Below are 57,671 nucleotides of genomic sequence, written 5' to 3' on the forward strand. Positions count from 1 at the left end.
AATTCCCCTGTATTTTGGGCCATGAAGGTGGCGGTATTGTCGTGCATGTCGGTGAAGGGGTTACCAGTGTCAAAGAGGGTGATCATGTGATCCCCCTGTACACCCCAGAATGTGGCGAGTGTAAATTCTGCAAGTCCGGCAAGACGAACCTCTGCCAAAAGATCCGTGAAACTCAGGGCCAAGGCCTGATGCCCGACGGCACCACACGCTTCTATAAAGATGGCAAGCCCATCTACCACTATATGGGCTGCTCGACATTTTCGGAGTACACCGTACTGCCAGAGATTTCACTGGCAAAAGTAAATCCGGCTGCACCGTTAGAGGAAGTCTGCCTGCTGGGTTGTGGTGTCACTACTGGTATGGGCGCTGTGATGAACACCGCCAAAGTTCAAGAAGGCGATACTGTTGCGATTTTTGGCCTTGGGGGCATTGGCCTTTCGGCGATTATCGGCGCTACCATGACAAAGGCCTCGCGAATCATTGCCATCGATATCAATGAAAGCAAGTTTGAAATAGCCCGCAAACTGGGGGCGACGGACTGCATCAACCCCAACAACTACGATAAGCCAATTCAGGAAGTCATTGTCGAACTCACCGAGGGCGGTGTGGATTACTCCTTCGAATGCATCGGCAACGTCAATGTGATGCGCTCCGCTCTGGAGTGCTGCCACAAGGGCTGGGGTGAATCGGTCATTATCGGTGTAGCTGGTGCCGGCCAGGAGATCTCCACCCGTCCCTTCCAGCTGGTAACAGGCCGAGTCTGGCGCGGGTCCGCATTCGGCGGCGTTAAAGGACGCTCCGAATTACCAGACTACGTAGAGCGCTACCTGAATGGCGAATTCCAGCTCAACGACTTTATCACCCACACCATGAGCCTGGATGACATCAATAAATCTTTCGATCTGTTACATAAAGGCGAAAGTATCCGCACCGTCATTCACTTCGATCAATAACCAGCAATGATCAATTGGGCCATCCCTTGGAGGTGGTCCAATTAGGGCTATCCATCATGTCTATTGAAAATATCAGTGCCAACCGGAGTTTTGGCGGCTGGCACAAGCAATACCTTCACGACTCTCAGTCACTTAACTGCAAAATGCGTTTTGCTATTTATTTGCCACCGCAAGCTTCACAAATGCACAAGGTTCCGGTGCTCTACTGGCTGTCAGGTCTGACCTGTACCGATGAGAATTTTATGCAAAAGGCAGGAGCCCAGCGGATTGCCTCCGAACTAGGGATAGCCATCGTTGCTCCCGACACCAGTCCCCGTGGAGAATCTGTTGCCGATGATGAAGCCTATGATCTGGGGCAAGGTGCTGGATTTTATATCAACGCCACCCAAGCGCCCTGGAGTCGCCACTACCACATGTATGATTATGTGGTGGAAGAACTGCCGGCACTTATCGAGAGCACCTTCCCTGTGACAACACAGCGGGCCATTGCAGGACATTCAATGGGGGGCCATGGCGCACTGATAATCGCCCTACGCAATCCGACAAGTTATGTTTCCGCATCAGCCTTCAGCCCCATTAGCAATCCTTCTCAGTGTCCGTGGGGACAAAAAGCCTTTGAAACCTATTTAGGCAAAGATCGGGATAGTTGGCGAGACTACGATAGCAGCGAACTGCTCAAAAATGCCGAGAAGCCTGTGCCGATGTTGGTGGATCAAGGGGAAGCTGATAGCTTTCTTGTTGAACAGCTGAAACCCGAGATGCTCGAAGCGGTTGCCAAAGTAAGTAACTACCCGCTCCAACTTCGCCGCCATTCCGGCTATGACCACAGCTATTACTTTATCGCCAGCTTTATTGAGGAACATCTTCGGTTTCATGGCAGCTTTTTCAATCAAGCACTCAAAAGATAATATTTGATGCCCTTTAGAAACCTAATGCGGCTGTCTGGAGGAGAACTCGAACTACAAATGGGCCACAATGGGCCCATCTGCAGTTAAACATTTAGGTTTCGCCACCAAACTACAAAGTGACAAACCCTATCTCTGCACCATCTGAATTGAGGGCTGCCACTTGAGCTTTACTCTAACTCCTTCAACAGTTGAAGATGTTTGATTGCTGAAGACATAGAGCTCAGAGACCTGCTGAGCTTCCTCCATAAATAAATCTCTGTATTGGTCCTGAACTTCCAAGTCAATGACCCGGACATTAAATGGAATTCCACTGGAATTAACATCAAACTCCACGGTAGCTTCCGCACTCACACCCATCATTTCCAACTCCTTAGAAGGGTAGCGGGGAAAATGGGATTTAATCGCATATAAAGACTGGTCAATATTAAAGCTATGCGTTGCCTCGGAGTCAGGAATAGAGTAAGGCAGTAATTTTATATCTCTTTTCGGCATCTTCTTTAGGGCTTCATCACGAGCCTCAGCAGATGTACCGACGCCTGCATAGTGATAACGAACAATGTATTTAACATCTTCGACAAGCTTACCCTTTGTCTGGAATGCTGCATTCTTAACGAGGAAGGTTGCATTTTCAACAAACTGATCCTCAAATCCCCCGGAAGTCACAACCTGCAAAGCTTTAATATTCGAAACTTCCCCATCCTCGGCTACATTAAATTGCAGTAATACTTCCCCCTGTACTCCCGCAAAGAATGCTTGACGTGGGGGCTGGCGATATAGTGAGGAAAAGGTTCCCAAGCTCTGCAAACTTGATTTCTCTCCCGCCACAGCTTGCCCCCAGACTATCGACAAGCACCCGACCAACAGACAAAATCCCTTAGTTGTAATATTGAGTATTTTAGAAGGTATAAACTTGTTCTTCATTCTTTCAATCCTTGTAATCATTGTTCTTTTATCTCCATAATGTGACTGAAGAATACCAAAATCAGTCTTCAACTCATTGGTTATCACCATAGTTTTGGCATATTCCAAACGGTCAGATTTTACTGCATTCGCAAGCACAATCTCGTCACATGAACACTCTTTAAATAAGCGAAATCTATATAGCAGAACCCATGCCAGCGGATTTATCCAAAATGTAATAACCACAATTAAAGCTAACAAATTCCATAAGTTGTCGTATCTTTTTGCATGCACCTCCTCGTGTGAAAAAATTAATGACAACTGCCTATTACTGTAAATTTGATCATAGTTCTCAGGCAGCACTATTTTCGGTGAAACAAAACCAATCAAGATAGGACTTGATATCTTCCTGGATGTGAAAAATTTTTCTCTACAATTTTCTTCAGAAGAAAAGCCTGAGCGTGGCGCCAAGGGTAAAAAGCTAACTTTCAGAAAGCTTATTACCAGTATGAACAAAAGAAATACAAACCCAGACCACCAGACAGTGCCTATCCAATCAAACGAGCGAGCTTCAGATGCCGGGTTCAACACCTCAGACACTGAGTCAGTGACATTACTATAACCACTGCTGACGGCTTGAATTGTTGGTGTCGCTTGCTCGAACTCTAAATTAAAAGTATCAGAGGCTGACAAATTGGCTAACACTAAGCATACTGGGATCAGCAAATACAGCTTGTATACAAAAACAGAACCAAGACGTTTACTAAGAAACTGATCACCAAGTAACACTAGAATTGCTAGAAAAGAGAAAAAAAGTTGCTGCTGAAACACCCAGCTACTCATTTTCCTGCTCCCAGTTTCTAATTAACTCCTTTAATTCCTCAATATCATCTCGTTTAAGTTCACCACTGGAGGCAAATCCAGAAAAGAAAAGAGATACCCGCCCTTCAAACAAGCGGTCCAGAATACTCCGACCTTGCTTTAACTGATACTCCCCCCTCTCAATGCAAGGTGAATACAAATAACCTCTATCTGCTTTTTCAAAAGAAAGGGCGCCTTTCTTAACTAAACGGCTGATTAAAGACCTAACCGTTTTCTCTTGCCATGACTTGCGCGAATGCAACCTCTGATACAGCTCCCGCGCCGTAGCAGGCGCCCCTTGCCACATCGCCTCCATAACTTCGAACTCAGCATCGGTAATCTCCATTTACGCTCCTTGATTACATTTGTAGTCCAGTGACTACAAATGTAATCCAAGTACCCAAACCCTGTAAAGCGATCTTTTGAAAATAATTCCCAAAGATCACACAAAGTTAAACTTAACTTTCTATTAAACGAAATGATTATCCTAATAACTACCTAAGGACAACAAAGGTAAATTTCTACATTGGGACCAAATAGGTGTGAGGTCATAAAATTATTGAGTTTGCCCCCCTTGATGTATCTAGCCATTGATAGTAACGGCGCTCTGGTGTCGCTTTATTCCCTCTAAATAGTTGCACCGTGTTCAGAGGACGCTAATTTGAAAACTGGAAGCTCATATTCCCTTTCAAAGTAATCGCCACGGATTTCCCCGCTGACATTTAGGTACCAATATTCTCTATCCCCACAATAAACACTGGTACTAGATTCAGGTAAGCCCTCTGGGATATCAAAACTAAAATAGATCCTATTCCCCACAGCAGTAGCCTTTAGATTACCCTGTATCATTTTTCCCAATTCACATACTCACGTTTTCTAGCATCTTTTCCCCTCCCCTCTGTTACACACGCGAACTGCTTTAATTTGATACGAATAGATTTATCGGTTAGCTCTAGTAGTGGAGGAAATTGGATATACCCGGAAACCTTACCTCCTATACGGCCAGGAAATGGCCGCATAACAATAGGCACCCTTCCAATTGCCTTATATCTAGACCAATTAATGATTGGCACAAATATAAATAAGCAACTGACAACACCTAATATCAAAGTTATTAGCCAGTCAGAATTCCAGTTCGATAGAAACGTCAACCCTATAAAAATAAAGATCAACCCAAGCAAGAATACTAATACTCCGCCCCACAGTTGTTTTTTAAGGATTACTCTGGTTTCATATATTATACCTTCAGAACTCCACTTGTTTTTTGCCAACCATGGTTTTCTCTCAATTAACTTAGGATTCTGCTCTTGCTCCTGAAGAGTATATATTCTAAGAACAACTACTCCGATAAGAATAAAGATAAAGCACACTGATCCTGGAACAATAACCTCTGACCATCGCAACCCCCTGTCCAACACAGAGTCATAGGGATCATTTGGGTTATACCAGCCACTAAACGTGCGTTTCTGCTTCTTATACTTCTGAAGTTTGTCATACATGATTTCATGGTAGTAACCTCCTGCAGAATCATCAGACTCTGAATGTATATCAACTCGATTGCCCCAGTAGGTTTTACCGTTTATATAATATTCATAACTGGCAACAACCTGGCGATAGGTACTGTGCCCATCCTGATAAACCTCTAAATCTATATCAAGAATTTGAGCGTCCATCGGAAACCAGGTTGACGTCCTAATTTTGTCAACTATTGGTGAAAGCACCCATAGATATAAACAGGCACAACATAGAGTTTGATAGGTAATAAAATATAATAAAGACTTCGGTGATATCTTAGCTTTATTTTTTATCCGGTCATCCATGAAAAAACACCTAAAACAACTTCAATCACTACTGGAGGCCGTCAACTCAATTTATCTAGTGCCGTAAAAGAAACTTAAAAAATAGCGAAATAATTAGCAAAATAATAAAGGCTGAGTCTAAACATAAACAGCGGATTAATTATTATATACAAAAATAATTGCTGTATAGTATCACAATCAAGACACGTCAGATATGAGGTCTAACTTATCGCTTTCCTCTGTGAGTAACATCTCAATTTAAAAAATTCTTAGGTCCTACCCTGGAGTTCGCACCACCATCAACCGCTCCTCGGTCATATCCGCAATAGCCCAGCGTACCCCTTCCCGACCAAGACCCGAATCCTTAACACCACCATAGGGCATATTATCTACCCGCCAGCTGGGTACATCACCAATAACCACACCACCCACTTCCAAGGTATCCCAGGCTTGCTGGGCTTTGTAAAGGTCACGAGTGAATATGCCAGCCTGCAGACCAAAGGCACTGTCATTCACCTTGTCTAAAACATCATCAAAGCTATCGAAAGGCTCCAGAATTGCAACTGGGCCAAATGCCTCCTGCTGTACAATGGAGCAGTCATGGGGCACGTTTTCCAATAGCGTTGGATCAAGCATGGCGCCATCTCGTGTACCTCCACAAAGCAGGGTTCCCCCGGCTTGAACCCCCTCTTCCACCCAGGTATGCAAGCGCGTAGCCTCTCCCTCAGAAATCATTGGGCCAATAAATGTATCTTCTGATCGAGGATCGCCTTTCTTAAGCTTTTTAGTACGCTCAACCAGACGTCGCTTCAGGTCTTCGTATAGACTGCAATGTCCATAGATCCTCTGGACGCCGATACAGCTTTGGCCCGACTGATAGAAAGCACCGAAAATCAGCCTCTCTACAGCATCATCAAGATCTGTATCCCGATCGATAACGCAGGCTGCATTACCTCCCAACTCCAAAACCACTTTCTTTCGCCCCGCCCTGGCCTTTAGGTCCCAGCCCACCGCCGGTGAGCCAGTAAAGCTCAGCAGCTTAAATCGATCATCCACCGTAAACAGCTCTGCTCCCTCTCTATGGCAGGGCAATACAGAAAAGGCACCTTTCGGCAGCTGTGTTTCGGCCAGAACTTCAGCGATAATCAATGCCCCTATGGGCGTGCGGCTTGCAGGTTTCAGTACAAAGGGGCATCCAGCAGCGATGGCAGGCGCCACCTTGTGAGCAGCAAGATTCAAAGGGAAATTGAACGGCGATATAAATGAGCATGCGCCCACCGGTACTCGCCGGATATATCCACGGTAGCCCCGTGAGCGCTTGGATATCTCAAGATTGATAATCTCACCATTGATACGCACTGCCTCTTCAGCGGCCACATGAAATGTATCGATTAGACGCAGCACCTCGCCCCGCGAATCATGAATCGGCTTACCAGCTTCAATACACAGCGCTTCGGCCAGCTCTTCAAACCTTTCACGAAAACGTACAACACAATGCTGTAAAACTTCCTGGCGGGTGTAAGACGGCAAATTAGCCATCGGTTTTTCTGCCAAAAGCGCCCAGTCGATGGCACTGTCAATAACCTTGGCATCAGCCATTGCAACCCGGGTAGCTACTTTCCCTGAATACTTGTCAGTAACTTCCAGATCGGTGTTGGCATGCACTGCTTCATTGGCCAGGTAGTAAGGGTAAGATTCTTGCAGCAAAGTAATATCCTTTTACTTGATGTCTTGATCTATCAAGAGCGCCCCAACGCCAGATACAGCATTGTGCCCATCGTCGGGTATAGATGACCCGCAGGCATATATCAAATGCGTGTTCATTGGCTTATTAGTTTTGCTACCGGGGAAGGGCTTTCTTACTTGTACAAGCTAGATATGATGAAGAAGGAATCGAAATAGTGGAATCTTGTGAAGTTGGGGGCAAGCGCCCCACAACTTCATATTGACTGAGAACCAGCTACTTTTCGGTTAACCACATGCCAACAGGCTCATAATTAAACTTCTTATATACCGCTTTTTCGGTATCCGGGTTATCACTCTTCTTATCGATGTTGTATACGGTCCAGTTTAATTCATTGACATTGAATTCGATCACTGCATATCCATAGATATTACTAACAAAATCTTTGATATGTGGGTTATTGGCCTGAACCCCGCCATTTAGCAGTGATGTAAACACACTGCCAACATCAATACCTTTCTCAATCGTATCGTTCATATTGGGAGAAGATATGGAAGGGGTCATCAGCTCAACGCCGACCAGGTTGTCGTAGTCCCAATTGCTAATTTTGCTGAAATCAACTTTCAGGTATGAAGCGATACTGGAGTGGAGGTCCCCTGTCAGCACTACAAAGTTATCGACATTGCTGTCCTTAACAGATGACAGGATTTTTTCCCGCTCCCACTGGTAACCATCCCAGGCATCGTAATTGGCGTACACAAGCGAACGCCCCAGGATAGTACCAGCCAATTGTGCCAGCAAAGTCTGATTCCCCCACACTTTCCAGCGGGCACTGGAGTTAACAACTCCATCAATCAGCCAATCCCTCTGAGTCTTACCCAGCATGGTTTGGGTATCTTCTTCATAATCTGTGCACCAGTAGTTTTCCCAAGCTGTACCATCCTTGCACGGCTCCTTGGTTCTATAGGTGCGGCTATCCGTCATATACAGATCAACCAAGTCACCGAACTGGAAAGAACGATAAATCTGTAAGTAGTCAAAAGCGTGGCTTGCGGATTCATCGACTTTTACCCGTGCAGGGACATATTCAATCCAGGCCTGCTGAGCATCGCGACGCAACTGGCGCAGCTGGTCAGGGTTGTTATCGCCGGTCTGGTAGGGATGAGATGGCACACCCAGAGTATCCCGCTCGTAATCCCAGTAAGCATTGTCTGCAGTTTCATGATCATCCCAGGTGATGATAAATGAGTGCATTTCCATCGCTCGCTGCAGGTTCTTGTCCTTGCGATACTCTCTGTAAATATGACGATAGTCCTCAAGATCCATCGCAACAGAGCCGCCAGAAGGCAGCGAGAGTGAATGCACTATCGAGCTTTCAAAGCCCTCGTACTGGGCATATTCATAGATAAAGTCACCCAAATGCAGTACGCAATGTACATCTTCGTCCGCGATATGGTTGTAGGCGTTGTAATAACCGGTGGTGTAATCCTGACAGGTAACCACAGCCATCTTTAGATTCTCTAGGCTACCGGTAGGCAGTGTGTGACAACGCCCAACGCGGCTACTGACAGTCCCGTATTTGAAGCGGTAATAGTAACGTTGGTCAGAAGATAAGTAGCCTTCCAGGTCGATGTTAACGGTGTAATCACGGTCTGCAGTGATATCACTAGCATTAATCTCAGCACTTAGAATTGGCTGGGTAAATTCCTCATCCAGTGCGACATCTACATACAAAGACTGACCCGCGATATAAGAATCAGGGTTAATATGCGTCCAAAGGACCACTCCAGTTTGACTGGGATCTCCCGAGGCTACTGATAAATCAAAAACAATTCCGTCGTTATCAATTTGATCAGCAAATGTGGTGCCACCCAGTACAAAACGTGCATAGGTTTCACTATCAGTGTCCGCGAGAGAACGGACCGTAAAGGGGGTCAAAAGTGCAACACCCATGGCCTGGACAAAGGTTCGGCGGGAGATGGTCATAAATAAACTTCCTGTTATCGTACGCATGAAGAATCGGAAAGGGAGCGGATTCTATAGAAGAACGTACCAACAAAGAAGTTTGACTTTTTATCTAGTAATCTCTTTTTCTCTTGAAATTAATATTTATGGAGTTAATATACAAAAGACAGATTAAGGGAAGCAAAATCCCCCTCTCCATCAGCTATAAATATGAAAACTTAGCGTTGTTAACCATTAGCAATCTGAAATCATCTCTGGCCTGAGATAAGCAAAAGCGTGCTGTACATAGTCGGCTTTACCTAAGGAAACACCTTGGGCTCTCAAGATTGCATAGGCCGTGTTGATATGGAAATAAAATTGAGGTAGCGCCCAGTCCCTGGCATATTGCTCATTAGTCATATCGAAATTCATCCCATTCGGGAGCTTAATCGTCACAGGCTCATCCACTGCTACCATCACTGCTTCTGGCGTAACGCTTCTTAAAAATACCAGTGCCTCTCGAATTCGCTCTTGAGCTTCGGAAATAAATCCGGGGTTTTCACCAGCTCCCTGCCCTTCACTAGCCAACTGCTCCAGAAAATCTGGAAGCGCACACCGCTTCAATCGAAATATTGCTTCTTGCGCCTGTAAACAACTAAACCGCACTTGGGATGATAAGGGAAACATATCTGGGGCAAGCCTCGCTTTAAGGAGGGCTTCAGACTCATCTTCTGGAAATTCTGTTTTTGCCTTATCCAACCAACTAGAAAGTGCTTCCAATAGTTGTATATACGTAGGTAACAACAAATCTGTCAGGTTCATAATATGTTTCCACTGGTTTTTATTGATAAGCGACAAAATATATCTCTGGTACCATTCTAAAATAATAAGGAAGGCACAAGCATAATTTAGTGTCTTCTCGCCTCCATATCTAAGCTAAATTCATAAGGCGTCAACTCGAGATAAATAAATGCTCAGGATACTCAAATATATTGCTGCTAGTTTAATGGTATTGGTGCCACTAGCGAATGCAGAATCTATTGACGTCGCAGTTAATGGCACGCTAATGCGTGGATTCGCCCTCGAAAAACATATGCTTAAAAATCACGCCACTTTTGTACGAGAGGCTAAAACGGCGTCGATCTATCGCATGTGGTCAATTGGAGACAAATACCCCGCAATGGAAAGAGTTCTCAACGGCGGCACATGGATTACACTGGAGATCTGGTCGATTCCGCAAGCCAACTTGGTCAATCTATTAGAGGAGGAGGCCAAAGGGTTAGTTTTAGGTAAAGTTGCTTTAGCGGATGGAACACAAGTATTAGGCATACTGGGTGAAAACTATATTGTCCAAAACCAGAAAGATATATCCAAGTGGCATGGCTGGCGAGCCTATGCTGAGAGTATGGGTATGAGTAGTAATAAAACCGGTCAGTAGCACTAATATCAAATATTTGATTTAGACAATCGAAATGAGTACACACACAGAAGTCGCAGTAAATGGACCATTGATGCGTGGCCTGGCCTTAGATAAAAACTTAATACAAAACAATGCAACATTTGTCAGGGAGGCTAAAACAGAAGCCATTTACCGGATGTGGGCAATCAAAGGCGAATATCCTTCGATGCAGAGAGTGCGTACTGGTGGAACATGGTTCAACATTGAAATTTGGTCCTTACCCAAGGCCAGTTTAATTGAAGTGCTTAATTTAGAGGCGACGGGACTAACTTTGGGTAAAGTAGTCTTAGAAAATGGCGGGCAAGTTTTAGGAATATTAGGAGAAAACTATTTAACTCAGCAACAAGAAGATATTTCCCGATTTCATGGATGGCGCAACTATATACAACAGAAATCTAAAAACTGACGTTGAAGCTACTTTTATTTAATCCTAAACAATATCATTAGGGAGCCTCTGAATAATTCCGTGATGTCTCTGGCTTGCAGAGCGGTTCACAATCAAGGCGCGACTTCGCAGGAATGTCTAGACCTTTCAAGAAGTTGCAACGCGGAGTGTGAATCGCTCTGAAAGCCCCATAGGGCGGGCCTTGAAGGCCACAACTGCTGCGTTGCAGCTCTTGCAAAGGGCTACGGCCATTCACTGCGAGCTGCGCCTAACATCTGCAGCCTTCAAGGCCCGCAGAGATATTACGGAATTATTCAGAGGCTCCTTAGCTAAACAATCCACTCAGTCTATATCTTTGGGCGGTATAGCTGCCTACCACGGCACGGTATTCCTACCCACTCTAAGCACCCTGCATCCAGAATCGTTACTACCGCCCCACCTCTCGAGTCTTCGCAAAAGGCTATATTCGTGGGTCGCTTACCACAGGTGGGTATACGTTCGGCCACCCTTCCCCCACCATCAAGAACGGTCACGTCACCTTGACCAAAAACTGCACAATATAATCGCCCGTCACTACCGAAAGCCATCCCATCTGGCCCGACAAATCCCTCTGGCGCCCCAACAACCACATTGCCGAAAAGCTCCCGTTTGGGGTGCGTTAACGAAGCGAGATCGTAGCGGTAGATATTGCCGCTAATAGTCTCCCCTACATACAGCTGGCCCCGATCATCAATGGCAATACCGTTGGGAAAACGCAATCCGGAATCAAGCTGTCGCAACACATCTCCATTGCGAGGATCTATCTCTAATACCTGTCCATCGTAGCGACAAGATCGGCAATCAGCTCGAATCACCTGCCCCTGAACAAAAATATCCGGGTCAATCCCGGAGTCTGTTATGTAAAGTAAGCCATTTTCACCAAAAACCAGATCATTGGGCCATAAGTAGGGCTGATCTTCTGGTCCGTCATAAGATTCGATAAGATCCCCATTTAGCCCCATGCGAACAAGCTGCTTACCCCCTCCATCTGCAATCCATAAATTGTCATACCCATCGATTGCCATGCCATTAGGACGCCGAGCAGGATAGCCTATTTGTTGATATTGACCCTGCAAGTCAATACGGCTTATACAGTGCCGTCCAGATGCCATTTCAGTGACATAAATGCGGCCATCAGGCAGACAGACGGGCCCTTCTGGTTCTTGTAAGCCTCTACACAGTACTTGTCTTTCCATGCTAACGACCACAGACTCGAGTTGCTTAAAAAGGCATCATTTGTGATACGAGGACGTATCAACGCCAGGAGGGACTAGTCCAGCCAACCTAATACGTTCCGCCAAAGACTCTCCTTGAACTCCTTTCGGAAAAAACCAAAGTGGCCTATTGATGTATTTCCAATAGAGCTGGTTTGAATAACCTCAATATCTGTATTTGCATTAGAGTAAAAATCTCGCAATGCACAGACAGCCTTCTCTGGTGCAAAGTCCTTATCGTCATCTATTAGCAGGAACTTCATATCACACTGCAAGCGCTCGAATCCCTCACGAATCGGCAGACCATGCTGATCGACAACATAATCCTTATGTCGAGCCCAGAAAGCCCATTCACGAGCTATTCCTGCAGGTAGGTTCTCTCCACCCCAAAGTACTCCAGGCACCCATCCCAAAACATTCGATAGCAAAGGAAATGCGCAGTACCATCCGAATAATAGCTTTGGCTGATACCTTGCATCCCAATGCCCCCAATAGCCGCTCTGAGAAGAAACACAATACACACTCTCAAATCGGGTGTTATTTGATGCAAGACCTACAATTTGACCACCGACACTATGGCAAATGCAGTGCCACTCCAAGCTTTTAGCTCGTTTGCTACACCAGTCAATCACTGCCGCCAAATCTCTCTCCCCCCAGGCTCTTAAGGTCAACCGTTTGTCCCTTTGACTCTCGATAGCGGACTTACCGATACCTCGGTAATCATAAGTAAGAACCAAATAGCCATTCCGGGCTAAGAAACAAGCAAAATCCCGATAGTAGCTCTGCTTAACCGCCATAGCAGAATTAATAATGATGCCGGCTTTGGGCACCTCACTCGGCGAGAATAGCCTTGCACCAAGCACTATCCCATCGTTAGTGGGGATTTGCTGAGCCTCAATCATTTACTCAAAGGTTCCCCCGTGTAATTCAACACAAACTGTTGGGTAAGTTAAAATTCCACCCAATACATCCGGTCTATCGCATGAGATGTAATTAACAAGCTGATCCCTAACAGGTATTTCCTCCTTCCAAGAGCAATAAATTGACTTGAATATTCACTTCTCGACATTTACCACTCCCTAAAGACTAGAGCAAGTTAAAAGCCTTAATTATATCGCCCTATATAATGAGATTCGATGTTCCAGTTTATGAATTGAAAGGAGGTAGCTTTACCAAGAAGTCAAATAACATGGCAGACTATTTCTCTAGCTTTCCACTACCTCACCTGCAAATGTCCAAGTGAGCTGCACAAAGATATATCCTGCCAATAACCCTCATATTCACTATCAAAAGTGCTAAAACTTATAAGTACTCTAAAATGCAAGGATCAGGTTTGATAGCCGATCAATCCAGTCGCCAAGTTAAGGGGATTCGATTTATCGCTTACCTTATATTCCACCTGATTCACTTAAAATGATTTTGAGCTATAGACAACAGGAAGTTTTGGTGCATGTCCGATCGATTCAGTATTATTATGCCATGCTACAATGATTCTGACCTTCTGTATAACCTATTACAAGGCTACACTTTACAAACCTATCCAAAGGAAAATTTTGAAATCATTATTGTCGATAACAACTCAAAAGATCCCAACATCCTGTCATGTTACAACCAGTTTAAGAACCACCTTAGTTTAACTTTACTATTCAGACCTCAATTACCAGACCCATTCGCACTAAACTCGGCGCGAAACTTAGGTGTAAAAATTGCTAGACACGGGTGGTGTATATTTACAGATAGCGACTGTATTCCCGCCCCGAACTATCTGGCAGAGATCCAAAAAATAATCAATGATTATGGGCCTAGCATCTGTATGACCGGGATAAGGGAGTTTATTCACTCTAAAGATATTGTCCCAGCAGAAATGGACAGCGACGGCAAGTACCTTGACGCATGCCCTAGATTTAATAGCCCATCAAATTATGGACTCAGTAAAGATAGGCGCCTAGGGAAAATAGAGCAATTACCGAATACAGAACACCCCTGGGGGCACTTTTATGGATGTAATATGGTATTTAAAAGGCAGGATGTCATTAAAGTTGGTTTTTTTGATGAAAAATACGACGGAACTTGGGGTTACGATGACATAGACCTGGCTTATCGAGTTATCAATGAGCTCAAAGTACAGCCAATTTTTATGAAAGAAGCCATTGTCTACCACCAAGACAACATAAATTTAACAGAGACAATCAATGGCAAGAAGAACAAAATTAAAGATTTGAGCAACCCAAACTATCAATATATCTGCAAGAGAATTTCCGGGTATTATGAGTTTAGCAATCGCGAATTTAAACGATTTGGGCTAACAGCTACTGCAAGCTAACAATTGACTTGAGTGACCAACTTAAATGCGCCTAAATATTATTTTACATTTTTCAAGCATCTATCAGATATCTGATAGTTCAATCTCACTAGAGAAAGATTTCAGAAACAGAACAACCTTATCAAGAGAGAAAATAGCTTCATTAACAGCAACCTCAATATGATAACCATCAGAAGCTTTACTAATAACAAAAACCAGTGCATCTCTTGTGATTGAATAGGTCGCGATACAGTCGACCTCTCGAGCAGGCAAATAACTAAATGTAAAGTCTTCGTTGATACTTGATGTAACTTGTTTCTCTACTTTTAACATATTGAGGAGTACCATTGCATAATATGCAATGTGGTACCTTTTCAATAGGTATATTTGATACCTAGAGAGTTTATTTAGAGAAAAATAGAAACCAGACGCCGTATTTCCTACCCCGGCCAGTCTTTCACCCTGATCCGGAATGTTGTGAATAAACTCTTGGGTAATCAATATGTTTGCTCGCTGCCTTTCGAAAGTACTGACAAAATTATCTATAAAAGATTTCAAGACATTTTCGAAAGATATCTCGCTAGATTCAACTTTAGCTGACACCAATACGATGTCATCGAGATCTCCTTTTATACAACCCTTTTCCTCCAAGAGAAATGGATTTGGCTTGCTCTCCTTCCTATTAAACATTCTCAGACTTAAACCTATAAATATAGCTTGAGCCAGCCCTATAACCCGGTGAAAATTTGAGTATTGCCCATTACCCTTATATATATGCACTATTGAAGAGCAATATGCATCTGACCTTTCCTGATCTTTCTTCAACAAGCAATTGGCATATTTAGAAAAGAGCAGGCCAGTGTAACCGGAAAAAAAGTCATGATTTGCTATAAAGCATACAGATGTGCTATCAAAGTGTATGTAGAAGGGGATCTTTTCAACCTCCAACCTCTTATACAGGGCCTTCCTTCCAACGACACCTGTCAGCTCTTCCCTCAGCGCCTCTATCTTTTCTAAGTAAAAGCGTTTCGGGTGAGGCGCGGTAGTCAATGCAACTAAGTCATAGAGTTTGTCTAGACAATCAGTAATTTCGCGCTGGTCACTTCTAGTGACAACATTTATAAGCAGAGTAGATACACTGCCATAACCTTTTAAGTGCTGCTGGACAAAGCTCTCTGGCGCTTCTATCGGCGTGAATAGTCTGGACAGAAAGTTGGATTTATCAGCCACGATATCACCTTAAAAGGGAGGGTTTGCCACTTAAGGAACCTCTGAATAATTCTGAGTCAATTTGGTAATATTCACCTACCCATCAAGACTACGATGAATCATGCACCAAGTCACCTTTGCCGAAGCAGAATATAAGCTAAAGCGCCGTATAACTCGGCGAGAGAAGTTTCTTTCTCAAATGGAAATCCTCATCCCATGGCAGCGACTAGAAGCTCAGATCACTCCTTGTTACCCACAAGGCAAACGTGGCCGACAGCCATATCCATTGAGTGTCATGCTTCGTATTCATTGCATGCAGCTATTTTACAATCTCAGTGATCCCGCTATGGAAGATGCACTGTATGAAATTGAATCCATGCGTAGTTTTGCTGGATTGACTTTGAGTAGCCCAATTCCCGATGAAACAACGATTCTTAACTTTCGCCACTTACTGGAGCTCAATCAGCTAGGTGCAGCTCTTTTTGATGAAATCAACAAACATCTTGCTGAGAATGGCATGGTACTGCGTGAAGGCACGATTGTAGATGCCACTATTATCTCTGCGCCAACTTCAACTAAGAATGAAAAGAAAGAACGTGATCCGGAAATGCATCAAACAAAGAAAGGCAATCAATGGCATTTTGGGATGAAAATGCATATCGGGGTTGATGATGTGCTCGGAGTAATACATAGCATAGATACAACAGCAGCGAATTCGCATGATGTCACAACCACAGAGCGAGTTCTCCACGGGGAGGAGAAAAGAATCTGGGGAGACTCTGGGTACATTGGTGCGGAGAAACGTGAAGAGTTGAAAGAGCGGGAGGCGGATTGGTATATAGCAATGAAGCCGAGCAAGCTAAAAACTCTTCCAGGGCGTGATGCACTCCGTAAAGCGGAAAAGATCAAGGCGCAGATAAGAGCGAAGGTCGAGCACCCCTTCCGCTACATCAAACAGGTATTTGGTTATGACAAGGTCCGCTATCGGGGACTGGTAAAAAATACTGAGAGGCTGTGCTTACTGGCAGGCTTTACCAACTTATTAATAGGGAGAAAATACTTGGCTACCTAGGGGGGGCGCCTGAAATCCGCCTATTGAGGATTTCAGATGAAAAATTAGGGGACTATTACGCGAAAATTACGCGTTTGAGCGTAATAAAGTGAATTTTTCAAGCAGTGTAGCTTAATTCTAGAAAAATGCTTCGTTGATCAGAGGGTCCTTAAATCGATCACATATCATTTAAATTTGGTCAACTCATCTTATGGCCCCAATTACTTCAAGAGTTTCCTTTTAGTAACTTAGCATAAAGAAGACGTAGAAAAATTTAATACAAGCAGTGACTATCAGCCGACAACTCTTAACACAAATGTGTTTGTCCTGGGATCCGTATCTAAGTAATAATTAAAGCAAACTACACGCCCATAGATTCCTGAAAGAGTTATCGCAAGACGCATATTTAATCAAGTTAATTTATTAAATTTAAAGCTAACGAAGCCTTATCCGATGATAATTTTCACCATCTAGAAAATTGGTATACCAAGCTGCGAAAGTGGGCCTACAACTCTTTAAGATTGCCTTATCCTCACTTAGAGATAATGAAGGGAGCGATCAATATTCAACCTTAGATGGTGAGGCTTTACTGTTACAAGTTTTTAGCCTTACCCTAAGCCAGGCTGAAGCCCCATATTGATGCCAACTCCATAAAGGCTAGGTGGCGCCAATAAAAATCGTGAGATAGCTACACCTTGTTGCTCAAATACTGATTGCCAAGCGTTCATGCTTTTCATCACTTTCATTGTAGTAGCAACATAAATTGAGGTTACTGATCATCAATGGCCTCATACCTTGATATTCAGCGCGCCCCAGTCGCTTCAGTGCCCGCTAAATAGATGTGTGCTCTTCACTATCTTTTAGGTTTCATTTATGGGGATGGCGCTGATTATCAAGGTATAAATATATATTTCTTGAGCTATTGGTGGTTATTATTTTTAATACTATTTTCTGTATTAACAGGCTTTAACGGAAAGACCATTTGTGCAAGTTAGCGATCATTGTGAGCCAACAACTGAAACCCTATCGTTGCGGATGTCCGGTATAATCTGTTGCTGCTATGGTAATTTTCATACCACTTTCGAAACTGTGCAAATTTTAAGAATTTGAACTCACCCGCATTAGGGTCAAAATAATATGTGGTTTTATCTGCAGTGGGCTCAATCCTGAATGCTGTTGCATGTGCCCACTTAGCCCCAGAAAACCTTAACATGCTATAAATTGTTTGTGTCTGCTGGGTAAAGGATTGTTCTGCTTCAATGCCGTCAAACACAATGGAAAATTGTTCTTTTAAAGGGGGATTTCCAACCTTGTCTTTTTGTTTTGAGGCCTTCCCTACATGAGTTATATGCTTGAAGCCTTGAGACTCCAAATACTTTTGGGATTCTTTTATCATTTGGAAACCCTTTAGTGGATCTCCCTCAGTTCCATCTTTAAATTTGAATCGATACATGGAGGCAAAACGTTGAGCAACTACTGCCACTTTCGTTTTGTCAACGTCTCCTCCTGTAGACAATGCATCCTGAAGACCAGATTGAAGCCCCTTACTAATCCAACTTACCGCTAGAGCTTCACAAATTCCGCCCTTAGAATTTGGGTGCTTTTTAAGCATACTATTGTAATTGCCCTGGTTGAAACTCCAAGTTTTCTGACCTCCAAAATTGGAGGCTCCAGCATCATTTGGCATAGTTTGTCCTTACCACAATATTACATATTACATTGCTGATTCTATTTGTGAATCATGCAAAGAATATGAAAGGTAAATTTTGCAATGCTTAAAGCAACCATTATTTGGTGCAATAAGTCGTCTTTGCTCTAGCCTGAAACGTATTTTGAATTATGCAGATAAGGAAACTTCAATTTCCTTTAAGTCCGGACAGGCAAGTATATTTTGTGATCCTGGTAAAATACTGATAGTTATGATTCCCTTGCTTTCTCAGGTCTAACCACACAAATAAACAAGTAAGGTGAATTTCATCAAATGCCAAAAAAAACCAGTGATTTCGATGCCTTTTAGGCTAAACACCGATCAGTGGTAATGAGGCCTGAAAATAAGTAAATAGCTTGCTGATCTAGCTCAAGTGCCAGCTTAATACCGCACCTATACAGTCCAATATAAGCCCCGTCTAGAGCTCAAACTTGACAGGTGCGAATCCTACCGATGCACCTTCCTCCATTTTTTAATGGACGTTCGAATACATTTTTGAATGCGTCAGTTAACTGGATCCCAAAAATCATAAAAAGCAATTTAATGTATCAAACAGCTCGATTCAGTGTGTTTGGTTAGCTTCAAAAGTGACTAGACTATTGCACTATGGAAATGCTATTTGTTTACTTGTTACTCGGCGCCATCGCGGGTACAGCGGCAGGCCTCTTGGGGATTGGTGGGGGCTTGATTATCGTGCCTGCTTTGGTGTTGATTTTTTCTGCCACGGGTATCTCCCCCCAGGTGCTGACCCATATGGCGGTGGGGACCTCGTTAGCGACCATTATCGTGACTTCAGTCAGCTCGGTCTGGGCACATAACGCAAAAGGTGCCGTTGACTGGCGCCTATTCTGGATTATGACTCCAGGGATACTTGTGGGGTCTTGGCTGGGCGGCGTGACAGCAGACTTGTTACCTGGTGCTTGGTTGCAGCTATTGATTGGCGTGTTTGCCATATTTATGTCCGTGCGTATGGGCTTAAGTGGATTGGCCTCGGCAACCTCACAAGAAAATGGCAGTCACTTACCCGGGGCAGCACCCCTGATCTGTTCCGGAGGAGTAATCGGCTGGCTCGCAGCGATCTTTGGTATTGGTGGAGGGGCCTTGGTGGTTCCCTACTTATCGCACTTCGGTACAAAAATGCAGCTCGCTGTCGGAACCTCTGCTGCCTTTGGTCTGCCAATCGCGATTTCTGGTTCAATCAGCTTTGCCGTGCAAGGGTGGGACAATCAGTTACTACCAAAGTGGAGTAGTGGTTATATTTACTGGCCGGCTTTTGTGGGAATTGTACTTACCAGCGTGCTCTTTGCCAGGCTTGGTGCCAGCGTTGCTCACCGAATATCTGCTAAGCGCTTAAAGCTGTGTTTTGCCTTACTGCTTTGTATTATCGGGGTTCGTTTTATCTGGCAAAACTTCAATCTCTTAGCTGGACTAGGCTAGACCTACCCTCTGGATTGTTATTAGCGGATTGGAAGTAAACAGTCTATTCCTCCCAAGCATCTATTATCAGATGCTCGCAATAAACATTCTGGTCTTAAAGGCTCCCGGTCGAATTACTCTTGCCAGCCCTTCAGATTACGCGACTGAAACATCCTTATAGGATATTAGTAATACAATGATTTGTATTTTCCCCCAATACATGCCAACCAAAAATTATGCGTTCAAAGTGGCAAAGATAATTTTTAGCCATTAGTAATCTCTATTTTCAAATTAGAAAATACTTCGATCCAAGTTCAAATTGCCAGCAGGAAATTGAAATTTAAAAAATGAAAGCCCATTAAAATATAGGCACGAAAATAATCTTATTGGATTTTATTAAGTTTGTTTTAGTGTCAAAGCCGCGTAAAATCGATAGATATTTATCAGTACTTGGTTCGCAATTCAGGGGTTTTCTACAGGGCTAATAGTCCAACAGAATCAATCGTTCCAAGATTTTTTATCAAAGCTTCCCCCCCAAAAGGAGAACGGTAAAGTGACATAAGAGAAAAGTAAAAGCGCTGACCCAAGGTGCGCCAACACCAGGGGCCAGCTAACCAAGTTGATATCAGACCTATCAAAGGTCGAGTAGACCAAAGGAACTTCCCCTTCAACCTCTCACAGAACCGTACGTGAACCTCTCAATTCATACGGCTCTTCGTATTCAGCACATTTTCAAGCTTCCCATTCTCCAGTGTGCAAACAAGCCACGCATTTGTTGACGAACCTTTCCAATAAAGACCCAACTCTTAAAACAGCTTCGCTTCAGATGTTTAAACTTCTTCCTGGCCCAACGCATCAGCGTTTGATCAAGATACTTCTGTAGCCGATAAACACCATATCTCCGCCCAAAGTGACCATAGTAGTTCAGCCAACCCTGTATTGCGGGATTAAGTACTTTTGCCATTTCAGATAGTGATCGATCCACCCAGTTTATTACTCGCCATTGCCTGACCTTATCCTTAATCCTCTTGAAGGCCTTAGGACTCATTGAAGGACTAAATGCGGTGAAGATCTGTCCTTGGCGATTCCTTGCTTTTCTGGGACCAAATCGAAACCCCAGAAAGTCAAAGTGGATCACTGGGTGGGAGTCTTTACGATTACTGTTCTTGCAATAGACCTTGCGCGTTTTCTCTGGATGAGCCTCAAGCCCGCAGGTAGTCAGGCGTGCTTTTAGAGCCGCCAGTAAGCGATCCGCTTCCCGGGGATTACGACAATGGTAAACAGCATCATCCGCGTAACGCTCAAAAGGAATATCTCTGTGCGTTCTTACCATCCAGACGTCCAGCGCGTAGTGCAAAAACAAGTTCGCCAACAGTGGGCTGATTACGCCCCCTTGTGGAGTGCCTTGTGTTCGCTCTTCAAGCTGTCCATCCTGATGTTGTACCGGAGCCGTCAACCAGCGCTGCACATAGAGTCTGACCCACCGATGATCATTATGTTTATCCAATGCCTTCAGTAGGAGTTCGTGATTAATATTGTCAAAGAAACCTTTGATATCTAAATCAACTACCCAGATTCTATCCCAGCATCGTTGTCGAGCTCGACGCACTGCGTCTATAGCAGATTTGCCTGGCCGATAGCCGTAGGAGTCAGGGTGAAATACCTTCTCCAATTCTGGCTCCAGCAGTTGCTTAGCCACCATTTGTGCAATGCGATCTTCGATTGTGGGGATACCCAGTGGTCGCAGGCTGCCATCGAGTTTCGGAATATCCACTCGTTTGACGGCTGATGGAAAATAGCTGCCAGATGACATCCGATTCCATAGCTTGTAAAGGTTTTTGACGAGACTCGATTCGTATTGCTCTATCGTTATCTCATCAATCCCCGCTCCGCCGCCATTAGCCTTGATCTGCTTCCACGCTCCCCAAACCGCTCGCTTGGGAATATTGAATGGCTTTGCGCTAATCGTTAATTCCTCCCCATCTGGGTTGATTACACGGTTAGTCGCCGAATACGACAACCCCTTCGCTCCACGTCCATTACAGCCGCTTCTCCACTACTACGGGTTGTTCCGCCCCTGTGACCAGTCTTGGTACTCAACGTCTTGTAGGGCCTCTACTTGACGCTCTTCCTTAACACCTGGACGACAGGTTCTCCTGTTCCACCCAAAAGCCTGTTGTGTGTTCACGCCACCTCTATGCCGGATGCCACTCGGTCGGTAAACAGGTAACCTCCAAGCTTATCCCCGCACTTAGCCAGTGCACGGGTTTTGACATCATCTTGGTAATACGCTTTCGACACCTCATCAGTGGTTCATTTGCATTCGTCTCTACACAACATACCTGACGTATCTCGTACGCCTTTTCCTCAAGCGCTTCTAACCAAAGCTCTTTACTCCGATCACCTTGAGGCGGTTTGTTACCACTTCCTGCAAAGCGATAACGGAGGGCCGACCTCCATCTCCTGGATAGCACGTATTTTTTATTTATAAAAATAAATAAAAAAATACTCAGGACGCACTGGCTGTATGGATAATACGCTAGAAACCCGCTCGTCTTCAATAAAGTTGACTAGACTCAGGAGCTTAGGGTGTTTCATTAGGCTCTGGGAGCGTTACATCCGTATTTTCTTCTTTTATGCCTACCGTTCTCGTGCGCCTCCTAACCCTCCTCCACACACCACTTTCCAGCTTCCCCTCGTGTGGAATCCGCACATAATTTAGCTTCCGAAGGAAATGAGCATGTTGATTTTAAAGCGCCGGACTGGTGAAAACCTGAGAATTGGAACAAATGTTGTAATAACAGTTATTGAAGTAAAAGGCAGTCAAGTGAAGATAGGTATAGATGCACCCAAGTCTCTACCCATTCATCGTGAAGAGATCTATATACGTATCAAGAAGAAACAGAAACCTTAAAGCTATTTATCAGTCGCCGCCTCAACCAAACCACTATTCAGATTTTATACATACGGGCTGGAGATTTTTAGACCTCAGACAAGAATACCGTGTTGCCGAGAGCACAGCGCCTATCTCGGCACAGCCCACTATATCAATCAGGCACTGACCATTTCTGAACCGGAATTTTTTGAGGCTTTGCGCAGACTTTGTGAGATAGTGGGAGCAGTACAGAAAACTTATATTTGGTTCAATAAATGCTGACATCTTAGCGCGGGCTATTGCCGATGCTTCCTCCCCTGCGCACGCTGCAACTTAGTTCAAACCGTTTAATACATTTACCTCCAGCCGCATCAGCTTTAATGGAATTTATTCCAGCAACAGATTAACCCCCTACCCTTTCACTCTTGAAATCCTTATCAAAGCGCTAGCCAGAATTATTGATAAAAACTATAGAGTCAGCAATACCAATTAAGATAACAGTCGCCCTACTTGCCCTTCGACAAAAATTCTAGTGATTCCATGTAAAGCTTCTTCAGATGCTCAAACAGAGGGACTTCACCAGATTTCCTATCAAAATAATGCCCCTTTAGAGAAATTATTAAGTAATCCACAGAAAGGTAGATCAAGAGAACTAGAATGGCGCTCCCAATTCTAATAACTCAAAAATGAGATTTTGTCGACAATTTCACAGATAACAATCGATTCCAATCGCACATTTACGGGCAAACTTATGAGCAAGCTATTCAGCAAGAAAACTTTGGCACTGGCATTTACAGTCATACTGGCTTCATGCGGTGGAGGTGGAGGCTCTTCTTCAGATTCGGACCCAGCCCAATCATCTGGCGACAATGGCGGGGGCCAAGGCTCTGGAGACGGAGGCGGTTCAGGTAGTGGTAGCGGCTCTGGGGATAGCGGATCGGGGACCCTTCCAGACAACGAACCTGGCACCGTGACTGTTGGCGATATAGAAACGGCAGATCTTGGGTTTGCACAGATTACTTCCCGGGATATCACATTGCCGAATGGCCAAACCAATGCCGAAGAAGTCCATGGACTCCCACACTATATAGCCAGAACAGATAGTAACCAGGATGACAATCTACAGTCTGTGCCCATGCGAAGTTACACCACAGCTTGCGCAACCGACACTGATAGACCCAGGATGTTTGTTTCCAAAACCCTTAGCGAAGGTAGTGGAGAAGATGAAACCACTTATGGCACTGTTTATGAGCTGCAATATAATCCTGAAACTCTAAGCTTCGACCAAACCGGCAATACCACAATTCTAAAACAATGCTACGAAGCCCATGGTATCGCAGCTAGCGCTGATTGCTCACGGGTTGCGGTCTTGTGTAACACTGAATACCAGGCAAGCGAGCGCTATGATGTTCAAGGGGATCTGGTTGAGCAATACGGTAGCGACTGGATGAAGATGGAAAATAATATCAGTGCTATTGACGGACGTATTGAAAGGGATATCGGCCTGATGATATCTACCAATCACAGTCAATACATTGGCTATTTTACGGACCATCCCACACTAAAGTTCGAGGACTTCCTACCTGGGCTAAAAGAAAATTTCCCCGAGACCGACTTCGGCGATTCCCCGACCTTTAAGACAATTAAAGGTAACGAAATGCAAGAGGAGATGGCTTACATTGTCGATCAACTCTCTGATGCCGACTATAACGCTATGGTCGAGTATATTCGCGAGAATGGCTATAAATATAATGATCAGATCTGGCTAATGGAGTGGGATAACTTAGCGCTTAGCGAGAAGCCTGCGGCCTACGTTGTAAACAAGATGCACGGTGGTGGCCACGCCGGAGCCCAAGAGCTTATCTATGTCGAGAATGATAGCCAAGGCCGCACCAGCTACGCCTTCTCAGTAACTGCTCGGGTTTTTGATAGCAGCTATGGTGGCTCCCACTATTCTGCTGGAATGACTGTTATTGATCGCGATAACTGGTCCTTAAATATGAGTGGCAGTAATAACAGAGGCTGGTATTGGCTTTGCGGCTACGGTCATGTCTTGAATATCCGGGCATTTTATAATCCTGGTACCGAAAAATATGGAGCGATTTGCACTAGCGATGGTGGTCAATATAATCAATCGCGCGGATTAAATACTATTGCCATCAAAATGGAGGATATTTCTTCTACCAGTAGATTTGAAGGTTACTACAATTACCTGATCCCCTCCGACAATGCATTTTTCTCTAACGGAGGTGGACATACTGTAGTCCCTGTGGATGAAGATACTAACTTATCTCTCATCGTCTCCCCCAAGTACATTGATGACGAGGAAATGAATCGCTTCCTGCAAAGCGAATACGGCATTGATACCAGCACTGAAGGGCCTTTTGACCAGCAATGCTCATCCGATGATACGAACTGCTTCTTTTCCTACATGTCAAACAGCGATAACCCAACCATTTCAAGACAAGGGCTACGCAGTGGGGATGCTCTGGAATCCTCATCCCTGACTCGCATTGGTATTGCTAAAGCGGATGGTGAAGGAAGTATCGAGGGGGAAGGCTTTAAATGGCTTGTAGAAGAGCCCGACTGTCAAATCAGTGACCCACAACTTATCGACTTGAAAAATGGGCGTTACCTATTTGGCTATGCTCAATTTCAGTGTATTTCCGACAACCTTTCTTATAACCGCAGTTCCGCTAAAAATGGGGCAATGCGGATGCTTGTTCCGAAAGCCTACTATGTTATGGAAATTGATGCAGACCTAAATGTATTGGAAGGCCCTGTAAAGCTGACGAATTTTGGTTGGGGCGGACTTGACGAGCCTGTCTTCCTGGGCAACGGCAAAGTCGCTTGGTCATATATAAAGAACCCTACAATTGATAGTTACGGCGGCGGCAAGCAGAACGTTTGGCAAGCGATGATTTACCACTCAAATAGCGCCAATTGATTCATTCATAAAAAGTAAAACTAGTTGTGATAAAAATAGAGGATTTTGCTCTCTATTTTTATCACACAGCTATTAGACCTCCAGAAGCAACAAAGATAAAGAAGTGCTATTCACCTATTTATCGACCAATAGCAAAACCTTGTCGAATAAAAAACTCAAAACTACTGTTTCTTCACACAATGACTACTGGATCGGTAGAATAATACGGCAACAGCTCAGTGTAATTGCTTGAAACTACGTACCCAGATACAAGTATGCTAACCTCCCGGCCAAATAAAATTAGTCACTGAACTAACTGCCCTTTCTTCATTGAGTTTTGAATTTAGAAGCCACTACGCAATAAGGAGATCGCGATGGCTATTACTGTTCATGTCTGGAAGCAAAAGACCGGGAATGTCGGACATGCTTCCATCACCATTGATAACGAGGGTGTAGAAAAACAGATTGACCAAAACCCCTATCCAATCAATCATCGCCCATCTAAAATTCTAGAGATTTCTTCTGAAGAACTAGAATTATATCACTACATAGAATTTTGGCTTCTTAAGTCCATATTACACCCTCAATCAGTGGATATTGCCATATCTCATCAACTTTTCAATGTTATGTACTAAGCAAAACATCTGCCATTGGCCTTGAACCTTGCTCTTCCCTCGCAAGGAGAACCGATTCAACCCTTTATTGGTACCAATGTTCCCAAACACAGGCTCAACAACCGACATACGGTGCGCATAAATGGTTTTACCTTTTATGCTATCAATTCGCTTTTTCATCCAATCGGTAGCAGTACGCCCGTTTGTCCAAGTTAGTGATACCTGCCGACCATGTCCCTTTCTCGTATCTGCTGAATCTGGGCTTCGCATGCATTGATGTTTCAGGTCACAATTTCTGCAATCCGTTAAACGCCCCTCAAAAAAGAGCTTTCTTTTACCCTCGCTAACATATTCCTCTCTTTGAAGAGACATCTCTTTACCCGCTGGGCAAATGCAGGTTTTCTTTCTTTTATTAAAGGTAAAATCTTTGGCCGGTATTATCTGGGGAACTCCAACCTTTTTTCCTTGATTACGTTTACCATATTTCTCTTTTTGCTCAGAGAAGCTGCTATCTCTTGACCTGAATTTATTGTCAGGAATGTAGGCATTGATTCCATTATCTCTCAAGTACTTATAATTAGACTCATTTGAAAACCCAGTATCAGCAGTGATAATGACATCTTTGTCTAAGATATCTTCATCAATCTCGGTATTTTTATAGCGTGTACTAATACCATTCAAAATAGGCTTCAAGGTATGGTGCTCTTGCCCCTCACCAAAAGCTTGTGCTTCAACGACTATTTGATGTTTCTTATCCACTGCCGCAATACCGGTATAACCTTGAATAGTCCCCTTGCTAGTAGTCATCTTCGCTGATTCATTATCTGTGATATTGCTCTTTACTTCTTTCGGTCTTTTGCCTTGCCCCATCCTTGGGGATGACTCTTTAGGAACTGATCAATTTTTTCAAAGTGCTTTCGTAATGTGTCAGCAGCCTTAGCAACAGCCTGTTTTCGCTCCCTTTCTTGAGGTTTTCTTCCATCAAGCCTTTTGTGTTCACTGAGACAGGATTTGATCTTCTTACGAATTTTCTCCCGCTTCTTTTTAAGCTCTTTAAAAGTGCCAGAATGCGCTTTGCTAGCATTTGATGACATTTTACAGCCATCTATCGCAAAGAGCTCATTGCCAAGAAGCCCCTGTTCACTACACACCATCAAGACCTGTTCAAATACAGACTCAATTGCATCAGGATAGCTACTAACGAAGTTCGCGATACTGGTGAAGTGTGGAGTGCTATCACATGAGAGCGCCTTAAAAATGATGCTGTGTTCACACTGCCACTGAATCTCACGGCTAGAGGTGATGCCTTTGGAGTAAGCAAATAAAACGATCTTCAGAATAATCGCGGGATCATAAGCTGAGCGGCCACCACCATCATTTTGATACTTATCATTAAAGGCAGATAGATCTATGTGATCATTGATCAGATGGTGGAGAGTAAACTCAAAAGTTTGAGGCTGTAACTGCTCTTCGAAGTTAATTACAACCATGGCATCTTGGTTGTAATCATAGTGCTTAAAGTTGGGCATGTTGAGGATCTCAATAACGAGATCCCATTTTATCAAAAAATACTATCTTTTAAGAGTTTTTCTACAGCCTGAACACCAATATCAGCTACTGGCCTTCTTCAGCAGCAGGGAAAAAGGACTTTAAAATCGGCCGATCTCACAGCCCTTCCTTTCCAAGTGGTTATCGAGTTGATAGACGCCTCGAGGGTGGTGATGCGGATCAGAACATTCTTATCGATGGGCTGAATGAAACAAAAATGATTGAAGCCTGGGAAAACTTCAAGGGCGAGCAGAAGCATTACAATATGAAGGATCAGAATTGCTCGACGGTCGTTGCCTGGTTACTTGAGACTGGCTCAGGGTTCGCATCACCTGGAAAAGGAGGAATCAAAATCAGTGACTGGGCAGCAAGTCCTATTCATCGTATTCTCTTCCAGTTACGCTTTTTTGGTAATCATATTGATATGTGGACACCCAATGATGTGTTAGCTTATGCGCTACAAATTCGAAGCCAGATAACCTCATGAGCCTACCGCTATTCTACTCTCCAAATTACAACATCAGCTTGCCGCTGCTTTCCAGCTTGCATCCTTTTGATGGCTGTAAATATGAGAAAGCATTGGCACTGATTAATGCCGAGTCAGAAGCGAACATTGAGTTAAGAGTTGTTTCAGAGCCTCTTAGTCAAGACTGGCTATTATCTGTACATACGCAGCCCTATTTAGATAGCTTGCATCAATCGAAAACACTGGCTCGCGTTATAGAGATGCCGCTACTGCGCTTGCTGCCCGCAGGCGTTTTAAATAAATATTTCATGAAACCAATGCGCTTTGCAGCAGAAGGCACTTGCTTGGCGGTACGGGAAGCCTTGAGCAAAAAAACCTCTGCTTTGAATCTCGGTGGAGGTTATCACCATGCATTCGCTGGTCACGGTGAAGGGTTCTGTGCTTTCGCCGATGTAGCTATTGCTATTAATCGTGCCCGCAAACAGCACCTGCTCTCACCAGATGACAATATCTGGGTAATTGACCTTGATGCCCATAGAGGGAATGGGTTTGCTGACTGGGCCATGGAGGACCCCAATATACATATCTTTGATATGTACAATATGCAAGCCTACCCCGGCTTGCACCCCGATGAGCAGGAATCTCGCTGGCCATTTTTAGTCCCCCTAAAGCAAGGAACAGATACTGAAGGTTACCTCAGTCGGTTGGAGTCGGAATTTTCGGACTTCATTAAGCAGAGTCCGCAGCCTAAATTGGTTATCTACAATGCAGGCACAGATATTATTGCTCAGGACAAGCTGGGGGGGCTCCAGGTCAGTATCGATGGGGCCAGAAAAAGGGACCAATGGCTGGTTGACCAGATTCAATCGCTGGATGTGCCTATGGTCACCGTAACCAGTGGCGGCTACTCCGAAAACTCCTATCGTCTAATAGCAGACTTAGCGATTTACCAGGCAAAAAAGGTAACAAGTTGAAGCTCTGGAGAGGCCTCTGTCATTGAGAAAAGTGGCCCAGTAAACAACCGCTCTCTAACCCACCAAATTTTTCAAAGACTTTTGAGTATTTAGGCACTTGATTGACGCTGGAGTACTGAGCACCAAGTTACTCTTTGAGCTCTTTCGCCCGCAACCAAGCCAACCCGAGACCAGCGGCAACCGTAATACCCATGCCTATCACACCACGGATACCGAATTCTGTGCCAAACATAAAACGATCGGCTAACACACCGACGAGGATCGCACTGTAAAACAGTGCCCCAACGAGATAAGCAGGTGCGACACGATTAGCGATCGTATAAGCGAGGTTCTGTGGAACAAACAGCAGTGCGGGAATCGCGAGAATCCATAGCGACGATGTCTCTACCTTCGCATCCTCCCAGAATACAATAGATAAGCTAAAGACCAACATCCCAACAGCGAAATAGAACATGATGCGCTCAGGTGGCTCGGTCCGGCCAGCGACACCGGTTGTGATACTACCCGCTGCACGCGCTACTCCCGCTAGCAACGCAAGGAGTGAGTAGGGATTGAAAATGCCCTGAACACTGTGCTGGATCAAAATGAGGCATACGCCCAAGAATGCCAATATCGCAAGAAAGATAGTGGCGATACTAACCCGGTGACCGAGGAATACTCGGGCCATCAACATGGCAAAGAATGGATTCGTGCTTTCCAGCACCAGCGCATCTGCGATGGGTATGCCCTTGACCGCCCAATAGAAGGCAGCAAAATAGACAAAACCTGATATGGAGCGAAGGACAAGGATCTGGGGATTCACCGGCCTTATCCCCGCCACCCCCTGTCGCATCAGAAGAAACATACCCGACAATGGAGCAAGCAATATGACCTGTGCAGCCAATAGCAGAAATGGGCTAAGGCCTGCACCAGAACCCAGCTTACCGGCAATACCAAGACACCCCATCAACACTCCGCCGAGAAGAGCTAGCCCAACACCCAGGGAATGATTTTGATAAGTAGATGGCAAACTGTCACTACCTTTGGCAAATAGAGGTCAATCCTGCCTGAGAGGTAATAATGATGCCTTCATTTATGTATCGGGCGGGTCATTACAGAGCAGGACTCTATGTAACATTAGCCCCCCGATTGATTCATTTCCTATTGGGCAAGCCAAAGAGTTTGGCGCAGTAATTACTTGCCTGCCGGCGTCAGTTTCCCTGTAACAAAAAATATGAACTTCATAATATGAAATCTGAGCTTTGACCACTTTAAGATCAAGAGTATTAATCCTGTCCCCAGTTCTGCCTCAACAGATATACAGCATAAGCGATTGTCGGCACTACCTTTCTGCCAGACGTAACCCCACATAATATCTAGTTACTTCTCCTTGCGGTTTATATCAAACCCTTTGGGCGTCATCGCACAAGGGTAGTTGGCAGCCCTAAATTACTTCAAATTGGTGGTGGAGCGTAAGAATCTATAGGCGCTCGCTTGAATATGACGATTGTACCCACACCCTGTTTACTAAAATCGAGTTATGCCCTACGATCGCTAACTTGCATAAAGATCACTGCTCTCGGAAAACTCTCTTAGTGTCTTCATATATTTTTCTACATACTTTAAAGCACTTTCTTTGCTAACTAGCGGTTCACAATGCCCGAAAACAAACACCCCTTCTCCATCTATTGTACAAGTCACTAGCATTATTGGGTGTTCTCCATGTGTTTGAACAGTCATAGCCACACCAAAGTCAAAGAACATTAAGGAGCCTGTATACTCACTGATATCCCCTACATTGGATACACAAATCCCAGAGGGGAAATAGTCTTTCTCAGAACTAGAATTTTTAGCCAAATGTTTGATCTCTTCAAGGCTGTAATCAGGCACAAGTGGAGGTTTAAAAAAATGCCCATTTCGCAATTGCAAATAAACTTTTCTTTGAATTAAACGTGCGAGGTTTAATAAGTCGAGACTATTTTCATCTGATGATAAGGATATGGTTAATACAGCTGTACATTCCCCTATAACATCTCGATCTATCTGGCGTTTACACAAATATTGTGCATTTATAGGTAACGTTAACTCTGTTGTTGAGCGAAAACTTGGTAATGACTGGGCAGCAATAACAGCAATGGCATTATAAATAGAGGTAACCTGAACATTCTCACGCTTTGAAATTAAATGTAAATAGGAACATAATTTTTTAGGGAGGACACGGTACATAGAACATCCCATTCTAAGGGAGGCGTTTGCTGCCTGCTCTACTGGCCACTTTGGAGAAACGTCATTTCCGCCACCAACTGCCGATTGTCTTTTTTTAAGGTGTTTTATGGAACTAACATACTCCACAACCGATTTTTGCATGATCGAAGCAGAGGGTTTACTTCCTGAACCCCCTCTCAAGAACCGATCCAAATCTCTAACCAAGATTAATAAGGAGCGTCCATCCATGGCAGCATGGCTTACCATGAAAGCAATCCACTTTACTTCTTCCTGCTCATTCATATAAACCGTGAAACGATACACATATTTATCCAGCTCAAGAACTTTACTTCCTAAGCGCCTGAACTCTTCCTGATAATTTAAAGGCATTGCATCATGCTTTATTTCAAAAGGAATAGTTTCAAACCCCACATCACAGAACCAATAGGCATGATCATTTTTTTCTATACGAGAGCGGAGCATTGGGTGCAGGTTATGGAGGTATTCCATTCCCTTTAGTAATTCTTCGATACCGAGAGAATTACATACCCTGAAGAAGACAGCTAGTTGAACTGCGCCATTTGACTTTTCAGTCAACTCTACAGAGAGTGCTTCCTGAGCTCCAAGCTCACGAAAAGGTTTTGTATTTTTCATTGCAGGCTCTTCCCAGTCGGGAGATCACTGTCAATAGTATAGAACGAGAAAGCGCTATACCCTTGTAACATTTATAACAATCGATTCTAGATAACCACGAGACTCTCACAAACCTCATAGATCTCGGCGCCATAGGTAATGGGATCTCTTTCCACCTACTTATTGATGATATCTTTCAGGACCTTCATGAACTGTCACTTACTGTCAACGCCGCTCAATATTCTCCGCCTAACAAATACAAACAAATGATAAGCAACAACTACAAATCCGACCTTGCACCCCATCTGAGTTGAGTTGATTGCCTTTTCATTCTCTGAATCAAAAAACAGTGAATACACATGTGCAATAACATGTGTTAAATCAATCAACACAATCATTAAGAATATGACCAACCAATAACAAAACAATAAGAGCCTATTAAGGTTCATAAATATCAATCCATTTCCTCAGCGACTGTTAACTATCATCCAACCTCTAGTTACTTCTCCTTGCCGCGTTTATCGAACCTAATGGATTCCATCGCACAACTATGGTTTTTTAATTTTTTACCATACCTTTGCTCTGACTTGAAGGGAAACATCCCTCGATACCGGTAACAATAATATAACTAGCTCTCATCTCTAGTCTTTTGGTGTCCTGGATTTATCATTTAGAATCAACCACTCCCTTTAGTCAAATATTGTATTCACCAGGAAGCAACTAACCTTAAACTCCCGTTAGATTCTCTATGTACTTTCAACTCACGCTTGAACGCCCCCAAAACCATGACCCACATGCCACCCAATATTCTTCATCGCGCCCCTGCAAATAAAATACACCTTGAATATCGGACACCTTCCAGATCAACTTACTCTTGATTAGGTTGTTATTTTCTATACTTAAAATTTCTACGTTATTTGATTTTGCCCATAATTCAATCTTTTTTCTAAAGTAATTATATCGCACTATTAACAGAGTATATGGAAGCCCTCCAAAGCAACCTACTACTACCACCATCAGTATTCCATGGTACAGATACAATCCAACTAGATTAAAAAAAGTCGCACAATTCGTAGCGAAAGCGTCACAAATATTGACACATTAGGACCAGCAGGATCAAATACTGTGCAAGCACATGCCCCCTATATAGATATCGCTTACTACCACAACACCCGGTCCACTACCACCACTGCTAACATCTTCATTCAACATTCAGGCCTCCTGAATTATTTTGAAAATTGATGCTTCCAGACTAATGAAGAGGATAGTTTAAGAAGTAAAACACAAGTGTTGACCTATTCTGATCTCAATATAGATATTGTGGGTAGATCTTGTAATCTCACATTATCCCTTACAGATCACTAACTTATATGGAAATCATTGCTCTCGGAAAAGTCTCTTAGTGTCTTCATATATTTTTCTACATACTTTAGAGCACTTTCTTTGCTAACTAGCGGTTCGCAATATCCAAAAACGAACACCCCTTCTCCATCTATTGTACAAGTCACTAGCATGATCGGGTGTTCTCCATGTGTTTGTACCGTCATAACTACACCAAAGTCAAAGAACTCCAAAGGGCCCGTATACTCACCTATATCCCCTACATTGGATACGCAAATCCCAGAGGGAAAGTAACCTTTAGCAGTACTAGAATCTTTAGCCAAATGTTCGATATCAACAAGGCTGTAATCTGGTACAAGTGGAGGTTTAAAAAAATTCCCTCGCCTCACCTGTAAATAGAATTTACTTTGAATTAAACGTGCAAGGCTCAATAAGTCAAGACTAGTTTCATTTGATGATAAGGATATAGTTAACGCAATTGTACATTCCCCAATAACATCCCGTTCTATCTGGTGTTTACACAAGCATTGTGCATTCATAGGCAACATTAACTCTGCTACTGAACGGAAACCTGGTAATGACTGGGCGGCTATAATCGCAATAGCATTATAGATAGAGGTGACCTGCACATTCTCATGTTTTGAAAGTAAATACAAAAGAGAAAATAATTTTTTGGGTAGGACCCGGTACATAGAACATCCCTTTCGAAGGGAAGCATTTACTGCCTGCTCTACAGGCCACTTTGGAGAAATATCATTTCCGTCACCAACTGCCAACTGTCTTTTATTAAGGTGTTTTATGGAACTAACATAATCCACCACCGATTTTTTCATGATCGAAGCAGAGGATTCATCTTCAGCCCCGCCTCTCAAGTACCGATCCAAGTCTCTAACTAGGAGTAATAAGGAGCGTCCATCCATGGCAGCATGGCTTACCATAAAAGCAATCCACTTTACTTCTTCATGCTCATTCACATAAACCGTGAAACGATAAGCATATTTATCCAGCTCAAGAACTTTACTTCCTAATCGCTTAAACTCTTCCTGATAATTTAAAGGCAATGCATCATGCTTTATTTCAAAAGGAATAGCTTTAAAAGCTACATCACAGAGCCAATAAGCATGATGATTTTTTTCTACACGAGAACGGAGCATTGGGTGCAGATTATGGAGATATTCCATTCCCTTTAGTAATTCCTCAACACCCAGAGACCTACAGGTCCTGAAGAAGACGGCTAGTTGAACTGCACCGTTAGACTTTTCGGTCAACTCTACAAAGAGTGCTTCCTGAGCCCCAAGCTTCCGAAAAGGTTTTACTTTATTCATTGCAGGCTCTTCCCAGTGGGGAGATCACTGCCGACAGTATAGAATGAGAAAGCGCTATTGCCACATAACATCTATAAAAATCGATTCAAGATAACCACGAGGCATGCACAAAAGAAATCATAGCTGTAAACGCCAAAAACAAGGCTCACATAGCTTAAGAAACTTGCAAATCGCCTAGAAAACCCACATCGCCGCACTCCAGATATACTCGAATATAGTTAGACAAAAATAAAACTATACGCTAAACAACCTTCACCGCCATCTACATTCAGTCGAAGTACTAAAGCCTATATCCGTATATCCTAGCAACAATAACTGAGCACGAAGTTGATCAATGGCAACTGGAGTGGGCCGATAATGGCCAGAACAGGTGTTAACGAAAACTATCTTTCCACCCTCCGCTACGATCTCACCCGCTGCTGCAACACTATCTCCTGCCAGAAACGTCGAATGAGCAAAGACTGGCTTTGGATAAAAATAACTTGAATATATATTCCCATTCTTATCCATAACATAGATAGCGGCTCTACCATTATAATCTTCTGCCTGTTGTGCGCGCCTAGTATCAAAAAGCTCACCAGTAGAGTCATAAATCTTCCCGTCCATCACCGATAGTTTCGTCCCCTCTCGCTGGGCATCTGTGTAATAAATAACATATGCAGGACACATATATTTAAATTTTTTAAGACACCTTATATCTTCACCCTTGTATTTTGAATGAAGTTCAAAAAGCCTGTAGTTTTTTATCTTTGAATTACCATGTGCCGCAACATTAGAGCTACTTTCATTAGCCCTATTCGTATCGTTCATAGTAAGAATCCACTGGGAGATACATTCTGGTACGTATCCATCCGTATTCGCCCCATGGTGACTACATGTATTTTCACCTAACCACCAGTCAGTTGGCCTAGGCAATACACTATTGGAAAGACCTATTTCCATTAAGTATTCTGATGTATCATTTACTTTACTGCTCTCAACTATAAATGCCCTATCACGGTAAGTCATACCGCTTGAGGGCTGGCCACAATGGAGCGCAGTCAAAAGCACGGCAATAACTTTCTTTAGATTCTTGACGACCATTAACGGCAACTCTTTCGCAACTGAAAAGGACGAGAAAATACAGTGGGCTGAAAACATGCTGTGAATAGGTGTTTAAGAGCTTTCAGTTGGCATCTATGCCTATATTGTCCCGCACGCACTGTATTTTCCTTCGTAAATTTTGGTTTTTCAGTCATCAAAACCCACTCTAAGATGAACACCCAAGACTAACCAGCAGGACCTGATACAGAAGAGTAAATAGTATGACGAGTGGGGCGACTTCCAAATCAAAATAGAAATGGTCCCCCTAGATGCTCAAGCCGCAGCATTCAACCAACCTAAAGTGTCCCTCCACAAACTATCTTCGTAGCGCGCCTTGAAGAAACCAAAATGACCTATTAGCTTTGTATCCACGGCTTTAGCATTCACAATCTGCATTTCAGTATTTGCATTACAATAGAACGCCTTGAGAGCCTTCACAGCCTGCAGTGGAGCAAAATCTATATCATCATCTATGTATAGAAACTTCATATTGCACTCTAGACGGGAGAAGCCATCTCGTACGGGCCTACCTCTCTGGTCAACAATATAATCTTTATGGCGCCCCCAGTAGGCCCACTGCCGAGCAACACCTGCGGGTAAACTTTCACCTCCGAGGAAAAGGCCTGGAACCTGCCCCAAAATATTTGATAAGAGCGGTATCATAGCGAACCAAGCAAACAATATTTTGGGCCTCTGACGCAATCCCCAGTGACCCCAATACCCGCTTTGGGAGGATACACAGTAGACACTAGCAAGTTGGGTATTGTTATCTGCGAAGCCAATAATTTGGCCCCCTACACTATGCCCCACACAATGCCAGGTTAGCGTTTTGTATTGGCTAGTAGACCAATCGATAACAGCGGCCAAATCGTACTCTCCCCACGCGCTCATAGATAGTCGGGAGTCTCGTTGATTGGCAACCGCAGACTTACCTATACCTCGATAGTCATAGGTCACTACCAAGTAGCCATTCTTAGCCAGGAATTTTGCAAATTCAGCATAATAGCCCTGCTTGACCGCAGTAGCCGAATTTATGATTACCCCCGCTTTAGGCGGACCTTTTGGTGAAAATAGCGTTGCCCCGAGAGATAGGCCATCCTGAGTTACTATTCGACATTCTTCAATCATTACTTGAGACCTCCATGTCTTGGTCTAATACAAAATTTATGAGAGGACCCAGCACCACATCCGGAGCCTCCAGCTCAGGGAAATGTCCAGCTTCTGCTATGCGTAGTAGAGAGGCCTCCGGGATCATATTCAAACTTGAATGCTTACAAGTACATTTATGAGAAAGGTCCCGCTCCCCCCAAAGAAATAAGGCTCTCACTGTTAAGGGTTTGGAGAAAAGAGTACCCTGCAAAGGAGATTCGCTGACTAATAATCGCTGAAAAGCTGACGCCAGATTAAAAGTTGCTCCATGTTGGTAGGCTTGTTGGGCCAATTCATTAAATGGTGTGATCAGCTCACTCCTCCCTAGCGCAGCTTCAAACCAGGCAAGTGTTCGCTTACGTTTCAGAGCTTTTAGCAACAGCTGACTTAAAATTGGCTTGCTCAGCAATCCTCGTGGATCTCTCCCCTCCTTCCATCTCAACATTTCTCCCCAGCTCGGTACTTGAGATAGCACTATGTGGTCAAGTAAATCTGGACGCTTGTACGCAAGTGCAATTGCTCCAAAGCCGAGTACGCATGGAGCAACAAGCGTCACACATCCAAGGGCAAGGTTTTGTAAAAACACCTCGGTAAGACTAACCAAAGATGCAAAGTTATAATCAAGACTCGTTGAAGGAATGGAAAAACCAAAGCCAGGTGGTTCAAATATTACAACGGTGAAATCACTTGGAACTTGGCTTACAAGATAGTCATAATGCTCAATAACAACTGGCGGATCTGCTTCAAATACAATTACACGGCTGCCTCGCCCTATCTTTCGATAGCGAATTACACAAGAGCCCAAATCCATAAACTGAATACCATCTCTTGAGTGAGCTGCGTACCCTTTAAGGGTTTGACTTTTAAGCAAACTCGGCACAAAGCCATCTATAACTGCCGATATCATACTCTGGCCACCTGATTACTTTAGATACTCAATCAGATAATCCTAGGGAAGTGACAACACTGCGACAAATGGGTTTTTCCTTAGGCTCAGGCAAGAAAATCTTGTCCGGGAAAATAAAGCTAGGTGATTAACCTTCTAGGAAATGGACAACTTCTATAAACCAGCGAACAAATCCTTCAATAATTTCGTTACCCTCCAATGACTTGCTAAAGGCAAGATACAAAGGAGCCAGCTCACTGAATTTTTCAGGGTAGAGTAGTTCAAGCTCTCCAGATCTGACTTTAGGCGTTAGTGCGGGAAAGTATCCCATTGCGACTCCTAACCCTTGTTCGGCCATCTCGAGTACGGGTTGTAAGCCATCACAAGTCAGCGTCTCATTGAATTCAACTGATAAGCCCCAATCTGCCGACCATCTTTGCCAACCCAGCTTATCTGTAGACAATTGGATCTGATTTGCTCGATCACTCTTCAAGTAACCCGGTGCACAAACCGGTGAAATTCGCACCCTTGAAATCTCCCGGTAACACAAATCATCATTCGACTCCTTGTCATAACGTATAGCAACCTGCAGCTCGCCAGGGTCTATGCTGGCGCGGGCAATTTGCGACTCGATACTAATACACACTGTGGGGTATAGCGCTTTAAAGGATTTGATATTTGGGGCGAGTACTGTATTGGTCAGAAATGGAATACTGTGGATGGTAAGTGTTTTATTTTGATCCCGCGCAAGTAAATCCAAAGTTGCCCGTCGAATCACTTCCAGTGCCTTGGCAATTTTCAGATGGTATTCCCTACCAACACCCGTAAGTTCAATAGTTCGATTGAAACGAATAAATAGCTTGGTTTGCAACTCCGCCTCCAGCGTTCGTATCTGGTGCCCAACAGCGGAAGGTGTTACATGAAGCTCTTGTGCAGCGTCCTTGAAGCTTAAGTGCCGAGCAGCCGCATCAAAGGTTACCAGCAAGTTAGTCGAGGGAAGTTTCCGCATGAAGAATACTGTGATGCCATACCATTATTTTGTGAATGGCAGATTATCATGGGTACTACAGACTCCCTCAACGTGTTAGCTGCCAAAATTGAGGAGAATCTAGCCCAAAACAACCCCTCCCGTTGGAGCGGTTACACTTGAAAGCAACTCCAAACTCACCTCCCTCCTGCAAGCCCCTCTATCTGATCTAATGTAAACACATCCCCTCCCCGATCGTGTGAGCTACACCCATGAGAGATGTCGCCGTTGTTGCCTATTGCCGAACTGCCATTGCCAAAGCCAGGCGGGGTGCGCTAAATGAAACTCACGGTATTTCTATGGCTGCCCATGTCCTGAGGGAGGTGGTTTATAAGGCGGGTTTAACGCCACAGGAAGTGGAAGACGTTGTGCTGGGGTGCGGCTTACCCGAGGGAGCTACCGGGCACAATGTCGCGCGCAACGCGGCACTATTTGCCGGCTTTGGGTCTCAAGTGCCGGGTTTTACTATAAATCGCTACTGCGGCTCTGGCCTTAACGCGGCTTCTATTGTGGCCAACCGTATTGCCACAGGCGAAATGCAAATTGGGGTGGCCGGTGGCGTCGAGAGTATCAGCCTGGTGCAGTTCAACTTGAACCTGAACCATTTTGTCTATGAGCCCTTGCAAAAGAAAGTGCCGGCAGTTTGGTGGACCATGATCCAAACGGCCGACTATGTCGCCGATCAATACAACATCAGTCGCGAAGACCAGGATCGCTATGTGGTTGAATCACAAAAGCGTGTTGCCGAAGCTCAAAAGGCCGGAAAGTTTGCCGAGGAAATCACGCCGTTTGATACAGTAATGGCAGTGAAAGATAAGGAGAGTGGCGAAACCAATCGCCTGAAAGTCACCTTGTCAGAAGATGAAGGCCCCCGCCCCGGCACAACCATGGAAGCCCTGTCTGCGCTGGAGCCCGTAAACACGGGGGGGACGATAACTCCCGGTAATGCGTCCCAATTATCCGATGGGGCCGCAGCGGTCGTCATGATGGATGCTGAACTGGCAGCGCAGAGAAACCTGCCTATTCTGGGGCTGTTTCGCGGTATGCAGCTGGGAGCGGTAGCGCCAAAAGAGATGAGTATTGCGGTAGCGCCAGCGGTCAGTCGCCTTATGAAGCGCCACCAACTCACCCAGGATATGATTGACCTTTGGGAGCTACATGAGGCTTTTGCCGTAACCACCCTATACAACCAAGCTGAACTCAAAACCCCTTGGGACATTACCAATGTTAATGGCGGTGCTATTGCGCTCGGCCACCCCTACGGTATGTCGGGCATCCGCTATCTGGGTTCAACCCTATTAGAACTGGGCCGGCGCGACGCCCATCGGGCAATTATTGGTGTCTGCACTGCCGGCGGTATGGCGACGGCTGCTTACTTAGAGCGATAAGGAGTCAGCCCATGAACACCTGGAAGCCTATGGCTGCCCTAGTATTATTGCTAATCTCCCCTTGGTGGGTTATCTACAGGAAAATATGCAGGGGGTAAAATTTGACACACTGGTAGAATCGACCAAGGATTGGGCCGGAGATACCCTACCCCAATATCCAGAGGGGCAGCCAGAGCTCTCTGTGGTGCGTGTGACAATCGAGCCAGGCGCACGGCTACCAGTGCACAAACACCCCGTACCTAATAGCGTCTATGTTGCCGAAGGCACTTTAAGAGTTACCCTCGTTGACCAGGATAAAAGCCTAACTTTGGATGAGGGGAAAGCCTACGTTGAAGTCACCGATATGTGGCATTTTGGGCGCAATGAAGGCGACAAGCCGGCGACACTTATCATTTTTTACGCTGGTGCTAAGGGAATTCCGACAACGGTCTTTCAAAAAGATAATTAGGAAGCACCCTACTCTAATAACTTGCCAATGAATTGGCAGCTAACTGACGCGCAGCAGGGCCTCTCTAAGATAGCCAGGTAATGGGGTCTTTAGCTTTTCAGGGGATGACAGGGTGACATAGGTAATATTAGCGGTGAACGCTAGTATCCCATTATCCAAAAAGCCTTTCGTTTGAAACGTAAAAGAGTGATTACCAATATCCGCAACAGAAACATAGATACTTAATTCTTGATCCCAGGTTACAGGGGATAGAAACTCCAGGTTAAAAGCTCTTACAGGTGTAAGAAAACCCAGTTGTTTCATTCTGGCGATAGCAGGCCCTTCAAGCAGAACAGCCATTGCATCATGGGTTGCCTCAAGTGCAAAAGATGAGAACCTTGGGGTGTATACGATTCCCTCGGGATCACAATCCCCGAACAGTACTTTTCGTTTGACTGTTATCATCGTATCAACCCGTTATTTCTTATCTGGGCTGGAATTATATGTGAAGGTCCCCGCTCCATTCCTACCAAACCACCTACCCAAATCCATCATTGAGGGATTAAACCTCAAGGACCAAATATGGATAATACAGTTACTTCTGGTGGCACCAGGAAACGTACTGGCAAAATACTGGTCCCTACCCCAGGGCTTACATAGAGGTGTTTATCACCTTCAACAATATGCCCAATAGCAAAACGCTGCCCGTAACTTGAAGGTACTATGGGCCGCCCAATAAACGGCAAGTAGACCTGGCCCCCGTGAGTATGCCCGGCGATAGTTAATGACAGCTCCGCAGGCAGCTCGGGGAAAATATCCGGATTATGAGTGAAGGCCAATACCGTCTCACCTTCATCTATCCCCTGCATTGCTTTTTTAACATCGTGAGGCCCCTCCCAAAAATCACTGATTCCCACTAGCCGTAATTTACATTCGATACTAACCAGACTTACTGACTTATCCTCAAGCACTGAAATCCCCTGGCTTTCAAGGGATTGCTCAACCCGCGCTGCATCAAGCCACCAATCATGATTTCCCAATACGGCAAACACCCCCATCGGGGCCTTGAGTTCTTTAAGAATTCCCGCTGCATCCTCCGGCGGAACGAATTTACCTCCAACAACCCCCTGAATAACAAAGTCACCGGGTAGGAGAATAAGGTCGGGTTGGCTTTTATTAACAGCCTCAACCAGGTTTTGTAGGCTCTTCCGCCCCTTGTAAGGGGAACCTACATGCAGGTCAGCAAGTATCGCGACCCTTAGCCCGTTACATTCCTTTGGCCAGGTATCTACGACAATATCATCTTCATTAATTCGGAAACTTGCTGGCTCAACGATAAATGCCCATACGGCTAACAACAAACCAATACAAAATAATACGATAAAAGTTATACGCCACTTACTCAAAACAAGGCCCAAAATTTACGACTAACACTCATTATTATTTGCCGGATGGCCATGACAGCTACAATCTGTCAGCTCCCGCATAATGTCACAGGCATTAATTGCCTGGCCACCCTCACATCGATTGCGTAAATCTACCAAGCTTTTTCGCAACTGCTTGAGCGATTCCAGTTGTTTTTCGACTCTTTGAATTTGATCATCAACCACGCTATCAATATCAGTGCAGCTTTGCGATGGAGCCGCTTTTAATCTCAACAGGTTGCGAATATCCTCGAGGGGGATATCCAGAGAACGACAGTGGCGAATAAAACGCAGTTGTTCCAGGTGAGACTCTGAGTAGAGCCGGAAATTACCCTCTGAGCGAGCGGGCTCTGGTAGTAGCCCCGCCTGCTCGTAGTAACGAACCGTTTCCACTTTGCAGCCCACTCTCCTGGCAGTTTCACCAATCTTATAAGCCATGCCACTCCCTCTTGACTCTATAGTTACTAGAGGGATTGTAATACTGGCTCACTGACTGATCTATCCGAGAGTGAATAATGGTCAAGCGCGATTCCAGCTGTGGCTGCAGCGGGGCAACCCAAGCCACAACCATGACGCCAATTCAAAACACCAATAACAACAGCGACAAAGGTGACCTGTCCCTGTTCTCCATCAGCAAGATGGACTGCCCCACTGAAGAGGGGTTGATACGCGCCAAGCTCTCTGGCATGCAGGGCATTTACCAGCTGGACTTTAACCTGGTGCAGCGAATCCTACAGGTGCGCCACGCGCCCGGTATGGAGAGCAAGATCCTCAACACCCTAACCCCTCTTGACCTGGACGCACGCCTGGCCACGGAAGATGACATCGATTCCGCGCCACCTACCACCCATGCAAACTGGTGGTTATTGGGCGCGGCCGGTTTGGCGGCGATTGCCTCCGAGGTCGTATTCTGGTTACAGGGGGGAAACAATTGGCTGGTAATGATACTGGCCCTGGCCGCTATCGCTGGCGGCGGACTCACGACCTACAAAAAGGGCTGGATTGCGCTCAGTAATCGCAACCTGAATATGAACGCGCTGATGTCCATCGCGGTCACCGGCGCCCTGCTTATCGGTCACTGGCCCGAAGCAGCAATGGTGATGGTGTTATTCACCCTAGCAGAATTAATTGAAGCCAAATCCCTGGATCGTGCCCGTAATGCGATTCGGGAGTTGATGGACCTGGCCCCGGAAACCGCCACTGTACAGGGGCCAGATGGCGAGTGGGTTTCCATGTCAGCCAAGACTGTTCCGGTTGGCACAACCATCCGGGTGCGCCCCGGCGAACGTATCGCTCTAGATGGGGAAGTAATACGCGGCAATTCAGCAGTAAACCAGGCCCCAATTACCGGGGAGAGCCTTCCGGTAGACAAAGGCCCTGGAGATGAACTTTTCGCCGGCAGTATCAACGAATCCGGGGCACTCGAATACCAATCTACGGCTGCTGCCAACGATAACCTGCTCGCCCGAATCATTCATGCGGTGGAAGCCGCACAAGGTAGTCGCGCGCCAACACAGCGCTTTGTCGACCAATTCGCCCGTTGGTATACGCCGCTGGTATTTGCAGTGGCACTGGCTACTGCAGCAATACCGCCGCTGTTTTTTGCCGGCAGCTGGATGGAATGGATCTATCGCGCACTCGTGTTACTGGTAATCGCCTGCCCCTGCGCACTGGTGATTGCAACTCCTGTCACCATCGTAAGCGGATTGGCATCGGCCACCCGCCACGGAATCCTTGTCAAAGGCGGGGCCTACCTTGAGCAGGGGCGCCACCTTCGCTGGTTGGCATTGGATAAAACTGGAACCATCACCCATGGCCTGCCAACCGTCACGGATTTTAAAGTGTTAGCGCCAATGCCCGCGGAAGAGGTACAAACCCTGGCGGCGAGCCTAGCCGAACGTTCCGATCATCCGGTATCCAGGGCCGTACTGGAGTTTGCTCAGATTCCCCACGAACGCCTACAAGAAGTGGATACTTTTGAAGCCCTGGCCGGGCGCGGCGTCAGGGGCAGAATTCAGGGGGATCAGTGCTACCTGGGTAACCACCGGCTTATTGAAGAATTGGGCATTTGCTCCGCCGAGCTGGAGCGCCAATTGGGAACCCTTGAGGAAGAAGGGAAAACTGTTGTGATGCTGACCCGGGAAAACTCCGTTCTGGCGATATTTGCTGTCGCCGATACCGTGAAGGAATCGAGCCAGCACGCCATTGAGAGCCTTCACAAACTGGGCGTGAAAACACTGATGCTTTCCGGGGACAACCAGCACACTGCAGATGCGATTGCCAAACAAGTCGGCATAGATCGGGCTGAAGGCAACCTACTGCCGGAAGACAAGCTCAGAGAGGTGGAGGCTCTATCTGGAAAAGGCCAGGTTGGCATGGTTGGCGATGGCATTAACGATGCCCCCGCCTTGGCACGTGCTGATATTGGGTTTGCGATGGGAGCAACGGGAACCGACACAGCGATAGAAACCGCTGACGTGGCCCTGATGGACGACAATCTGGGCAAGATCGCCACCTTTATCCAACTATCTCGTTCAACGGCCCATATTCTTTGGCAGAACATTATCTTGGCGCTGGGCATTAAAGCGGTCTTTCTGGTGCTTGCTTTTGCCGGAGAGGCAACCATGTGGATGGCTGTTTTTGCCGATATGGGGACCAGCCTGCTCGTGGTTTTTAATGGGTTGAGAGTGATGAGGAAATGAGCCGGTTTGATATACGGCTTTTCTAGTTAACGGTACTAATTCAGCAATACAGTCTTTCCGTTAACTCCGCTAGATACCGGATAGATTACTTGCTATTTAACAGCTACAGAGAAAATCTATAGGGTGTTACACTTGCCATTTCAATAAGTGCAAAGAAGATTAAAAGTTTTGAACAAATTAGCCCTGATATCTATTATTTTTCTTCTTTGCAGTTGCACTGACTCTCCAACAAGCAAAAATTGCAGCTCTTACGACGAATGCCCCCAGTACATTGACTTTTATAAATCCAGCATTGAAGACAGGGAAATGGCAAGAGAGAAAGGCGGGCCTGTTCCTGTTTACAAATCACTGCCAATATACCCTCAAGAAGCGCTGGAAAAGCAGATGGAAGGCTACGTAATTGTTGAGTATGACATTAATAAAAACGGCGATCCGGTAGACCCCCGAGTTATTAAAAGTAAGCCCTCGGGTTTCTTTGAAGAATCTGCTATCCAGACAGCAAAACACTTTAAATATGAAGCAACTCCAGAAGAGTTCAATAACATTAGAACCAAAGTCATTTATAATATTGCCGAGAATCAACCTGATAGCCAAGAAACATTTTTTGCATATTTATTGTGGCTAGCGATTTAGTTATTTTTATACAAGATCGCAAGTATAAGTATTTACAGCTCTAGCCTTCTATCAAATGCTTGGAGTAATATCACATGCAAATCGTAATACCCCTTATCAATTCCACCAGCGTCTAAAACTAATAAGGCTACGTGCCAGCAAAAAGGGAACCAGAAACTGGCCACTCATCTGCAGCGCAAACTTTGGCCAGAAATCTATTTCTTCAGAAAAGAATGACAGTACAAGATTGCCTGGAAATAAAAATGTACCGAAATACGGCCATCCCCCACCAATAATTTTCCAGTTATACGCAAATGCCAGTACGCCGATAGTCAGGGAAATTACCCCTACAACCAGTGAAAGCCGTAATCCTTTATCGCTAATCAACATTGCAACTCCTTGCTTCATATAGATTACTTACCTCGAACAACCTCTTTCTTGATGTAAACACCCAACCTTTTAGCGAGACGCACCAAGTTCCCTCGGTCTACGGATAGTAATTTGGCCGCTTTACTCCAGTTCCCATCGGTCTCAGCTAGAGCACGCCCAATGAGTTCACTCTGATAGTTTTCCGTTTCCACCCTTAAATCAATAGCCTCAGACAGCGACTCTACCGGTTTCTGCGGAGGCTTCTGAATAACCAGGTCATCGGGAATTTCAATTTGTGCTGCAGTAATGGCAACAATAGCTTCTGGAGAGCTACCTTTGCGGGCCCTAAGGGCTGCGCGGCTGATAATATGTTCCAGCTCGCGAACATTACCCGGCCAAGCGTATCGCTGTAGCTTGTTGGTGGCCTCTGTACTGAGACGCAACTGACGAAAACCCAGCTTCCTGCGGGAGCGCTCCAAGAAGTAGTCTGCCAACAGCAGAACATCATTACCCCTCCGGCATAGCGGTGGGACTTCAAGGGGATATACAGAGAGGCGGTGGTAGAGATCAGCTCGGAAAGTACCGTTTTCAATCCCTTTGCGTAAATCCCTATTAGTCGCCGCTACAATGCGAACATCTACATGCTGCACCGTATCTTTGCCTACCGGCTGAATCTCACCACTTTGCAATACACGCAACAGTTTGCTCTGCACCACAAGCGGTAACTCGCCAACCTCATCCAGGAAAATAGTGCCGCCGTTCGCCAGTAAAAATTTGCCGGGCCTCTCGCGATCTGCGCCGGTGAAGGCCCCTTTTGAATGACCAAAAAGTTCAGCTTCCGCCAGGGTTTCAGTCAGGGAAGCGCAGTTCAAATAGACTAAGGGCTTCTCCTTGCGAGTCGACAACCTATGGACGGTACGGGCCACCAGCTCTTTCCCCACCCCTGTTTCACCGAGAATCAGCACGTTGTAATCCGACCCAGCCACCAGCTCTATCTCACTGCGCAGGGACTGCATTTCCGCGCTCTCACCAATTAATTCACCTCCATCTCGCTCCAGAGCCTGCTGGGTTAGGTCTTTCACCAATTGCTCGGCATGCTCAGCGGAGTGTGACAGGGCCTTTAGCTCTAAAGCTGTGCGTAAAGTGGCCGCAGACAGCGCGGCTATCAGTTCAAGGGTTCGATCACTGATTCGGGCATAGGCATCCGCAGACATGCTATCCACTGTTACCAGACCAATCAGGTGGTTATCTGAATAGAGAGGCAAACCCATACAGGAGTGCACGGGAAGATCTCCCTCCCTATCCAACAGCAAACCATCAAAGGGATCTGGTAGCTGACAGTCAGATGGGAAGCGGACTGGGTGTTCCGAAGCACAGATCTGCGCTAGCCGTGGATGCTCATCAATCAGGAATCGCCGCCCCAGGGTCCGTCGGGCAAGCCCTTGGACTGCGAGAGGGGTGAGTGTATCGCCGTTGAGCCCAAGCAAGGCAACGGCATCGCATTTGATCGCTTTGCGGATAGTAGACAGCAGGCGCTCAAAGCGATCGCTGTTGTTAAGGCTGTTAGCCAAGTCCAGAGCCACTTCGAGCAGTAAGGTTGCGTTGGTATCTACCATAGCCAAATCAGTCCAAAAGACCTTTTAGAGTCATTATGACACAGCAACCATAAAGGTCAATTTGACACACAAACACCAAGAATAAGCCGTAACTCCTTGTTTTTATTAGCATTTATATTTGGCATAGCAGTTGCTAAAGATAGATTGACGCCGTTTGAACCTGAGGCCGATATGCTGAATACGGAAAACCCCTTACTGCGTGAGCGTTTCAAGCTTCTACTAAAAGCCGGTAACTTTACGCTGCTTCTGTCAGTTCCCCTGCTTATTCTGACGATTGTTATTTGCTATCCCCTATCGCACCTATTTTCAATTCCCGCGCAGGTCGCAGGACATATCTTTATGGTGATTAGTGCGACGTTTCTAAAACTGGGCTACATAGGTCGTGTGGTTGCTCAATACAACCTTAACCTTGAAGTTCGTTAGAAATTAAAAAACGCCTTCTTGTCCCCTGCCCCATTTAGCAGTGGCATATAAATTTTGCCTGAAGCCGCAGTAGCTCTGGGCTTCAGCACTACTCGGCACCTGAAACAACCGTGGACTATACTGACAATCTCAGGTGACGCATCTCCTTGTGCGACACCTCGGACCGACATATCAAGTCTGCAAGCACTTAATTGATTGATGAACAAAGGGCCAAAGTCAGGGGGTATCAAAATTGGGCTTAGCCTTAACAAGCAATGAGTTGAGAGCCCTTACCAATGAATGGAATCCAAGCGTAAGACCCACTCCGCACACTCAATCCCCTCCCCCTCTCAAAGAGGTACTGCCAGACACTAGCAGTGAGCCACATACGTTCGCTCCTATATCACAGATAGGTAACAGCAATAGCCGAGGGCCGCATTCGCCTATTGGGGAGCAAACCTAAATGTGGGAAATGATCGATGACGGAATTACTTTCTTTGCCACTCAGAGCTACGCCACCCTCTTTACGATGTTTTGGATTGTCGTGGTGTTGGAGTTTCCCAGATATTTAATGTCGTTTTTTACCTCTGTATTTTTTTTCGCCTCCAAACCCGAATTTGAAGAAGATATAGAGTCTTTAGGCAGACTCACAGCGGTAATCGCCGGTCACAACGAGGAAAACTCTATTGAAAAGTGTGGCGAGCGCCTACAGGAACAGAGCTATATCCCCTACGAAGTGATCGCGATTAGCGATGGCTCCACAGATAAAACTCGGGACGATATTCACTACCTGCAAAATAAAGGTCGCTTGGATGGCGCTCATGCAACAGAGCTGCGTGGAGGCAAGGCCTCAGCCCTTAATTTAGGACAGAGATTTTCAACAGGCGACTTTATAGCCTCAATTGATTGCGATTGCACCTTCGATCGCCACGCTATGAAATACGTGATGCAAGGCTTTGCAGATCCCAGGGTTGGCGTGGTTTCAGGTAATGTAATTGTCCGAAACTCCACAGAAAATATACTCAGCTCCTTCCAGGCCATTGAATATGTAATCAGTATTTGCTTGGGGCGACACTCCCTAGCGATGCTCGACCAAATGTGTTGTGCCTCCGGTGCCTTCAGTGCTTTTAGGGTATCCGCAATGAATCAAATTGGCGGCTTTGATGCCGGCGGAGGAGAAGACTTAGATATCACCTTTCGTTTGCGGGATTACGGTTGGAAAGTGGAATTTGCACCTGAGGCGATTTGTTATACCGATGTTCCCACCAGCATCACAGTTCTAATGCGCCAGCGCTTTAGGTGGGAACGGGATGCGATTCGTCTTCGCTACCGCAAGTACCTACATTTTATTAATCCGTTCCGCCAAGGAATGCAGCTAAAAGAGTTTTTTCACCAATATGAATTCCTGGTTTTCAATGTTATTGCCGCAATAGCTTTACCAATCTATTTAGTCTGGCTATTTGTGCGCTATGGCGACAATGCCTGGTTTATTTTAGCGGGAGCCCAGGTTGTATTAATTGCACTCGATACAATTACCTTTGCTTTAGCTTCTTACGCAACCCCAAAAGTCAAGTCACTTCCCCTTTGGCCCTATATTCCTGCCTATAGCATCTTTTATGTAAACTTTATGCGAGTCGTAAGACTGTATGCTTATGTTCAGGAATGGATCTTTAGAACATCCTATAAAGATTCTTTCGCCCCTTTAAAAGTACACCGTGTTCGTGAGTAGCTTGAATGAAGGCTCTGCGAAAACGACTACGCCCAGATAGCTTCGAAAGCGAGCAGCGAAAAACCCGAGGATCTGCCAGCCGACGAATATATCTGGCTTTGTTAATTTTATTTGGTATTGGCGTTATTCGCTATATATGGGGTGACTGGTTTTTACTGCGAAGCGATGGGTTAGTACTACGCGATCAAAGCGTTATTGAAATGGGCTATCTAGTAAAAGTAGTAGAGGTTGCCGTAGATGAAGGGCAAGCTGTTCGAGAGGGCGAGTTACTCTTAAGGATTGAATCAATGGAGCTACTGGAGCGAATCGCCGATCTCTCCACCCGCCAAGCTAACCTAATACAGATTTCTGCTGAATTCACTTTATTGGCAGAGACTGCTAAAAAACTACTCACTCCCGCCAAGGAGCGTAAAGTACAAATTGGCCGAATCGTAGATAGAATCAATAAACTTGCAAATAAAGGAGTAGTCAGCGAAGTCGGTTACCAAGATGTATTGAAAGATAACTTCGAGGCCAGTGAAACCCTGGTAAAATTACAAGTTGAAAGCGCCACCCTGGAAGGAAAACGTAGATCTGTTGATGAGGCAATTTATCGCTCCGAACAAGCGCTAAGAAAACTGGAGGAGCATTACAATAACGGTATTATTCAAAGCCCCACTTCTGGTCTAGTTGGGGCTTCAGTCCCCCATGTCGGCAATGTTTATGATGCTGGGGAGCCCCTTATGTCTATCTACACCGGGGAAGCCTATGTCCTAGCCTATCTACCCAATCAATATCAATTCGTGATCAAGCCTGGAATGGAGGTATTGGTTACTGGTGGACGCTTTAAAGACAAAGGGGTACTAGTAGAAATGATCCCCCTCTCAGCCGCACTACCCCAGGAGTTCCAAAATACATTCAAGCCCACATCGCGTAATCAGTTAGCGAAAATAGTCTTACTTGACCCATCAAAATTTCCGGTGAACGAGAAAGTTACCATAACCCTAAAGATTGACTGGATTGATGTCATTATTGATAAATTTATTAATTAACTCCCCCCAGATGACGACTACCTTTTATGTCATACAGTTATTCCTAATTCCTGCCAGGGACGTAGGGCACCTATCCCTGCCTATTGCCAATTTTTCACCTATCTTTTCTTAAATACTCAACAATCTATTCAGTAAAAGGGACGCCATATACACCACAGGTTACACAGTTACGTATAACTGGCATGAAATAAGCTAAAACACTCAGTTAATCTTTCAAACGCCAGCTGTTATATAGGTGTGGAGGAATCAGCATCTCCTTTTTAAGTGACGAATATAGCTTTTTTCGCTGGCCCGGCGACTCTAAGGTGACATCGCATACCGGTGAATCCAAAGACGCTATTTTGATTGAGGAGCCAGCATCAGTAGATGACCTGACGCATATATGGCATATGCGTGGTGGCTTGTATCTACTCCCGGTTATTGATCTCACTGGAACAGTCGGCGAGAAGGCAGATCTGGATTGCTCAAAGCTTAGTGCGCAGGATATGCCCGTTGTGAGCCAGGTTATTGACGACTTTCACTATCGGCGCGCGCAAGTCCACCTGGATTTCCACACCACTCAGAAAGATAGCGACAAAATACTAGCGCGATTATTTGTATCTGGCGTAAGTCTCTCGCCGCACTATAGCCCCAACTCCAAAGCTACTGTTGATTTTAATATTATCCTCGATAGCCCGACGGTTGTGACGGAATGTGAAAAACTGATCGAATCAGGATTTCTACAGGGCAAGTTTTTCGATCGACGCCATATCTGTAACGGCTGTGGGGGTTCTCAGTTTAATGTCCGTGAAGAGTGCGCGGTATGCAGATCCTCTAACCTTACCGAAGACTTCTATCTTCACCATTTCAGCTGCGCTTATTTGGGTCGTGAAGCTGACTTCAGGGAGGGTGAAGACCTGATTTGCCCCAAATGTCGAAAGGAGCTTTTACACTTCGGCAGTGACTACGACAAACCCGGCACACTGCTTATTTGCAATGCTTGCGGCCATGCCAGCTCAGAGGTGGAGATCGGTTTTTTGTGCCTCAACTGCCAGAAAGATACCGACAGCGAGTCAATACGCACCGGGGACATTCACAGCTATGACATTACAGAGCGCGCCAGTAGCTACCTAAGAGCTGGCTATGCATTTCTTGATTTTACTGATCATAACCCTATGTTCGCTGACCTTCCCTTCACCCTGATCGTGGAACTCAACCAGGCGGCAAGAGCATGGAAAGAGAATAAAACAAATTTCTGCTTAGTAAACATTAATTACGAACATGCTCATGAGCTTGAAGTCGAACATGGGCCTCGACAAACGATGCAGAGCCGCCGCCAATTCATAGAGAACCTTCATGGAGTTTTATGTAGAGCTTACGAAGGTATACGGAAAGAGGACTTTATTACCGGGAAATATGAAGATTATATGGTTCTACATGGAATAGCCAAGGAGGACATACTTGAAGATCGTAGAGAAATGATCAAGATTGCCATGTCCTCCATAAGGCTGGATATTGGTCCCTACTTTAAAGTACTCGGGCCCGAGGAGCTTGTTTAAAAGAAAGCCGAACACCTCCCTGTTACAACTACCTTACCCGAGCCGGCTACCCCCTACAACTTACTCGACAACTCGCGAATTTCATGATTCAGGATACGGTCGTTGTGACTGTAATCCACGGGCACATCCACGAGATGGACCCCACCAGCCCTGCAACATTTTTCTATCATCGGTTTAAACTCATCCGTGGCCGTTATTCTGTGACCATGAGCACCATAGGATTTTGCATAGTCGACAAAATCAGGATTACCAAAATCCAGACCAAAGTTATCAAACTCCATCATGGCCTGCTTCCACTTGATCATTCCGTAGGCATCATCGCGCAAAATAAGCACGATAAGGTCAAGTTTTAAACGAACCGCCGTTTCAATCTCCTGGGAATTCATCATAAAGCCCCCATCCCCACAAATTGCAACCACACGACGGTCTGGGCACACCAACTTGGCAGCCATTGCCGAAGGCAAGCCCGCCCCCATCGTTGCCAGTGCATTGTCGAGCAGCACGGTATTCGGGGCTAAAGCAGGATAATTCCGCGCGAACCAGATTTTGAACATGCCATTATCAAGCGCAATAATGCCCTTCTCCGGCATCACTTCGCGGAGATCCTTTACCAGTCGTTGCGGACGAATTGGGAAAGTGGTGGTATTTGAGCCCTCCTGGATGTGTTTTTGAAGCGCGGCACGAATGCGATGTGCATCGGTAAAGCTCCAGTGATCCTGGGGTTCCAAGTGCTGGTCCAGCTGCCACAAGCTGTTGGCAATATCGCCAACCACCTCTATCTGCGGGAAGTAGACCGGATCCACCTGCGCTGAATTGAAGTTAATATGTACAACTTCCGGGCCACCGGGGCGCATAAAGAAAGGCGGCTTTTCTACAACATCGTGGCCCACATTGATAATCAGGTCGGCCTGCTCAATGGCCCGGTGAACAAAATCCCCATCCGATAGCGCGGTATTTCCAATAAAGTGCGGGCCCGATTCATCAATTACTCCCTTTCCCATCTGAGTTGTGACCACCGGAATACCCAATTTGTCGACAAACTTGCGCAACATTTTGGCGGTTAATTTACGGTTTGCGCCTGCTCCCACCAACAGCAGTGGTTTACGGGATGCCGCAATCGCTTCTGCGGCTTTGCGCACCGCCTTCTCTTCAGCAATTGGCCTGCGGTTATAGCTGGGCTCCAAGACCGGCATGGTGGAGTGTTCACGGGCAATATCTTCAGGAAATTCCAAGTGGGTCGCTCCCGGCCGCTCCTCTTCCGATTGCCGAAAGGCTTCACGGACATGAGCAGGCACATAGTCGCCCCCCACAATGGTCTTGGTGAACTTGGTCAGCGGACGCATCATGTCAACAATATCAATAATCTGAAACTGGCCTTGCTTGGAACTTTTGATAGGTTTTTGACCAGTGACCATCACCATCGGCATTCCACCGAGCTGGGCATAGGCTGCAGCTGTCACAAGGTTCGTGGCCCCCGGACCCAAAGTAGACATACAGACACCTGGTTTGCCCGTAAGCCGACCATAGGTAGCAGCCATAAAACCGGCACCTTGTTCATGGCGCGTGACAATTAGTTTTATCTTTGAACCCCGCAAAGACTCCAGCATATCCAGGTTTTCCTCACCAGGAATCGCGAAGATGTACTCAACGCCCTCTTTCTCCAGGGCACGAATAAAAAGGTCCGATGCTTTCATTGGGGAGGCTCCTGTAGTCCCGCCTTACTAACAATAAGATCCCCGCCAAAAGAGCTGCCTTTATAACTGCCTGACACAATTGCTCAATTACGCGGATACCTCTCTTACATCTCACTTTATCGGCTCGTAAGTTTGCACCCTGCACAGTAGCTCACATGGTGCCTTAGCAATGTATTGCTAAGATCAGTCTCAGGGAAAACTATTTCTTGCGCGCTGATATCCACCATCCAAGTGATGACAGCAAACTCCCTGATAAGTCTTAAATCACTGCCTTTGTATGACACCGGATGATAAGAGTTGCAAATGGAATCTCGCTCAGAAGGCGCAAGAAAACACTGGGTTCTATCACTTGCCGCTCTCGGGGTTGTATTTGGTGATATCGGCACTAGCCCACTCTACGCCTTTAAACTGATTTTCCACCCCCGGTTTGGAATTCCCCATAACACTGAAACCATTATTGGTGGGGTCTCTGCTGTCTTCTGGGCACTTACCCTAATTGTCACTATTAAGTACGTCATATTGGTAATGCGCCTGGACAACCGAGGGGAAGGTGGGATCATGGCGCTGATGACACTGGCCCTGGAAGCGACAAAAGGGCGAGAATTATTAAGAAAGCTCATTATCGGCGGCGGAATCTGTGGGGCGGCACTATTTTTTGGTGATGCCGTTATCACACCAGCCATCTCAGTTCTCTCCGCAGTCGAAGGACTGGAGATAGTCAATAAGACTCTAAAACCGTTTATCCTGCCAATTTCTATCGGCATACTCTTTGGATTGTTTTTTGTACAGCGCTTCGGCACCGAAACCGTGGGGAAACTGTTCGGCCCGATTACCGCCATCTGGTTCTTAGTTTTGCTGCTCGCGGGCCTTTACTGGGTGCTCCAAAACCCTGTAATCCTCCACTCCATTAATCCTCTACATGCTGTGAGCTTCCTCACTAACCATGGCATGGCTTCCTTCTGGATATTAGGTGCAGTGTTACTGGTGTTTACCGGAGGAGAGGCTCTATATACCGACATGGGGCATTTTGGACGCATGCCTATAAGAATTGCCTGGATAGGTTTGGTGTTCCCCGCCCTGGTGTTGAACTATATGGGACAGGGCGCTCTACTTATTAGTGACACCTCTGCGGTAGACAACCCCTTTTACCGGATGTACCCGGACTGGTCGCTCTACCCAATGATTATTCTTGCAACTGTAGCAACCTGCATCGCTTCCCAGGCCTGTATCTCGGGGACCTTCTCCCTGACAAAACAAGGAATCCAACTTGGCTTGATGCCCCGTTTTGCCATCCGGCACACGTCATCAGCACTCGCGGGACAAGTCTATATGCCCGGTGTCAATTACCTATTAATGACAGCGGTAATACTGGTGGCAATTCTCTTTGGAAGCTCAGTCCACCTGGCTAGTGCTTATGGTGTATCAGTGAGTGGCGCAATGTTGATTACCTCCTGCATTGCAGCAATCGTGTATCGCCACTACCTCAAATACAATCTGATAATTTGCCTGGCTGTCGGCTCATTCTTTGCTTTTATTGATTTTGCCTTTGTTACTTCAAACCTGGCAAAGATAGGCCACGGGGGGTGGTTCTCTATAAGTTTAGCCGCCTTTATTGCGATGCTGATGATTACTTGGAGAGATGGAAAAAAAGCGATAAATTGTTACTTACAGGGGAAAAATTTTAAATTAGAGCCCTATTTAAACTCACTTTTTGATAATCCCCCATTACGAGTACCTGGAACTGCAATATTTGTGGGAACCAATCAACTCTTTGTACCTCATGCCCTAATATACAATTTGAAACATAACAGTGTTCTTCACGAAAAGAACCTTTTCCTAACCGTTACGTCGGCCAACACACCAAAAGTACTCCCAAAGAACCGAGCAATCATTAGCAAGATTAGAGAGGGATGTTTCAGGCTAATCTTACGTTATGGATATATGGAACGCCCAGATGTCGAAGGGGCCATAAATAAACTCAACAAAATGCACCTATTGGATATTGATCCAAGTAAGTCTTCTTTCTTCACCTGCCGGTACAATATATTTCCTGTAAAAGGCGGTTATAGCAAAATGGCGAATTGGAGAGAGCGAATTTTTGCCGCCATGGTAAGAAATTCAAGCAGTGCTATAGACTATTACCGCATTCCAGCGAATCGGACTGTCGAAGTACAAGAGAATATAATGATATGAATTGACAAGCTATTTTATCAAATAACTGACGAACCTATGAGACTCACCTCAGGGTATAGAATGGAAAGGTAAATGTGTGATAGTCATACCGCCTGCTTCCTTTATAGCTAATATGGATGCAGGCGGTAGGCCGAGAACCCCCTAAATATTCTATTTAAGAAGTATAAAGATATTCAGGAGCTCCCTATCCCATAATCAGTTCGCTTCGTTTTTAAGTATAGAAGCCATATCACCGGACCAACGGCCGATTACTTGTGTTAAAGCTTTATTAAGCCCTGCCATTGAAGAGGAATTGAATTTTTTAGCTTCTGGCTGGCTCAAGAACTCCTCATATTTCGCTAAGCTTGCATCGTCGAAGCCTTGATAAGTTTGCACGAAAGAGAGAGTAACAAATTGCTCAACATTTTGACGCATCTGGGGCTTCATTGCTTCCATTTGTGCCTTATAAGCATCTAGATTGATCTCTTGGCCGGGAGCCATCACTGCCATCACTGCGGAATAGACAGCAATAGCCGTAGAGGCCTGCATCTCCATCGCTATATCGGTAGCACCAACAAGCTGATCAATACGAGTTGCCATTTCAACGCGCTTTGTGTCAGCCATCAACTGCTGAGCATTAGCCATCAAACTCTGGAATGCCTCTTCAGAGCTTCCTTCCTCTTCAGCCTTGGTAATTTTCTTACCAATATCTGACTCATACCAAGCCAATAAAACTTCAACATCTTTACCGGTCAGAGAAGTACTCAGTGACGAGCGCACTTCATCCATAATGATGGATGGTAAAATTGTATTATCTGCACTTTCAAGAATCTTCTGCAGTTTATCCTGAGGAATTGGTGCACCCTGCTGTACGCCTTCTGCAAACCCAGATTTTACTAGCTCAGGAAACCCCTCAACCTGCTTGGTCAAACCCGATACAAGCAGAAGCTTATCCAAATTGGCTACTTTATCAGCAGCCAGGCATAATGAGCAAAAGGTGCTGATGAATAGAGCAAATATAACTTTTACAGCTTGAGTTCCCATAGGAAGCTCCATATGAAAGTGAATTTGATCGCCATTATGCCGATTGACTCTCAACAATCAATCAAAAAGCACTAACCATTGCAAAAACAGACGTACCACAGCTTCGCTATAAAGAGCCTAAATAACCCCCAACTCAGATAGTTTTTTTCTGGCAATTTCAATTCTTTTCTTTTGTACTTCCCGAAAACTATTGCCATCTATGTTAATCGCAAAATAATGAATATTGTTATTGGACTCTACAATTCCAATATACCAACCTAAAGCCTTATTCTTAGCTAATGGCCCTCCTCCTGTTTTTGCATATAACTTATAGGCATCGGTCTCCTCTACCAGCATCACTTCTTTAAATTTATCTATAGCTGACTGCGATACAGGTAATTGACCAGTAAATAAACGCTCCAAGAAGTTTACCTGCTCCAACGCTGATATTTTGATACTCTCATTGAGCCAGAAGGTATCAATACCAGACGAAGCATCCCGATTACCATAATTAAAACCTGCCAAATACTGATTCATTCTCTTAGCGCCGATCTCCGTTGCTAATTGCTGATAGATCGGAACCGCTGAATTTTGAAATGCTTCGCGAATCGTCAAAGGCCTTTCTGACCAGATTGTAGGCCACCACTCTTTAGCTGGGTATTTGTCATGATTATAGGTTAG

Annotated in this window: 47 protein-coding genes and 1 pseudogene (2 of these 48 only partly in view); 21 read left to right on the forward strand and 27 right to left on the reverse strand. The window is 45.2% G+C overall.

Annotation, left to right across the window (positions count from 1 at the left end):
- Positions 1–953 carry the 3' portion of an S-(hydroxymethyl)glutathione dehydrogenase/class III alcohol dehydrogenase gene (locus tag ACJJI8_RS18505; protein WP_444913131.1) on the forward strand. Its footprint begins 178 nt before the window's first position, so 953 of the gene's 1,131 nt are visible here — the last part of the coding sequence; its start codon lies off the left edge, out of view; the stop codon is at positions 951–953.
- A gap of 56 nt (positions 954–1,009) precedes the next feature.
- On the forward strand, positions 1,010–1,861 hold the full coding sequence (gene fghA, locus ACJJI8_RS18510; protein ID WP_444933314.1) for an S-formylglutathione hydrolase: 852 nt from the start codon (positions 1,010–1,012) through the stop codon (positions 1,859–1,861).
- A gap of 126 nt (positions 1,862–1,987) precedes the next feature.
- On the opposite strand, the gene ACJJI8_RS18515 is transcribed toward fghA, so the two are convergent.
- From ACJJI8_RS18515 to ACJJI8_RS18540, 6 genes are all read right to left on the reverse strand, one after another.
- Entirely contained in the window at positions 1,988–3,604 is a 1,617-nt protein-coding gene (locus ACJJI8_RS18515) for a M56 family metallopeptidase (RefSeq protein ID WP_444933315.1), read from the reverse strand.
- The gene (locus ACJJI8_RS18520) at positions 3,597–3,968 is read right to left on the reverse strand and encodes a BlaI/MecI/CopY family transcriptional regulator (protein WP_413662093.1); all 372 of its coding nucleotides are present in this window, start codon (positions 3,966–3,968) and stop codon (positions 3,597–3,599) included. The genes ACJJI8_RS18515 and ACJJI8_RS18520 overlap by 8 nt, the downstream gene beginning before the upstream one ends.
- Before the next feature lie 499 nt (positions 3,969–4,467).
- Positions 4,468–5,442, reverse strand: a complete 975-nt coding sequence (locus tag ACJJI8_RS18525; protein ID WP_444933316.1) for a DUF3592 domain-containing protein — start codon at positions 5,440–5,442, stop codon at positions 4,468–4,470.
- A gap of 255 nt (positions 5,443–5,697) precedes the next feature.
- Positions 5,698–7,128 (reverse strand): aldehyde dehydrogenase family protein, encoded by a 1,431-nt coding sequence (locus ACJJI8_RS18530; RefSeq protein WP_444933317.1) that lies wholly within the window; start codon positions 7,126–7,128, stop codon positions 5,698–5,700.
- Positions 7,129–7,381: 253 nt separating this feature from the next.
- Positions 7,382–9,091 (reverse strand): alkaline phosphatase D family protein, encoded by a 1,710-nt coding sequence (locus tag ACJJI8_RS18535; RefSeq protein WP_444933318.1) that lies wholly within the window; start codon positions 9,089–9,091, stop codon positions 7,382–7,384.
- 213 nt (positions 9,092–9,304) lie between these two features.
- On the reverse strand, positions 9,305–9,871 hold the full coding sequence (locus tag ACJJI8_RS18540; RefSeq protein ID WP_444933319.1) for a DUF1993 domain-containing protein: 567 nt from the start codon (positions 9,869–9,871) through the stop codon (positions 9,305–9,307).
- A 148-nt stretch (positions 9,872–10,019) separates the two neighbouring features.
- On the opposite strand from ACJJI8_RS18540, the gene ACJJI8_RS18545 reads away from it, so the two are divergent.
- Together ACJJI8_RS18545 and ACJJI8_RS18550 are read left to right on the forward strand one after the other, a co-directional pair.
- A complete protein-coding gene (locus ACJJI8_RS18545; RefSeq protein ID WP_444933320.1) occupies positions 10,020–10,487 on the forward strand; it encodes an allophanate hydrolase-related protein in 468 nt (155 codons plus the stop codon).
- Positions 10,488–10,521: 34 nt separating this feature from the next.
- Entirely contained in the window at positions 10,522–10,914 is a 393-nt protein-coding gene (locus tag ACJJI8_RS18550) for an allophanate hydrolase-related protein (protein WP_444933321.1), read from the forward strand.
- A gap of 326 nt (positions 10,915–11,240) precedes the next feature.
- Here the strand turns inward: ACJJI8_RS18550 and ACJJI8_RS18555 are convergent, their stop codons facing one another.
- Together ACJJI8_RS18555 and ACJJI8_RS18560 are read right to left on the reverse strand one after the other, a co-directional pair.
- Entirely contained in the window at positions 11,241–12,128 is an 888-nt protein-coding gene (locus ACJJI8_RS18555; protein WP_444933322.1) for an SMP-30/gluconolactonase/LRE family protein, read from the reverse strand.
- Between the two features lie 74 nt (positions 12,129–12,202).
- Positions 12,203–13,048, reverse strand: a complete 846-nt coding sequence (locus tag ACJJI8_RS18560; RefSeq protein WP_444933323.1) for an alpha/beta hydrolase family protein — start codon at positions 13,046–13,048, stop codon at positions 12,203–12,205.
- 548 nt (positions 13,049–13,596) lie between these two features.
- Between ACJJI8_RS18560 and ACJJI8_RS18565 the strand changes: the two genes are divergently transcribed.
- Positions 13,597–14,469: a glycosyltransferase family 2 protein gene (locus ACJJI8_RS18565; RefSeq protein WP_444933324.1), complete on the forward strand. Its 873-nt coding sequence runs from the start codon at positions 13,597–13,599 to the stop codon at positions 14,467–14,469.
- 63 nt (positions 14,470–14,532) lie between these two features.
- Here ACJJI8_RS18565 and ACJJI8_RS18570 read toward each other — a convergent pair whose 3' ends face one another.
- The gene (locus ACJJI8_RS18570; protein WP_444917254.1) at positions 14,533–15,678 is read right to left on the reverse strand and encodes a hypothetical protein; all 1,146 of its coding nucleotides are present in this window, start codon (positions 15,676–15,678) and stop codon (positions 14,533–14,535) included.
- Positions 15,679–15,778: 100 nt separating this feature from the next.
- On the opposite strand from ACJJI8_RS18570, the gene ACJJI8_RS18575 reads away from it, so the two are divergent.
- Positions 15,779–16,729: an IS5 family transposase gene (locus tag ACJJI8_RS18575; protein ID WP_444932661.1), complete on the forward strand. Its 951-nt coding sequence runs from the start codon at positions 15,779–15,781 to the stop codon at positions 16,727–16,729.
- Between the two features lie 970 nt (positions 16,730–17,699).
- Here the strand turns inward: ACJJI8_RS18575 and ACJJI8_RS18580 are convergent.
- Positions 17,700–18,395, reverse strand: coding sequence for a YopT-type cysteine protease domain-containing protein (locus tag ACJJI8_RS18580; RefSeq protein ID WP_444933325.1), 696 nt, complete (start codon positions 18,393–18,395; stop codon positions 17,700–17,702).
- 627 nt (positions 18,396–19,022) lie between these two features.
- Here ACJJI8_RS18580 and ACJJI8_RS18585 point away from each other — a divergent pair.
- Positions 19,023–19,853, forward strand: coding sequence for a sulfite exporter TauE/SafE family protein (locus ACJJI8_RS18585; protein WP_444933326.1), 831 nt, complete (start codon positions 19,023–19,025; stop codon positions 19,851–19,853).
- A 700-nt stretch (positions 19,854–20,553) separates the two neighbouring features.
- Here ACJJI8_RS18585 and ltrA read toward each other — a convergent pair.
- A complete protein-coding gene (gene ltrA / locus ACJJI8_RS18590) occupies positions 20,554–21,852 on the reverse strand; it encodes a group II intron reverse transcriptase/maturase (protein ID WP_444932862.1) in 1,299 nt (432 codons plus the stop codon).
- A gap of 720 nt (positions 21,853–22,572) precedes the next feature.
- On the opposite strand from ltrA, the gene csrA reads away from it, so the two are divergent.
- The 3 genes from csrA (at position 22,573) to ACJJI8_RS18605 (ending at position 26,268) form a co-directional block, all read left to right on the forward strand.
- Positions 22,573–22,746 (forward strand): carbon storage regulator CsrA, encoded by a 174-nt coding sequence (gene csrA, locus ACJJI8_RS18595; protein ID WP_444897449.1) that lies wholly within the window; start codon positions 22,573–22,575, stop codon positions 22,744–22,746.
- Between the two features lie 712 nt (positions 22,747–23,458).
- Positions 23,459–25,654, forward strand: coding sequence for a hypothetical protein (locus ACJJI8_RS18600; protein ID WP_444933327.1), 2,196 nt, complete (start codon positions 23,459–23,461; stop codon positions 25,652–25,654).
- 353 nt (positions 25,655–26,007) lie between these two features.
- Complete coding sequence (locus tag ACJJI8_RS18605) at positions 26,008–26,268, forward strand: hypothetical protein (protein ID WP_444933328.1); 261 nt, start codon at positions 26,008–26,010, stop codon at positions 26,266–26,268.
- Here the strand turns inward: ACJJI8_RS18605 and ACJJI8_RS18610 are convergent.
- Positions 26,221–27,776: pseudogene (locus ACJJI8_RS18610) on the reverse strand (IS1182 family transposase). The gene ACJJI8_RS18605 and the pseudogene ACJJI8_RS18610 sit on opposite strands and share 48 nt — an antisense overlap.
- A gap of 212 nt (positions 27,777–27,988) precedes the next feature.
- Between ACJJI8_RS18610 and ACJJI8_RS18615 the strand changes: the two are divergent.
- Both ACJJI8_RS18615 and ACJJI8_RS18620 read left to right on the forward strand, forming a co-directional pair.
- Positions 27,989–28,282: a hypothetical protein gene (locus ACJJI8_RS18615; protein ID WP_507021864.1), complete on the forward strand. Its 294-nt coding sequence runs from the start codon at positions 27,989–27,991 to the stop codon at positions 28,280–28,282.
- Positions 28,279–29,235 (forward strand): histone deacetylase family protein, encoded by a 957-nt coding sequence (locus ACJJI8_RS18620; RefSeq protein ID WP_444933330.1) that lies wholly within the window; start codon positions 28,279–28,281, stop codon positions 29,233–29,235. Before ACJJI8_RS18615 ends, ACJJI8_RS18620 begins: the two co-directional genes overlap by 4 nt.
- Positions 29,236–29,362: 127 nt before the next feature.
- On the opposite strand, the gene ACJJI8_RS18625 is transcribed toward ACJJI8_RS18620, so the two are convergent.
- The 7 genes from ACJJI8_RS18625 to ACJJI8_RS18655 form a co-directional block, all read right to left on the reverse strand.
- The gene (locus tag ACJJI8_RS18625; protein WP_444933331.1) at positions 29,363–30,244 is read right to left on the reverse strand and encodes a DMT family transporter; all 882 of its coding nucleotides are present in this window, start codon (positions 30,242–30,244) and stop codon (positions 29,363–29,365) included.
- A 524-nt stretch (positions 30,245–30,768) separates the two neighbouring features.
- Positions 30,769–32,073 carry a condensation domain-containing protein gene (locus ACJJI8_RS18630; RefSeq protein ID WP_444933332.1) on the reverse strand — a complete coding sequence of 435 codons (1,305 nt, stop codon included), beginning with the start codon at positions 32,071–32,073 and terminating at the stop codon, positions 30,769–30,771.
- 1,340 nt (positions 32,074–33,413) lie between these two features.
- Positions 33,414–34,718, reverse strand: a complete 1,305-nt coding sequence (locus ACJJI8_RS18635) for a hypothetical protein (protein WP_444897456.1) — start codon at positions 34,716–34,718, stop codon at positions 33,414–33,416.
- Between the two features lie 252 nt (positions 34,719–34,970).
- Complete coding sequence (locus tag ACJJI8_RS18640; RefSeq protein WP_444933333.1) at positions 34,971–35,801, reverse strand: IQM protein middle domain-containing protein; 831 nt, start codon at positions 35,799–35,801, stop codon at positions 34,971–34,973.
- Positions 35,802–36,074: 273 nt separating this feature from the next.
- Complete coding sequence (locus tag ACJJI8_RS18645; protein ID WP_444933334.1) at positions 36,075–36,929, reverse strand: alpha/beta hydrolase family protein; 855 nt, start codon at positions 36,927–36,929, stop codon at positions 36,075–36,077.
- Positions 36,922–37,857 carry an alpha/beta fold hydrolase gene (locus ACJJI8_RS18650; protein ID WP_444933335.1) on the reverse strand — a complete coding sequence of 312 codons (936 nt, stop codon included), beginning with the start codon at positions 37,855–37,857 and terminating at the stop codon, positions 36,922–36,924. The genes ACJJI8_RS18645 and ACJJI8_RS18650 overlap by 8 nt, the downstream gene beginning before the upstream one ends.
- A 127-nt stretch (positions 37,858–37,984) precedes the next feature.
- Complete coding sequence (locus tag ACJJI8_RS18655) at positions 37,985–38,845, reverse strand: LysR substrate-binding domain-containing protein (RefSeq protein WP_444897460.1); 861 nt, start codon at positions 38,843–38,845, stop codon at positions 37,985–37,987.
- A 230-nt stretch (positions 38,846–39,075) separates the two neighbouring features.
- Here ACJJI8_RS18655 and ACJJI8_RS18660 point away from each other — a divergent pair, with 230 nt between their 5' ends.
- Entirely contained in the window at positions 39,076–40,251 is a 1,176-nt protein-coding gene (locus ACJJI8_RS18660) for a thiolase family protein (protein ID WP_444897461.1), read from the forward strand.
- 85 nt (positions 40,252–40,336) lie between these two features.
- Positions 40,337–40,699, forward strand: coding sequence for a cupin domain-containing protein (locus ACJJI8_RS18665; RefSeq protein WP_444933336.1), 363 nt, complete (start codon positions 40,337–40,339; stop codon positions 40,697–40,699).
- Between the two features lie 39 nt (positions 40,700–40,738).
- On the opposite strand, the gene ACJJI8_RS18670 is transcribed toward ACJJI8_RS18665, so the two are convergent.
- From ACJJI8_RS18670 to cadR, 3 genes are all read right to left on the reverse strand, one after another.
- Positions 40,739–41,143 (reverse strand): acyl-CoA thioesterase, encoded by a 405-nt coding sequence (locus ACJJI8_RS18670; RefSeq protein WP_444933337.1) that lies wholly within the window; start codon positions 41,141–41,143, stop codon positions 40,739–40,741.
- Between the two features lie 104 nt (positions 41,144–41,247).
- A complete protein-coding gene (locus ACJJI8_RS18675; protein WP_444933338.1) occupies positions 41,248–42,084 on the reverse strand; it encodes a metallophosphoesterase in 837 nt (278 codons plus the stop codon).
- A gap of 21 nt (positions 42,085–42,105) precedes the next feature.
- Positions 42,106–42,540, reverse strand: coding sequence for a Cd(II)/Pb(II)-responsive transcriptional regulator (gene cadR / locus ACJJI8_RS18680; protein WP_444933339.1), 435 nt, complete (start codon positions 42,538–42,540; stop codon positions 42,106–42,108).
- A 77-nt stretch (positions 42,541–42,617) separates the two neighbouring features.
- On the opposite strand from cadR, the gene ACJJI8_RS18685 reads away from it, so the two are divergent.
- Positions 42,618–44,804, forward strand: a complete 2,187-nt coding sequence (locus ACJJI8_RS18685; protein ID WP_444933340.1) for a heavy metal translocating P-type ATPase — start codon at positions 42,618–42,620, stop codon at positions 44,802–44,804.
- A gap of 306 nt (positions 44,805–45,110) precedes the next feature.
- Positions 45,111–45,437 carry an energy transducer TonB gene (locus tag ACJJI8_RS18690; protein ID WP_444908167.1) on the forward strand — a complete coding sequence of 109 codons (327 nt, stop codon included), beginning with the start codon at positions 45,111–45,113 and terminating at the stop codon, positions 45,435–45,437.
- A gap of 96 nt (positions 45,438–45,533) precedes the next feature.
- Here ACJJI8_RS18690 and ACJJI8_RS18695 read toward each other — a convergent pair whose 3' ends face one another.
- On the reverse strand, positions 45,534–45,806 hold the full coding sequence (locus ACJJI8_RS18695) for a hypothetical protein (protein ID WP_444933341.1): 273 nt from the start codon (positions 45,804–45,806) through the stop codon (positions 45,534–45,536).
- A 23-nt stretch (positions 45,807–45,829) separates the two neighbouring features.
- A complete protein-coding gene (norR, locus tag ACJJI8_RS18700; protein WP_444933342.1) occupies positions 45,830–47,401 on the reverse strand; it encodes a nitric oxide reductase transcriptional regulator NorR in 1,572 nt (523 codons plus the stop codon).
- A gap of 171 nt (positions 47,402–47,572) precedes the next feature.
- Between norR and ACJJI8_RS18705 the strand changes: the two genes are divergently transcribed.
- From ACJJI8_RS18705 to ACJJI8_RS18720, 4 genes are all read left to right on the forward strand, one after another.
- Positions 47,573–47,824, forward strand: coding sequence for a hypothetical protein (locus ACJJI8_RS18705; protein WP_444933343.1), 252 nt, complete (start codon positions 47,573–47,575; stop codon positions 47,822–47,824).
- Positions 47,825–48,266: 442 nt separating this feature from the next.
- Positions 48,267–49,532 carry a glycosyltransferase family 2 protein gene (locus ACJJI8_RS18710; protein WP_444913935.1) on the forward strand — a complete coding sequence of 422 codons (1,266 nt, stop codon included), beginning with the start codon at positions 48,267–48,269 and terminating at the stop codon, positions 49,530–49,532.
- A 5-nt stretch (positions 49,533–49,537) separates the two neighbouring features.
- Entirely contained in the window at positions 49,538–50,563 is a 1,026-nt protein-coding gene (locus ACJJI8_RS18715) for an HlyD family secretion protein (protein WP_444913936.1), read from the forward strand.
- 305 nt (positions 50,564–50,868) lie between these two features.
- A complete protein-coding gene (locus ACJJI8_RS18720; protein ID WP_413662142.1) occupies positions 50,869–52,101 on the forward strand; it encodes a TackOD1 domain-containing metal-binding protein in 1,233 nt (410 codons plus the stop codon).
- Between the two features lie 53 nt (positions 52,102–52,154).
- Here the strand turns inward: ACJJI8_RS18720 and ACJJI8_RS18725 are convergent, their stop codons facing one another.
- On the reverse strand, positions 52,155–53,795 hold the full coding sequence (locus ACJJI8_RS18725) for an acetolactate synthase large subunit (RefSeq protein ID WP_444933344.1): 1,641 nt from the start codon (positions 53,793–53,795) through the stop codon (positions 52,155–52,157).
- Between the two features lie 303 nt (positions 53,796–54,098).
- Between ACJJI8_RS18725 and ACJJI8_RS18730 the strand changes: the two genes are divergently transcribed.
- Positions 54,099–55,988: a potassium transporter Kup gene (locus ACJJI8_RS18730; protein ID WP_444933345.1), complete on the forward strand. Its 1,890-nt coding sequence runs from the start codon at positions 54,099–54,101 to the stop codon at positions 55,986–55,988.
- Positions 55,989–56,183: 195 nt separating this feature from the next.
- Here ACJJI8_RS18730 and ACJJI8_RS18735 read toward each other — a convergent pair whose 3' ends face one another.
- Complete coding sequence (locus ACJJI8_RS18735; protein ID WP_444933346.1) at positions 56,184–57,011, reverse strand: DUF2059 domain-containing protein; 828 nt, start codon at positions 57,009–57,011, stop codon at positions 56,184–56,186.
- A 117-nt stretch (positions 57,012–57,128) separates the two neighbouring features.
- Positions 57,129–57,671: the 3' portion of a penicillin-binding transpeptidase domain-containing protein gene (locus ACJJI8_RS18740; protein ID WP_444933347.1), read on the reverse strand. Its footprint extends 249 nt past the window's final position; 543 of the gene's 792 nt are visible here — the last part of the coding sequence; the start codon falls outside the window, past its right edge; it ends in the stop codon at positions 57,129–57,131.

This window comes from Microbulbifer maximicatervae (SeqCode), from assembly GCF_052467695.1.

Bases quoted from the DNA above. Each gene is read 5' to 3' on its own strand.
- ACJJI8_RS18545 (WP_444933320.1), top strand. From the start codon at position 10,020: ATGCTCAGGATACTCAAATATATTGCTGCTAGTTTAATGGTATTGGTG.
- ACJJI8_RS18665 (WP_444933336.1), top strand. From the start codon at position 40,337: ATGCAGGGGGTAAAATTTGACACACTGGTAGAATCGACCAAGGATTGG.
- ACJJI8_RS18605 (WP_444933328.1), top strand. From the start codon at position 26,008: ATGGCTATTACTGTTCATGTCTGGAAGCAAAAGACCGGGAATGTCGGA.
- ACJJI8_RS18655 (WP_444897460.1), bottom strand. From the start codon at position 38,845: ATGCGGAAACTTCCCTCGACTAACTTGCTGGTAACCTTTGATGCGGCT.
- ACJJI8_RS18635 (WP_444897456.1), bottom strand. From the start codon at position 34,718: ATGAATAAAGTAAAACCTTTTCGGAAGCTTGGGGCTCAGGAAGCACTC.
- ACJJI8_RS18640 (WP_444933333.1), bottom strand. From the start codon at position 35,801: ATGGTCGTCAAGAATCTAAAGAAAGTTATTGCCGTGCTTTTGACTGCG.
- ACJJI8_RS18515 (WP_444933315.1), bottom strand. From the start codon at position 3,604: ATGAGTAGCTGGGTGTTTCAGCAGCAACTTTTTTTCTCTTTTCTAGCA.
- ACJJI8_RS18525 (WP_444933316.1), bottom strand. From the start codon at position 5,442: ATGGATGACCGGATAAAAAATAAAGCTAAGATATCACCGAAGTCTTTA.
- ACJJI8_RS18555 (WP_444933322.1), bottom strand. From the start codon at position 12,128: ATGGAAAGACAAGTACTGTGTAGAGGCTTACAAGAACCAGAAGGGCCC.
- ACJJI8_RS18705 (WP_444933343.1), top strand. From the start codon at position 47,573: ATGCTGAATACGGAAAACCCCTTACTGCGTGAGCGTTTCAAGCTTCTA.
- ACJJI8_RS18575 (WP_444932661.1), top strand. From the start codon at position 15,779: ATGCACCAAGTCACCTTTGCCGAAGCAGAATATAAGCTAAAGCGCCGT.
- ACJJI8_RS18660 (WP_444897461.1), top strand. From the start codon at position 39,076: ATGAGAGATGTCGCCGTTGTTGCCTATTGCCGAACTGCCATTGCCAAA.
- ACJJI8_RS18620 (WP_444933330.1), top strand. From the start codon at position 28,279: ATGAGCCTACCGCTATTCTACTCTCCAAATTACAACATCAGCTTGCCG.
- ACJJI8_RS18685 (WP_444933340.1), top strand. From the start codon at position 42,618: ATGGTCAAGCGCGATTCCAGCTGTGGCTGCAGCGGGGCAACCCAAGCC.
- ACJJI8_RS18645 (WP_444933334.1), bottom strand. From the start codon at position 36,929: ATGATTGAAGAATGTCGAATAGTAACTCAGGATGGCCTATCTCTCGGG.
- norR (WP_444933342.1), bottom strand. From the start codon at position 47,401: ATGGTAGATACCAACGCAACCTTACTGCTCGAAGTGGCTCTGGACTTG.
- ACJJI8_RS18535 (WP_444933318.1), bottom strand. From the start codon at position 9,091: ATGACCATCTCCCGCCGAACCTTTGTCCAGGCCATGGGTGTTGCACTT.
- csrA (WP_444897449.1), top strand. From the start codon at position 22,573: ATGTTGATTTTAAAGCGCCGGACTGGTGAAAACCTGAGAATTGGAACA.
- ACJJI8_RS18690 (WP_444908167.1), top strand. From the start codon at position 45,111: ATGGCAAGAGAGAAAGGCGGGCCTGTTCCTGTTTACAAATCACTGCCA.
- ACJJI8_RS18725 (WP_444933344.1), bottom strand. From the start codon at position 53,795: ATGAAAGCATCGGACCTTTTTATTCGTGCCCTGGAGAAAGAGGGCGTT.
- ACJJI8_RS18565 (WP_444933324.1), top strand. From the start codon at position 13,597: ATGTCCGATCGATTCAGTATTATTATGCCATGCTACAATGATTCTGAC.
- ACJJI8_RS18580 (WP_444933325.1), bottom strand. From the start codon at position 18,395: ATGCCAAATGATGCTGGAGCCTCCAATTTTGGAGGTCAGAAAACTTGG.
- ACJJI8_RS18550 (WP_444933321.1), top strand. From the start codon at position 10,522: ATGAGTACACACACAGAAGTCGCAGTAAATGGACCATTGATGCGTGGC.
- ACJJI8_RS18560 (WP_444933323.1), bottom strand. From the start codon at position 13,048: ATGATTGAGGCTCAGCAAATCCCCACTAACGATGGGATAGTGCTTGGT.
- ACJJI8_RS18730 (WP_444933345.1), top strand. From the start codon at position 54,099: ATGGAATCTCGCTCAGAAGGCGCAAGAAAACACTGGGTTCTATCACTT.
- ACJJI8_RS18650 (WP_444933335.1), bottom strand. From the start codon at position 37,857: ATGATATCGGCAGTTATAGATGGCTTTGTGCCGAGTTTGCTTAAAAGT.
- ACJJI8_RS18715 (WP_444913936.1), top strand. From the start codon at position 49,538: ATGAAGGCTCTGCGAAAACGACTACGCCCAGATAGCTTCGAAAGCGAG.
- ACJJI8_RS18540 (WP_444933319.1), bottom strand. From the start codon at position 9,871: ATGAACCTGACAGATTTGTTGTTACCTACGTATATACAACTATTGGAA.
- ACJJI8_RS18670 (WP_444933337.1), bottom strand. From the start codon at position 41,143: ATGATAACAGTCAAACGAAAAGTACTGTTCGGGGATTGTGATCCCGAG.
- cadR (WP_444933339.1), bottom strand. From the start codon at position 42,540: ATGGCTTATAAGATTGGTGAAACTGCCAGGAGAGTGGGCTGCAAAGTG.
- ACJJI8_RS18695 (WP_444933341.1), bottom strand. From the start codon at position 45,806: ATGTTGATTAGCGATAAAGGATTACGGCTTTCACTGGTTGTAGGGGTA.
- ACJJI8_RS18735 (WP_444933346.1), bottom strand. From the start codon at position 57,011: ATGGGAACTCAAGCTGTAAAAGTTATATTTGCTCTATTCATCAGCACC.
- ACJJI8_RS18585 (WP_444933326.1), top strand. From the start codon at position 19,023: ATGGAAATGCTATTTGTTTACTTGTTACTCGGCGCCATCGCGGGTACA.
- ACJJI8_RS18710 (WP_444913935.1), top strand. From the start codon at position 48,267: ATGTGGGAAATGATCGATGACGGAATTACTTTCTTTGCCACTCAGAGC.
- ACJJI8_RS18520 (WP_413662093.1), bottom strand. From the start codon at position 3,968: ATGGAGATTACCGATGCTGAGTTCGAAGTTATGGAGGCGATGTGGCAA.
- fghA (WP_444933314.1), top strand. From the start codon at position 1,010: ATGTCTATTGAAAATATCAGTGCCAACCGGAGTTTTGGCGGCTGGCAC.
- ACJJI8_RS18630 (WP_444933332.1), bottom strand. From the start codon at position 32,073: ATGAAAAATACAAAACCTTTTCGTGAGCTTGGAGCTCAGGAAGCACTC.
- ACJJI8_RS18600 (WP_444933327.1), top strand. From the start codon at position 23,459: ATGAGCAAGCTATTCAGCAAGAAAACTTTGGCACTGGCATTTACAGTC.